At 71.4% G+C, this 57,061-nt stretch carries 50 protein-coding genes and 1 tRNA gene (1 of these 51 running past the window's edge); 34 read left to right on the top strand and 17 right to left on the bottom strand.

Annotated features, from left to right (window positions below; genetic code table 11):
- Positions 1-3: 3 nt before the first annotated feature.
- From KY5_RS17080 to KY5_RS17065, 4 genes are all read left to right on the top strand, one after another.
- Positions 4-606 (top strand): GNAT family N-acetyltransferase, encoded by a 603-nt coding sequence (locus KY5_RS17080; RefSeq protein ID WP_418952788.1) that lies wholly within the window; start codon positions 4-6, stop codon positions 604-606.
- A gap of 218 nt (positions 607-824) precedes the next feature.
- Positions 825-2,165 carry a gephyrin-like molybdotransferase receptor GlpR gene (glpR, locus tag KY5_RS17075; RefSeq protein WP_098247306.1) on the top strand — a complete coding sequence of 447 codons (1,341 nt, stop codon included), beginning with the start codon at positions 825-827 and terminating at the stop codon, positions 2,163-2,165.
- 85 nt (positions 2,166-2,250) lie between these two features.
- Positions 2,251-2,324 (top strand) — tRNA-Ala (locus KY5_RS17070).
- A 247-nt stretch (positions 2,325-2,571) separates the two neighbouring features.
- Positions 2,572-3,141: a TetR/AcrR family transcriptional regulator gene (locus tag KY5_RS17065; RefSeq protein ID WP_098243061.1), complete on the top strand. Its 570-nt coding sequence runs from the start codon at positions 2,572-2,574 to the stop codon at positions 3,139-3,141.
- Positions 3,142-3,312: 171 nt separating this feature from the next.
- Here KY5_RS17065 and KY5_RS17060 read toward each other — a convergent pair whose 3' ends face one another.
- The gene (locus KY5_RS17060; RefSeq protein ID WP_098243060.1) at positions 3,313-3,828 is read right to left on the bottom strand and encodes a GNAT family N-acetyltransferase; all 516 of its coding nucleotides are present in this window, start codon (positions 3,826-3,828) and stop codon (positions 3,313-3,315) included.
- A gap of 68 nt (positions 3,829-3,896) precedes the next feature.
- Between KY5_RS17060 and KY5_RS17055 the strand changes: the two genes are divergently transcribed.
- Both KY5_RS17055 and KY5_RS17050 read left to right on the top strand, forming a co-directional pair.
- On the top strand, positions 3,897-4,688 hold the full coding sequence (locus KY5_RS17055) for an exodeoxyribonuclease III (protein WP_199843112.1): 792 nt from the start codon (positions 3,897-3,899) through the stop codon (positions 4,686-4,688).
- A gap of 117 nt (positions 4,689-4,805) precedes the next feature.
- Positions 4,806-5,855: a DUF6528 family protein gene (locus KY5_RS17050; protein WP_098243058.1), complete on the top strand. Its 1,050-nt coding sequence runs from the start codon at positions 4,806-4,808 to the stop codon at positions 5,853-5,855.
- Positions 5,856-5,877: 22 nt separating this feature from the next.
- Here the strand turns inward: KY5_RS17050 and KY5_RS17045 are convergent, their stop codons facing one another.
- Entirely contained in the window at positions 5,878-6,504 is a 627-nt protein-coding gene (locus KY5_RS17045; protein ID WP_098247305.1) for a MerR family transcriptional regulator, read from the bottom strand.
- A 218-nt stretch (positions 6,505-6,722) separates the two neighbouring features.
- Here KY5_RS17045 and KY5_RS17040 point away from each other — a divergent pair, with 218 nt between their 5' ends.
- Genes KY5_RS17040 through KY5_RS17030 form a run of 3 tightly spaced genes read left to right on the top strand, consistent with a single transcriptional unit; the run spans position 6,723 to position 10,083 of the window.
- Positions 6,723-8,267: a flavin-containing monooxygenase gene (locus tag KY5_RS17040; protein WP_098243057.1), complete on the top strand. Its 1,545-nt coding sequence runs from the start codon at positions 6,723-6,725 to the stop codon at positions 8,265-8,267.
- Entirely contained in the window at positions 8,264-9,202 is a 939-nt protein-coding gene (locus KY5_RS17035) for an alpha/beta fold hydrolase (RefSeq protein WP_098243056.1), read from the top strand. Before KY5_RS17040 ends, KY5_RS17035 begins: the two co-directional genes overlap by 4 nt.
- Positions 9,199-10,083 (top strand): SDR family oxidoreductase, encoded by an 885-nt coding sequence (locus tag KY5_RS17030; protein ID WP_098243055.1) that lies wholly within the window; start codon positions 9,199-9,201, stop codon positions 10,081-10,083. Before KY5_RS17035 ends, KY5_RS17030 begins: the two co-directional genes overlap by 4 nt.
- A 244-nt stretch (positions 10,084-10,327) precedes the next feature.
- Here the strand turns inward: KY5_RS17030 and KY5_RS17025 are convergent, their stop codons facing one another.
- Complete coding sequence (locus KY5_RS17025; RefSeq protein WP_098243054.1) at positions 10,328-10,534, bottom strand: hypothetical protein; 207 nt, start codon at positions 10,532-10,534, stop codon at positions 10,328-10,330.
- A gap of 103 nt (positions 10,535-10,637) precedes the next feature.
- Positions 10,638-13,970 carry a S41 family peptidase gene (locus KY5_RS17020; protein WP_098243053.1) on the bottom strand — a complete coding sequence of 1,111 codons (3,333 nt, stop codon included), beginning with the start codon at positions 13,968-13,970 and terminating at the stop codon, positions 10,638-10,640.
- A gap of 137 nt (positions 13,971-14,107) precedes the next feature.
- Here KY5_RS17020 and KY5_RS17015 point away from each other — a divergent pair, with 137 nt between their 5' ends.
- Positions 14,108-14,698, top strand: a complete 591-nt coding sequence (locus tag KY5_RS17015; protein WP_098243052.1) for a TetR/AcrR family transcriptional regulator — start codon at positions 14,108-14,110, stop codon at positions 14,696-14,698.
- Between the two features lie 99 nt (positions 14,699-14,797).
- Positions 14,798-17,038 carry an MMPL family transporter gene (locus KY5_RS17010; RefSeq protein WP_098243051.1) on the top strand — a complete coding sequence of 747 codons (2,241 nt, stop codon included), beginning with the start codon at positions 14,798-14,800 and terminating at the stop codon, positions 17,036-17,038.
- Positions 17,039-17,642: 604 nt separating this feature from the next.
- Here the strand turns inward: KY5_RS17010 and KY5_RS17005 are convergent.
- Positions 17,643-17,987 (bottom strand): SsgA family sporulation/cell division regulator, encoded by a 345-nt coding sequence (locus KY5_RS17005; protein WP_098243050.1) that lies wholly within the window; start codon positions 17,985-17,987, stop codon positions 17,643-17,645.
- A 213-nt stretch (positions 17,988-18,200) separates the two neighbouring features.
- On the opposite strand from KY5_RS17005, the gene KY5_RS17000 reads away from it, so the two are divergent.
- From KY5_RS17000 to KY5_RS16985, 4 genes are read left to right on the top strand one after another with little or no spacing between them, the layout of a single operon-like run.
- Entirely contained in the window at positions 18,201-19,277 is a 1,077-nt protein-coding gene (locus tag KY5_RS17000) for an energy-coupling factor ABC transporter permease (RefSeq protein ID WP_098243049.1), read from the top strand.
- Position 19,278: 1 nt separating this feature from the next.
- A complete protein-coding gene (gene cbiQ / locus KY5_RS16995; protein ID WP_098243048.1) occupies positions 19,279-20,040 on the top strand; it encodes a cobalt ECF transporter T component CbiQ in 762 nt (253 codons plus the stop codon).
- The gene (locus KY5_RS16990) at positions 20,016-20,810 is read left to right on the top strand and encodes an ABC transporter ATP-binding protein (RefSeq protein WP_199843110.1); all 795 of its coding nucleotides are present in this window, start codon (positions 20,016-20,018) and stop codon (positions 20,808-20,810) included. Before cbiQ ends, KY5_RS16990 begins: the two co-directional genes overlap by 25 nt.
- A 35-nt stretch (positions 20,811-20,845) precedes the next feature.
- Positions 20,846-22,042 (top strand): serine hydrolase domain-containing protein, encoded by a 1,197-nt coding sequence (locus KY5_RS16985; RefSeq protein WP_098243046.1) that lies wholly within the window; start codon positions 20,846-20,848, stop codon positions 22,040-22,042.
- Here KY5_RS16985 and KY5_RS16980 read toward each other — a convergent pair.
- From KY5_RS16980 to KY5_RS16955, 6 genes are all read right to left on the bottom strand, one after another.
- Positions 21,987-23,303 (bottom strand): MFS transporter, encoded by a 1,317-nt coding sequence (locus KY5_RS16980; RefSeq protein WP_234362754.1) that lies wholly within the window; start codon positions 23,301-23,303, stop codon positions 21,987-21,989. The two genes, KY5_RS16985 and KY5_RS16980, sit on opposite strands and share 56 nt — an antisense overlap.
- Before the next feature lie 206 nt (positions 23,304-23,509).
- Positions 23,510-24,361 (bottom strand): DMT family transporter, encoded by an 852-nt coding sequence (locus KY5_RS16975; RefSeq protein WP_098243045.1) that lies wholly within the window; start codon positions 24,359-24,361, stop codon positions 23,510-23,512.
- Positions 24,358-24,855 carry a YbaK/EbsC family protein gene (locus KY5_RS16970; protein WP_098243044.1) on the bottom strand — a complete coding sequence of 166 codons (498 nt, stop codon included), beginning with the start codon at positions 24,853-24,855 and terminating at the stop codon, positions 24,358-24,360. Before KY5_RS16970 ends, KY5_RS16975 begins: the two co-directional genes overlap by 4 nt.
- A 150-nt stretch (positions 24,856-25,005) precedes the next feature.
- Entirely contained in the window at positions 25,006-26,730 is a 1,725-nt protein-coding gene (locus KY5_RS16965; RefSeq protein ID WP_418952787.1) for a penicillin-binding transpeptidase domain-containing protein, read from the bottom strand.
- Between the two features lie 116 nt (positions 26,731-26,846).
- Positions 26,847-28,478, bottom strand: a complete 1,632-nt coding sequence (locus KY5_RS16960; RefSeq protein ID WP_098243043.1) for a penicillin-binding transpeptidase domain-containing protein — start codon at positions 28,476-28,478, stop codon at positions 26,847-26,849.
- A gap of 112 nt (positions 28,479-28,590) precedes the next feature.
- Positions 28,591-30,327, bottom strand: a complete 1,737-nt coding sequence (locus tag KY5_RS16955; RefSeq protein WP_098243042.1) for a dolichyl-phosphate-mannose--protein mannosyltransferase — start codon at positions 30,325-30,327, stop codon at positions 28,591-28,593.
- Positions 30,328-30,389: 62 nt separating this feature from the next.
- Here KY5_RS16955 and rsmI point away from each other — a divergent pair, with 62 nt between their 5' ends.
- From rsmI to KY5_RS16900, 11 genes are all read left to right on the top strand, one after another.
- Positions 30,390-31,286 carry a 16S rRNA (cytidine(1402)-2'-O)-methyltransferase gene (rsmI, locus tag KY5_RS16950; RefSeq protein ID WP_098243041.1) on the top strand — a complete coding sequence of 299 codons (897 nt, stop codon included), beginning with the start codon at positions 30,390-30,392 and terminating at the stop codon, positions 31,284-31,286.
- A gap of 198 nt (positions 31,287-31,484) precedes the next feature.
- Positions 31,485-31,913, top strand: coding sequence for a hypothetical protein (locus tag KY5_RS16945; protein ID WP_098243040.1), 429 nt, complete (start codon positions 31,485-31,487; stop codon positions 31,911-31,913).
- A 66-nt stretch (positions 31,914-31,979) separates the two neighbouring features.
- Positions 31,980-32,861, top strand: a complete 882-nt coding sequence (locus KY5_RS16940; protein ID WP_098243039.1) for a TatD family hydrolase — start codon at positions 31,980-31,982, stop codon at positions 32,859-32,861.
- A gap of 135 nt (positions 32,862-32,996) precedes the next feature.
- Entirely contained in the window at positions 32,997-34,256 is a 1,260-nt protein-coding gene (locus tag KY5_RS16935) for a ubiquitin-like domain-containing protein (protein ID WP_418952786.1), read from the top strand.
- Between the two features lie 139 nt (positions 34,257-34,395).
- Positions 34,396-35,262, top strand: a complete 867-nt coding sequence (gene rsmA / locus KY5_RS16930) for a 16S rRNA (adenine(1518)-N(6)/adenine(1519)-N(6))-dimethyltransferase RsmA (RefSeq protein ID WP_098243038.1) — start codon at positions 34,396-34,398, stop codon at positions 35,260-35,262.
- Positions 35,259-36,146: a 4-(cytidine 5'-diphospho)-2-C-methyl-D-erythritol kinase gene (locus KY5_RS16925; protein WP_098243037.1), complete on the top strand. Its 888-nt coding sequence runs from the start codon at positions 35,259-35,261 to the stop codon at positions 36,144-36,146. The genes rsmA and KY5_RS16925 overlap by 4 nt, the downstream gene beginning before the upstream one ends.
- A 68-nt stretch (positions 36,147-36,214) precedes the next feature.
- Positions 36,215-37,591, top strand: coding sequence for an acyltransferase family protein (locus KY5_RS16920; RefSeq protein WP_098243036.1), 1,377 nt, complete (start codon positions 36,215-36,217; stop codon positions 37,589-37,591).
- A 31-nt stretch (positions 37,592-37,622) separates the two neighbouring features.
- Positions 37,623-39,431, top strand: a complete 1,809-nt coding sequence (locus KY5_RS16915) for an ABC-F family ATP-binding cassette domain-containing protein (RefSeq protein WP_098243035.1) — start codon at positions 37,623-37,625, stop codon at positions 39,429-39,431.
- A 158-nt stretch (positions 39,432-39,589) separates the two neighbouring features.
- Entirely contained in the window at positions 39,590-41,371 is a 1,782-nt protein-coding gene (locus KY5_RS16910; protein WP_098243034.1) for a PQQ-binding-like beta-propeller repeat protein, read from the top strand.
- Positions 41,372-41,423: 52 nt separating this feature from the next.
- A complete protein-coding gene (locus tag KY5_RS16905; protein WP_098243033.1) occupies positions 41,424-43,325 on the top strand; it encodes a PQQ-binding-like beta-propeller repeat protein in 1,902 nt (633 codons plus the stop codon).
- A gap of 291 nt (positions 43,326-43,616) precedes the next feature.
- On the top strand, positions 43,617-44,339 hold the full coding sequence (locus tag KY5_RS16900; RefSeq protein ID WP_234362753.1) for a helix-turn-helix transcriptional regulator: 723 nt from the start codon (positions 43,617-43,619) through the stop codon (positions 44,337-44,339).
- Between the two features lie 26 nt (positions 44,340-44,365).
- On the opposite strand, the gene KY5_RS16895 is transcribed toward KY5_RS16900, so the two are convergent.
- Both KY5_RS16895 and KY5_RS16890 read right to left on the bottom strand, forming a co-directional pair.
- Positions 44,366-44,647 (bottom strand): hypothetical protein, encoded by a 282-nt coding sequence (locus tag KY5_RS16895; RefSeq protein ID WP_098243032.1) that lies wholly within the window; start codon positions 44,645-44,647, stop codon positions 44,366-44,368.
- 33 nt (positions 44,648-44,680) lie between these two features.
- On the bottom strand, positions 44,681-46,354 hold the full coding sequence (locus KY5_RS16890) for a sodium:solute symporter family protein (protein WP_098243031.1): 1,674 nt from the start codon (positions 46,352-46,354) through the stop codon (positions 44,681-44,683).
- A gap of 214 nt (positions 46,355-46,568) precedes the next feature.
- On the opposite strand from KY5_RS16890, the gene galT reads away from it, so the two are divergent.
- The 3 genes from galT to galK are packed head-to-tail and all read left to right on the top strand — an operon-like array spanning position 46,569 to position 49,763.
- Complete coding sequence (galT, locus tag KY5_RS16885; protein WP_098243030.1) at positions 46,569-47,627, top strand: galactose-1-phosphate uridylyltransferase; 1,059 nt, start codon at positions 46,569-46,571, stop codon at positions 47,625-47,627.
- Positions 47,624-48,583: a UDP-glucose 4-epimerase GalE gene (gene galE / locus KY5_RS16880; protein WP_098243029.1), complete on the top strand. Its 960-nt coding sequence runs from the start codon at positions 47,624-47,626 to the stop codon at positions 48,581-48,583. Before galT ends, galE begins: the two co-directional genes overlap by 4 nt.
- A gap of 25 nt (positions 48,584-48,608) precedes the next feature.
- Positions 48,609-49,763: a galactokinase gene (galK, locus tag KY5_RS16875; RefSeq protein WP_098243028.1), complete on the top strand. Its 1,155-nt coding sequence runs from the start codon at positions 48,609-48,611 to the stop codon at positions 49,761-49,763.
- 28 nt (positions 49,764-49,791) lie between these two features.
- Here galK and KY5_RS16870 read toward each other — a convergent pair whose 3' ends face one another.
- The gene (locus tag KY5_RS16870) at positions 49,792-50,247 is read right to left on the bottom strand and encodes a GNAT family N-acetyltransferase (RefSeq protein ID WP_098243027.1); all 456 of its coding nucleotides are present in this window, start codon (positions 50,245-50,247) and stop codon (positions 49,792-49,794) included.
- 295 nt (positions 50,248-50,542) lie between these two features.
- Here KY5_RS16870 and KY5_RS16865 point away from each other — a divergent pair, with 295 nt between their 5' ends.
- On the top strand, positions 50,543-51,319 hold the full coding sequence (locus tag KY5_RS16865) for a LuxR C-terminal-related transcriptional regulator (RefSeq protein WP_055544049.1): 777 nt from the start codon (positions 50,543-50,545) through the stop codon (positions 51,317-51,319).
- On the opposite strand, the gene tamR is transcribed toward KY5_RS16865, so the two are convergent.
- Entirely contained in the window at positions 51,278-51,775 is a 498-nt protein-coding gene (gene tamR / locus KY5_RS16860) for a MarR family transcriptional regulator TamR (RefSeq protein WP_098243026.1), read from the bottom strand. The two genes, KY5_RS16865 and tamR, sit on opposite strands and share 42 nt — an antisense overlap.
- A gap of 65 nt (positions 51,776-51,840) precedes the next feature.
- Here tamR and KY5_RS16855 point away from each other — a divergent pair, with 65 nt between their 5' ends.
- From KY5_RS16855 to KY5_RS16845, 3 genes are all read left to right on the top strand, one after another.
- Complete coding sequence (locus KY5_RS16855; protein ID WP_098243025.1) at positions 51,841-52,695, top strand: trans-aconitate 2-methyltransferase; 855 nt, start codon at positions 51,841-51,843, stop codon at positions 52,693-52,695.
- Positions 52,695-53,063: a glyoxalase gene (locus KY5_RS16850; RefSeq protein ID WP_098243024.1), complete on the top strand. Its 369-nt coding sequence runs from the start codon at positions 52,695-52,697 to the stop codon at positions 53,061-53,063. Before KY5_RS16855 ends, KY5_RS16850 begins: the two co-directional genes overlap by 1 nt.
- 123 nt (positions 53,064-53,186) lie before the next feature.
- Positions 53,187-53,807: a Uma2 family endonuclease gene (locus KY5_RS16845; protein WP_098243023.1), complete on the top strand. Its 621-nt coding sequence runs from the start codon at positions 53,187-53,189 to the stop codon at positions 53,805-53,807.
- A gap of 28 nt (positions 53,808-53,835) precedes the next feature.
- Here the strand turns inward: KY5_RS16845 and KY5_RS16840 are convergent, their stop codons facing one another.
- Both KY5_RS16840 and KY5_RS16835 read right to left on the bottom strand, forming a co-directional pair.
- Positions 53,836-54,522: a TetR/AcrR family transcriptional regulator gene (locus KY5_RS16840; RefSeq protein ID WP_098243022.1), complete on the bottom strand. Its 687-nt coding sequence runs from the start codon at positions 54,520-54,522 to the stop codon at positions 53,836-53,838.
- The gene (locus tag KY5_RS16835; protein ID WP_098243021.1) at positions 54,519-55,544 is read right to left on the bottom strand and encodes an acyl-CoA desaturase; all 1,026 of its coding nucleotides are present in this window, start codon (positions 55,542-55,544) and stop codon (positions 54,519-54,521) included. Before KY5_RS16835 ends, KY5_RS16840 begins: the two co-directional genes overlap by 4 nt.
- 268 nt (positions 55,545-55,812) lie before the next feature.
- Here KY5_RS16835 and ppc point away from each other — a divergent pair, with 268 nt between their 5' ends.
- Positions 55,813-57,061: the beginning of a phosphoenolpyruvate carboxylase gene (gene ppc, locus KY5_RS16830; RefSeq protein ID WP_098243020.1), read on the top strand. It continues 1,505 nt past the right edge of the window; 1,249 of the gene's 2,754 nt are visible here — the first part of the coding sequence; it begins with the start codon at positions 55,813-55,815; the stop codon falls past the right edge of the window.

Below are 57,061 nucleotides of genomic sequence, written 5' to 3'. Positions count from 1 at the left end.
CCCGTGGAGCTGACGGACGGCGACATCGGCCTCCGTCCCATAAAGATGCGCGACCAGCGGCCCTGGCGCGAGGTCAACCGGCGCAACCGCGACTGGCTGCGCCCCTGGGAGGCGACGATCCCGCCGCCCACGCCGAGCGGCCCGATCGTGCACAGGCCCACCTACCGGCAGATGGTCAGGCACCTGCGCGCCGAGGCCAACGCGGGGCGGATGCTGCCCTTCGTCATCGAGTACCAGGGCCGCCTCGTCGGTCAATTGACGGTCGCGGGGATCACCTGGGGATCGATGTGCTCGGGGCACGTCGGCTACTGGGTCGACGAGTCCGTCGCGGGCCGCGGCGTGATGCCGACCGCCGTCGCGCTCGCCGTGGACCACTGCTTCCGCTCGGTCGGGCTGCACCGCATCGAGGTGTGTATTCGCCCGGAGAACACGCCCAGTCGCCGGGTCGTGGAGAAACTCGGATTCCGCGAGGAGGGTCTTCGCCCGCGGTATCTGCACATCGACGGAGCGTGGCGAGATCATCTCGTCTTCGCGCTGACGGCCGAAGAGGTACCGGAAGGGTTGTTGCGCCGCTGGCACCAGGCGCGACCTCGGAACACGGCCTAGTCCGGTTCCCGACCCACGGAAATGAAATAAGTGTTCGAAAAAGATCGGCGATCGACCGTCTGAGGCTCGTATGAGGCTTGTCTCAGGCATTAATTTCACGGTGACAGCAGCCTGTTGATCGCATCAGTCACAAAAAAAGTTCGAGATATCAGCCAGATCGTGCGACACACCGGCCGAATTGGCAGATGGCCTCACGGAAACCCCTCTACCGTGTGAGCGTGAGCAGCAGCGGCCTCATCTACGCAGTCATCGTCGGGGCCTGGGCCGCCTACTTGGTGCCGATGTGGCTCCGTAGGCAGGACGAGCTGAACGAAGCCCGTCCGACGGAACGCTTCAGCACCGCCATCCGGCTGCTGTCCGGACGGGCGGGCATGGAGCGCCGATACGCCAAGGACCTGCAAGCGCGCTCGCCCGAAGAGGGCGAGGAGCGCGGCGAACCGGACGACGTCACCGACTCGGTGGACGTCCGGGCCTTCGTCGCGCCTCCGGTCGGCCGGGCCGAACGGGAATCCAGAGCGGAGCGGGTCGAGCGTTCGGACCGGGCGGAGCACCCGGCCCGGCACGCGGAGCACCCGGTCCGTCAGCACGCGGAGCCGCACGCCCGTCAGGCGGAGCCTCCGGCCCGTCAGAAGGCGCGCCCCGCACCCGCGTCCGCACCCGCGTCCGCACCCGCGTCCGCACCCGACGCCGAGCACGAATCCGCACTCGCGTCCGAGTCCGAGCGGGAGTCCGCCCCGCGGCCCCACGCGTCGCGCGCGCAGCGTGCCGCGTCCGCGGAGGCGGCCGCGCGCGCCCGGCGCTCGAAGGTGCTCGCCCGACGGCGGCGCACCACCGTGCTGCTCTTCCTCGCCTTCACGGTCGGCGCGGTCGTCGCCGCGGTCGGCGGCCTCGCGTTCCTGTGGGCGCCCGCGGCGCCCGCGCTGCTGCTGAGCGCGTACATCGTCTATCTGCGCGGCCAGGAACGGCGGCGCTTCGTCTACACGATGGACCGGCGCAGGGCCGAGGTCGCGGCGCAGCGGCTGCGCGAACGCCAGCCGCGCCGCCGTCCCCAGGGCGCGGAGCAGACCGTGGACGAGGAGCCGGAGGGACCGGCGCAGGAGACCGGGACCGGGCTCTCCGCACTCGCCGCCGACCGCAGGGCCCTGGTGGAGCAGACCGACCACGCGGAGTGGGTCGACCAGCAGCGCGAGCGCCAGCGCGGTCCGGGCCGGGGCGACAGCTGGGACCCGGTGCCGGTGCCGCTGCCGACGTACGTGACCGCGCCGGTCGCCCCGCGCGCCACCGGCAGCGTCGACCTGGGCGCCCCCGACGCGTGGAGTTCGGCACGGTCGAGCACCGCGGAGCCGACGGCGGACGCCGGGGAGCCCTACGAAGACCAGCGGGACGGGAGCGCGGACGCCGACGGTGCCGACGACGTCGAAGGGCCCGAGGGTGCCGACGGCGGCGGACGCAGCGATGCCCGTCGTGCGGCGTCCGCGCGGCGGGCCCGCGAGCGGGGTCGTACGCCGCTCTTCGATCAGTACGAGGACGGCGAGCGGCCGCGCGCGGCGAACGAGTGAGTCGTCGTGAGATCCCCCTGGCTGACCAGCGAGGAGCGGATTTCCGAGCACCCCGATCGGGATGCTAGAGTTTCACTCGTTGCAAGGGCCTGTGGCGCAGTCTGGTAGCGCACCTCGTTCGCATCGAGGGGGTCTGGGGTTCAAATCCCCACAGGTCCACTGCACGTTGACGAAGGTCCCGTCCGATCGAAAGATCGGACGGGACCTTCGTCGTTTCCGAGTTGAAGCTCGGGACTCAGGGCACCTGATGACGATTTTGCCGCGGGCGCGGGCGAGTTGGGCGGTGAGGGTGTCGACGCCTCCCGCGGCGCCCTCGATCAGCAGCGTCATGCCGTGTCGCTGGCCGTAACACTAACGGTTTTGGTTTAGGGATCGTTACGCCTTCGGATTTGGTAGTGTCAGCGCCATGACCGTGCCGATGGGACGCCGCGAGCGCAAGAAGGCCGCCACCCGGCAGAAGATCGCCGACACCGCCATGCGGCTCTTCCTGGAGCGCGGTTACGACGAGGTGGGCATTCGCGACGTGGCCGCCGAGGCCGACGTGGCCGTGACCACACTCTTCTCCCACTTCGCCTCCAAGGAGGCGCTGGTGTTCGAGCAGGACGCCGACTTCGAGCAGCGCCTCACGCGGGCGGTCGTCGAGCGCGCGCCGGACGAACCGCTGATTCCCGTGCTGCGCCGCGAGATCCACGCCATGGTCCGGCACTGCACGGCGGACGGCGCCGCCCCGGTCTACCGCATGATCGACGAGTCGCGCGCCCTGCGGGAGTACGAGGAGTCGATGCGCCTGCGCCACGCGGAGTCGCTGGCGGCGGCCATCGTCGCCGATCCGGGCCAGACCCGGACCGGGACGGCCTGCCGGACGATCGCGAGGTTCGCGATCGACGCCTATGCGCTGGCCCGCGAGGCGGATGAGCCGGGGGCGGCCCTGGATGAGATCTTCCGGATGGTCGAGGCGGCGTGGGAGGTCGCCTGACCGTCCCGAAGCGTCCTTTGTATGGGCCTCGATCCGTTTGACCCATGTTTCGCCCCGGTTCGTTGAGCCTCGGCCCGGTTCGTCGTTGGCTGCGGGTGGCTCCTGGCTGGGCGCGCAGTTCCCCGCGCCCCTTACGGGGCTTGTGCGCCGTTCCCCGCGCCCCTTACGGGGCTACAGCGGCTTCACGTAGCAGAGGCTCAGGTCGTCGAAGCGGTAGTGGCCGAACTTTTCGGCGGCGGGGGTGTAGCCGCAGGAGAGGTAGAGCGCGACCGCCTCCGGCTGCTTCGTGCCGGTTTCCAGGACCATGCGGTGGCGGCCCGCCGCCTTCGCGTCCTCCTCCAGCGCGGCGAGTATGCGGCGGGCGAGGCCGAGGCCACGGGCCTCGGGGGTGACGTACATGCGCTTCAGTTCCGCGTCGCCGTCCGCGTAGCCCCACTCGTTCTCGTCCTGGGAGCGCCAGCCGCCGGTGGCCAGGGGAGTGCCGTGTTCGTCGTACGCGATGACGTAGAGGCCCCTGGGCGCCTCGAACATGGTCGCGTCGAGCGGTGTGATGTCGCCCTCGTCGCCGTACCGCTCCGCATATTCGAGCTGGACGCGATCGTTCAGGGCGAGGGCGTCCGGGTGCGCGAAGGTGACCGTGCGCAGGTGGACGGCTGGGGTGGCGTGCGCGGCGTTCTGGATAGACATGCGAGGCATCGTACTTCTATGCGGTGTCGGACGGGTTCCGTCGTCCAGTGTGCCGGTATCGTGCCGGGATGCTCACTGTGACTTCCGTGAATGTGAACGGGCTGCGCGCGGCCGCCAAGAAGGGCTTCGTGGAGTGGCTCGCCGAGACCTCGGCCGATGTCCTGTGCCTCCAGGAGGTGCGCGCCGAGGAGAAGCAGCTGCCGGACGAGGTGCGCGACCCCGAGGGCTGGCACGTCGTGCACGCGCCCGCCGCCGCGAAGGGCCGCGCGGGAGTCTCGCTCTACACGCGCCGTGAGCCGGACCGGGTGCGGGTCGGCTTCGGGTCGGAGGAGTTCGACGGCAGCGGGCGGTACGTGGAGGCGGATCTGCCGGGCGTCACCGTCGCCAGCCTGTACCTCCCCTCCGGCGAGGTCGGCACCGAGCGGCAGGACGAGAAGATCCGGTTCATGGGGGAGTTCCTCGTGTACCTGAAGGGGCTCAAGGAGCGGGCCGCCGCCGAGGGGCGCCACGTCGTCGTCTGCGGCGACTGGAACATCGCCCACCAGGAGGCCGACCTCAAGAACTGGAAGGGCAACAAGAAGAACTCCGGCTTCCTGCCCGAGGAGCGCGCCTGGCTCGACGAGGTCTTCGCGGAGTACGAGGACGTCGTGCGCGCGCAGCACCCCGACGTCGAGGGCCCCTACTCGTGGTGGTCCTACCGGGGGCGCGCCTTCGACAACGACACGGGCTGGCGCATCGACTACCACGTCGCGACGGCCGGGCTCGCCGAGCGCGCGGTGAAGGCGTACGTCGAGCGGGCCGCGACCCACGCCGAGCGGTGGAGCGACCACGCGCCGGTGACCGTGGTCTACGACCTGTAGGGGACGCCCGCCCGAGGGGGCGGTCACAAAGTCCGGCGGAGGGGTGTCCCCGGTCCGTACGGCGTGGCAGATTGCGGTCGCGTACATGACCAACTGCCGACCGTACGGGGGGACTTCATGAGCGTCATGCCGTCCAGGCGCGCCGTTCTGCTGGGAGCCGCGGGCGCCGGGGCCGCCGCGGCGCTGCCCGCCGCGTGGGCGTCCACCGCGTGGCCGTCCACCGCGTGGGCGTCCGCCGCCGACGGGATCCCCGCGGGCACGCCGCCCGTGCTGCTCACCGAGCAGGCCACCAGACGCGTCCTGGTGCTCGACCCGCGGCGGCGCACCTGGGACCCGGCCGTCGATCCGTCCGTCGTGAAGTGGCAGTTCTCGCCGCTCGGCGACCGGCGGTACGCGGATCTGTCGCCGGACGTGAGCTGGGTGTACCCGAGCGAGGCCAAGGTGCGCAGGCTCCGGGGGCGTACGTACGTCCTGACGACGGCGTCGTTCGGGTTCGTCGCGGTCGTCGAGCATCCGACCGGGCGGCGGTACTGGGGCACGGCGATCGGTCCCGGCGACGACCTCTTCAATCCGCACAGCGCCGAGCTCCTGCCCGACGGCAACGTGGCCGTCGCGTGCAGCACGGGCGCGCGGGTGCGGCTGTACGCGGCGTCGCGGGGGCCGCGTGCCACGCGGTACGCCGAGGCGGAGCTCAAGGGCGCGCACGGGCTGCACTGGGACGGTGCGCGCAAGGTGCTCTGGGCCCTCGGCGACGACGAGTTGGTGACCTACGCGGTGGGCGGCACGGCCGCGCGGCCCACGCTCGCTCGGCGCTCGGCGGTCGGTCTGCCGGTCGGCACGCCCGGTCGCACCCCCGGCGGGCACGACCTCTTCCCGGTCGCCGGGCGGCCGGGACGGCTCTGGGTGACGACCAACGCCGCCGTGTTCCAGTACGAGAAGCGGGGCGGGGCCTTCGTGCAGGACTTCGCGGGGCACGAGGTGATCTCGCGGAAGTCGGTGAAGGCCGTGGGGAACGATCCGCGCACCGGGCAGGTCCTCAGCACCGTGCCGGAGGGCGGACTCGGTGAGACGTGGTGGACGACGACGGTGAGCGTCCATCGGCCCGCCGGTGCCTACAAGCTGGTCAACGGCGGCATCTACAAGGCGCGTTGGTGGCTGCCCGCCTGAGACCGGGTCTGGCGTGGTCCGGTCAGGTCTGGTTGAGGCGGCGGTCGAGCGCCATCGAGAGCTCCGCCTCCACCACGCTCTTGGCGACCGGGCGCAGCTCCTCGATCTCCACCTCCGCGGTGTCCGGGGTGTGCGTGCGCATCACCGTGATGAACAACTCGGCCAGCGCGTCCGCGTGTTCGCGTACGCGCTCGCCCGCCTCCAGGACCGCGGCCAGCGGAACTCCCTTGCGTACGAGGGTGGATGACGCGTCGAGCAGTCGGCGACTGATGTGCACGATCTCGTCGCCGTCGGTGCCGAGGTAGCCGAGGTCCATGGCCGCCGCGAGGTTCTCCGGGGTGACCTCGCCCGCGAAGTGGTCGGCGAGCTCCTCGGGGGTGAGGCGGACCGGCTGCTCCTCGGTGGACTCGCCGAAGCCGAGGAGCTCGCCGACGTCGCGGCCCTTGTCGAAGGCGTCCGAGAGCTCGGCGATGCCGTTCAGGGTGTGGCCGCGCTCCAGGAGTGCGGCGATGGTGCGGAGTCTGGCCAGGTGGTGCGTGTCGTACCAGGCGATGCGGCCCTCGCGGCGGGGCGGTGGGATCAGCCCCCGCTCGCGGTAGAAGCGCACGGTGCGCACGGTGATGCCGGCCTCCCTGGCCAGCTCCTCCATGCGGTACTCGCGCACGTCACCGGCCGGTGTGCTCCCGCTTCCGCCCGTTCCGCCTTCTCGTTGGTCTGCCACGTGGGAAGCCTATCCGGGTGCCGGTCGGTGGTACCGCCGGTAACTTTCCTTCGCCCGACCCCTACCCATGAGTACGGTCCTGGCTTAGTCTCCCAATTGCGCCAGTGACTACTGGCAGGGTTCGGGCACTTCCGGGAGGCGGCGGAATGACAGAGCACGAGCACGTACGGGTGGCGGTGATCGGATCCGGCTTCGGTGGCCTCGGTGCCGCCGTGCGGCTGCGCCGCGAGGGCATCACCGACTTCGTCGTCCTGGAGCGGGCCGGTGCGGTGGGCGGCACCTGGCGCGACAACAGCTACCCCGGCTGCGCCTGCGACGTGCCCTCGCACCTGTACTCGTTCTCCTTCGCGCCCAACCCGGACTGGCCGCGCACCTTCTCCGGCCAGGAGCACATCCACGCCTATCTGGAACACGTCGCCGACACCTTCCGGCTGCGCCCGCACATCCGCCTCAATTCCGAGGTGAAGCTGATGCGTTGGGACGCGGGCGAGCTGCGCTGGGAGATCGAGACCAGCAACGGCACGCTCACCGCCGACGTCGTCGTCTCCGCCACCGGGCCGCTCTCCGACCCCAAGATCCCGGACATCCCCGGCATCGACACCTTCCCCGGCAAGGTCTTCCACTCGGCCCGCTGGGACCACGACTACGACCTGCGCGGCAAGCGCGTCGCGATGATCGGCACCGGGGCGTCGGCCATCCAGATCGTGCCCGCCATCCAGAAGCAGGTCGGGAAGCTGACCCTCTTCCAGCGCACGCCCCCGTGGGTCATGCCGCGCGCCGACCGCGCCATCAGCGGCGCCGAGCGCTGGCTGCACAAGCAGCTGCCGTTCACCACCCAGGCCCGGCGCGGAATCCTGTGGGGCATCAGGGAGTTGCAGGTCCAGGCGTTCACCAAGCGGCCCAACGAGCTCGGCATGGTGGAGCAGATCGCCAAGCGGAACATGTACCGGGCGATCAAGGACCCGGTCCTGCGGGACAAGCTGACGCCGACGTACCGCATCGGCTGCAAGCGCATCCTGCTGTCCAACACGTACTACCCGGCGCTCGCCGAGCCCAACGTGGACGTCGTCGCCAGCGGCCTCAGCGAGGTGCGCGGCACCACGCTCGTCGCCTCCGACGGCACCGAGACCGAGGTCGACGCGATCGTCTTCGGCACGGGATTCCACGTCACGGACATGCCGATCGCCGACCGGGTCGTCGGCGACGAGGGCCGCACCCTCATGGAGACGTGGAAGGACGGCATGAAGTCGCTGCGCGGCGCGACCGCGGCGGGCTTCCCCAACTGGATGACGATCATCGGCCCGAACACCGGGCTCGGGAACTCCTCCATGATCCTGATGATCGAGTCCCAGCTGAACTACATGGCCGACTACATACGGCAGTTGGACGTCCTGGGCGGCCGCGCCGCGCTCGCCGCCCGGCCCAGCGCCGTCGGCGCCTGGAACCGGCGCGTGCAGGAGCGGATGAAGCGCACCGTGTGGAACACCGGTGGCTGCAACAGCTGGTACCTCGACGAGAACGGCGTCAACACGACGGTCTGGCCCGGCACCACCACGGAGTTCAGGGCCGCCACGCGGCGGGTCGACCTCTCCGAGTACGAGGTGATCAGGGCGGCCGCGCCGGTAGCGGCGGCACCGGCCCCCGGCGCCGGGAAGAAGTCCGGGACCAAGAAGGTCGAGGCCGGGGCATGAGCCGCCTCACGCACGTGGTCGACGGGCCCTACGCGCCGCCCGCCGCCGCCCGCGAACTGACCGCCGTCTCCGCCGACGGCGCCCGCCTCCACGTCGAGGTGCACGGGCCCGACGACGCGCCCGCCGTGGTGCTCGCGCACGGCTGGACCTGCTCGACGGCCTTCTGGGCCGCGCAGATCCGGGCGCTCGGCGCCGACCACCGGGTCATCGCGTACGACCAGCGGGGGCACGGGCGCAGTGCCGCCCCCGTGGACCGTGACGGATACAGCACGCGGGCGCTCGCCGACGACCTCGAGGCGGTGCTCGCCGCGACGCTCGCGCCCGGTGAGAAGGCCGTGGTCGCGGGGCACTCCATGGGCGGTATGACGGTGATGGCCGCGGGTGGCCGGGCCGGGTTCCAGGAGCACGTCGCCGCCGTTCTGCTGTGCAGTACGGGGAGTTCGTCCCTGGTCGCCGAGTCGCTCGTGGTGCCGTTGCGGGCCGGTCGGCTGCGGACCCGGGTCACCCGGTCGGTCCTAGGGTCGCGGGCGCCGCTCGGGCCGGTCACGCCGGTGGCCAGGCGGATCCTCAAGTACGCCACGATGGGGCCCGGTGCGGCGCCGGACAAGGTCGAGGCGTGCGCGCGGATCGTGCACGCGTGCCCTCGGGGTGTCAGGTTCGGCTGGTCCCATGTGCTCGACGAGCTGCAACTGGACGTCGCAGTGGGCGAGTTGCGGGTCCCGACCGCCGTCGTCGCCGGAACCGCCGACCGGCTCACGCCCGTCCCGCACGCGCGGCGGATCGCGGCCGCGTTGCCCGAGTGCCTGGGGCTCACCGAGTTGGCCGGGGTGGGGCACATGACGCCCGTGGAGGCGCCCGAGGTCGTCACGGAGCGGATCAGGGGACTCGTCGGGACGTACGTACAGGTCAACTCACGGACGGTGGAGGGCGCATGAGCAGGGTCGGTCTGGAAGGGCAGGTCGCGGTCGTCACGGGTGCGGCGCGCGGAGTCGGGGAGCTGCTCGCGCGCAAGCTGTCGGCGCGTGGTGCCAAGGTCGCGCTCGTCGGTCTCGAACCGGACGCCCTCAAGCAGGTGTCGGAGCGGCTGCACAACGAGAGCGACCACTGGCACGCGGACGTCACCGACCACGTGGCGATGGCGCGGGTCGCCGAAGAGGTCAAGGAGCGGTTCGGGAAGGTCGACATCGTCGTCGCCAACGCGGGTGTCGCCAGCGGCGGGCCCTTCCTGGACTCGGACCCCGACGCGTGGCGCCGCGTCATAGAGGTCAACCTGATAGGCAGCGCGGTGACGGGGCGGGCGTTCCTGCCGGTCCTGATGGAGAGCCGCGGGTACCTGCTCCAGATCGCCTCGCTCGCGGCGATCACGCCCGCGCCGATGATGACGGCGTACTGCGCGTCCAAGTCGGGCGTCGAGGCGTTCGCGCACTCGTTGCGGGCCGAGGTCGGGTACAAGGGCGTGAAGGTCGGCGTCGGGTACCTGTCCTGGACGGACACGGACATGGTGCGGGGGGCCGATCAGGACGACGTGATGCGGGAGTTGAGGCAGCGGTTGCCGTGGCCCTCCAACAAGACGTATCCGCTGGGGCCCGCGGTGGACCGGATCGTGGCGGGGATCGAGCGGCGGTCCAGTCATGTGTACGCGCAGTGGTGGCTGCGGGGGATGCAGGGCATTCGCGGGTACCTGCCCTCGGTGATCGGCTCCGTGGGCCAGCGGGAGATGAGGCGCTTCGAGCCGCGGCTCGGTTCTGTGTCGACCGGGCTGGTCGGAGCGGGCGGCTCCGCGGATGAGGAGGCTCGGGCTGCCGGGGTGTCGTAGCGGTTCGTTGTGGCGGGGGTCTTGCGCCTTGGGTTCGGCTGTGGGGCGGGGCCGCGGGGGTGGCCCCTTCAGGGGCGCGGGGAACTGCGCGAACCCCCGTGTGCCGCCGCGCCGGACGTGGGGAAGATGCCGCCACCGCCCCCACCCACCCGGCAGGGACCCGCGCGAAACCCGCGTGCGTCGGACGCGGGGAGAGGCCCGCCCGGCGTCCCGGGGGGCCTCTCCGTCCAAGCACAGCGCAGCGTCAGGCGTCGTAGTCCTGGTTGAACTTGTCCTGCTGCTCCTGCGCCGCCTCGCGGGCCTGGTCCGGGGCCTGCGAGCTGCGCTCGCTCGCCTCGTCCTGGGCCTGCGAGGCGCGCTCGCTCGCCTCGTCCTTGGCGCCGCCCATGGCGCCCTTGGCCTTGTCGGCGAGGTCGTTGGCCTTGTCCTGGAACTGGTCCTTGATGCCCATGCGATTCACTCCCGGTGTTTGGGTGGGGGATTGGGCCTCGACCAGACTTACATGGTCGGACATATCTCGCATTTCGATCATGGGGAGGGGAGTTGCGCGCAGGTCAGGCGCGCGGAGGCAGCTTCGGGCGGCGCCTGTCCGGGACGTTCGCGTAGCCGGGCGGGGTCGCCGCCGGGTTCTCCGTGAGGAGGTCGAGCGCGACCCTCACCGCGTCGTCGAGCTGGGCGTGCCGGCCCTCCGCCCAGTCGAGCGGCGTGCGCAGCGCCTCGATGTCGGGGGTGACGCCGTGGTTCTCCACGGACCAGCCGTACGCGTCGAACCAACCCGCGTTCATCGGCACGGTGATGACCGTTCCGTCGCCGAGCGTGTGGCGGCCCGTCATGCCGACCACGCCGCCCCAGGTGCGCTGGCCGATCACGGGGCCGAGTCCGAGCAGTTTGAAGGCCGCCGTGATCATGTCGCCGTCGGAGGACGTCGCCTCGTCGGCCAGGGCCACCACGGGGCCGCGCGGCGCGTTCGTCGCGTATGAGACCGGCTGGGCGTTGCGCGTCAGGTCCCAGCCGAGGATCTTGCGCGTGAGCTTCTCCACGACCAGTTCGCTGATGTGGCCGCCCGCGTTGCCCCGTACGTCGACGATCAGGGCCGGGCGGGAGACTTCGAGGCGCAGGTCCCTGTTGAACTGTGCCCAGCCCGAGCCGCCCATGTCGGGGATGTGCAGATAGCCGCACTTGCCGCCGCTCAACTCCCGTACGACCTCGCGGCGTTTGGCCACCCAGTCCTGGTAGCGCAAGGGGCGTTCGTTGATGAGGGGGACGACGGCGACCCGGCGGGCCCTGCCCTCGCCCTCCGCGGGCTGGAAGGTGAGCTCGACCGTGGTGCCGCCCGCCGCCGAGAGGAGGGGGTAGGGGCCGGTCACCGGGTCGACCGCGCGGCCGTCGACGTGCGTGAGGGTCGCGCCCTCGCGGATGCCCGAACCGGCCAGCGGGGAGCGGGCCTTGGAGTCGGAGGAGTCGCCGGGCAGGATCCGTTTGACCATCCAGCCCTCGTCCCGGTGGACGAGGTTGGCGCCGAGCAGGCCCATCGCGCGCTGGTAGTGCGGCGGGCCCTCGTTGCGGCGGGCCGCGGAGACGTACGCGTGGGAGGTGCCGAGCTCGCCGAGGACCTCGCGCAGGAGGTCGGCGAACTCGTCGGGCGATGCGACGCGTTCGACCAGGGGGCGGTACTGCGCGAGCACCGCGTCCCAGTCGATGCCGCACATCCCCGGCTCCCAGAAGTAGGCGCGGATGATGCGGCCCGCCTCGTCGTACGCCTGGCGCCACTCGGCTGCCGGGTCGACCTCGTGCAGGATGCGGCGCAGGTCGATCCAGACGGTGGTGTCGCCGTCGCCCTGCTCGGTGGAGGGCACGGCGCTCAGGTCGCCCTCGTCCACGACCACGAGCCGCGAACCGTCGCCGCTGAGCGCGAACCAGTCCAGGTGGTCGACGAGTTGGGCCTTCTTGGCCTTGGTGATGTTGAAGTATTCGAGCGTGGGACGGCCCGAGGTGTCGGCCGGGTTGGCGAAGGTCTCGCCGAGCGCGCCGGAGATCGGCCAGCGCAGCCAGACCAGGCCGCCGCCGCTGACGGGGTGCAGCGCCGAGTACTTGGAGGCGGCGACCGGGAACGGCGTGACCCGTGCCTCCAGGCCCTCGACCTCCACCGTGGTGGTGCCGTCGCCCGAGCCGCCGTCGGCCGGGTCGAGGCCGCCCGCCGCGGGGCGTCCGTCGGGCAGCAGCGCGAAGGGGGAGGGCGTCGCGGAGGAGAGGGGTACGAGGTAGGGGCGGCAGCCCAGCGGGAAGGAGAGATCGCCGGTGTGCACGTCGTAGACGGGGTCGAAGCCGCGCCAGGAGAGGAAGGCGAGGTAGCGGCCGTCGCGGGTGAAGACCGGGTTCTCGTCCTCGAAGCGGCCGTTGGTGACGTCGACGACGGTGCGGGCCCCCGGCCCGTCGATGCGGGCCAGCTTGATCTGGCGCAGGGAGCGGCCGATGCCCGGGTGCGACCAGGTGAGCCAGTTGCCGTCGGGGGAGAAGGCGAGGTCGCGCACCGGCCCGTTGATGGACCGGATCAGCTCGGTGACCTCGCCGTCGGGGCCCTCGGTGTCCGTGGCGGCGGCCGCTTCGTCGGACACGGTGATGAGGAGGAGGCGGCCGTCGTTGGACGCGATGGCGAGACGTTCGCCGTTGGGGGACGCGACCAGTTCCTGGACGCGGCCGAGTGCGCCGCTCGCGAGTCTGCGCGGTGCGCGGTCGCCGCTGGCGCGCGGCAGGTAGGCGATCTCGACGGCGTCCTCGCCCTCGGCGTCGGTGACGTAGGCGACCTGGCCGCCGGTGCCGAGCATCTCGGGCAGGCGTACGCGTACGCCTGGGGTGTCGGAGATGGTGCGGGCCGGGCCGTCGCGGTGCGTCAGCCAGTAGAGGCTGCCGCGGACGACGACGGCGCTCGCGCGGCCCGTGGTGTCCACGGAGAGCGCGTCGACGTGCTGCGAGGCAGGGACCTGGTAGACGCGCCTGCCCGCCCTCGGCCCGCCGAGCCGCACGTCGAGGCGGCGCGGCACGGAGTCCGCGGCGAGGTCGTCGACCAGCCAGATCTCGCCCGCGCACTGGTAGACGACGCGGGTGCCGTCGCTGGCGGCGTGCCGGGCGTAGAAGGCGTCGTGGTCGGTGTGGCGCCGCAGGTCGGTGCCGTCGGGCAGGCAGGAGTAGAGGTTGCCGACGCCTTCGTGGTCGGAGAGGAAGGCGATGCGTCCTGACACGAACAGGGGGGAGTCCAGATGGCCGTCCAGGCCGTCGAGCAGTTGTTCGCCGTGCAGCCACAGACGGCCGGTGGCGCCGCCCCGGTAGCGCTTCCAGGCGGCGGGCTCGTGCGGCGGCTTGCCGGTCAGGAGCAGCGTCTTGCGCTCGCCCTCTCCGTAGGCGGGGGAGTCGGTGACCGCGATGTCGTAGACCGGGCCCCAGGGGAGCTTGCCGCCGGGGGAGCCGTCGGTGGGCACGCTGTAGGCCCAGCAGAAGTAGGAGAAGGGCTGGCCGTGCGAGGAGACGGCGAGGATGTCGCCGTCGGGCGACCAGCCGCAGACCCGGGTGTCGGTGCTGCCCCAGTAGGTCAGGCGCCGCGAGGGGCCGCCGGACACGGGGGCGAGGTGGATCTCCGGGTCGAGGCTGCGCCAGGTCGTGTACGCGATGTGGCGGCCGTCCGGCGAGAAGCGCGGGTGGCTCACCTTGGTGCGGTCGGCGGTGAGCCGCCAGGCCCGGTCGGCGGGGGCGCCCTGGGGGGTGAGGGGGGCCACCCAGAGGTCGTCCTCGGCGGCGAAGCAGAGGCGGTCGCCGCTGAGGTGTGGAAACCGCAGGTAGGCGTGGTCGTCCGGGGTGCTGGCGTCCTGGGCGTCATCGCGTGCGTCGGTCACCTCCCCATGCTTTTCCGCCCGGCGGGCCCCGGCAACTTGTGGCGCAGCACACGTACGAAACGGTTTCGTTTCGCTAAGGGGGAGGAGTACAGTCGACGCGTACGAAACCGTTTCGTTCAGGAGTAGGAGGTGGGTCCATGACTGAGGTGGCAACGACGCGGCGCAGCAGGATCACGCCCGAGCGCGAGGCCGAGCTGTACGAGGCCGTGCTCGACCTGCTCCGCGAGGTCGGGTACGAGGCGCTCACCATGGACGCCGTCGCCGCCCGCACCCGGTCCAGCAAGGCCACCCTCTACCGCCAGTGGGGGAGCAAGCCGGAGCTGATCGCCAGGGCGCTGCGGCACAACAAGCCGACGTCGCTCGACGAGATCGACACGGGTTCGCTGCGCGGCGACATCCACGCGATGATGGCGCGCTCGGACGACTGCCAGATGGACAGGGACGCCGCGTTGATGCGGGGTCTCTTCCACGCCATCCACGGGAACGCCGAACTGCACCAGGCGTTGCGGCAGTTGCTCATCGAGCCCGAGCTCGACCATCTGAACACGCTGCTGCGCAGGGCCGTGGACCGCGGTGAAGTGGCCGCGGACAACCCGGCGCTCGACTTCGTCATCCACATGCTGGTCGGTGGCTTCGTCGCCCGTGACCTCATCGAGGACCGCACGGTCGACCGTGAGTTCCTCACCGCCTACATCGATGCCGTGATCCTCCCCGCTCTCGGCATCTGACCCCACTCCCTCCCCTTTACCTGACGCGACCGCTCACGTCGTCGGGCTGATCCCCCCTGCCCAATCCGGACACCACGACCTGACCGGGAGTACGCCCCCGTGGCCACATTTCTCTACAAACTCGGCAAACTCGCCTTCCGGCGACGCCATTTCGTCGCCCTGATATGGGTGGCGCTCCTGACGCTCGCCGGGGTCGGCGCCGCGTCCGCGCCCACCGCCGCGTCCAGTTCGTTCTCGATCCCGGGCACCGAGGCGCAGAAGGCCTTCGACCTGCTGGAGAAGCGGGCGCCCGAGGCCAGTGCCGACGGGGCGAGCGCCCGGGTCGTCTTCAAGGCGCCGGACGGCGAGAAGGTCACCGACAAGGCCAACAAGGCCGAGATCGTCAAGACCGTCGGCGCCCTCAAGTCCGGCTCGGACCAAGTGGCCCGCGCGGACGACCCGTTCAAGGCCAAGACGGTCAGCAAGGACGGTTCCACGGCGTACGCGTCGGTCTCGTACAAGGTCACCTCGATGGAGCTGACCGACGACGACCGCGACGCCCTGGAGAAGACCACCGACAAGGCGCGCGACTCGGGGCTCACGGTCGAGGTCGGCGGTGACGCTCTCCAGGCCATGCCCGAGACCGGGTCCACCGAGATCATCGGCATCGCGGTCGCGGCGGTCGTCCTCGTCATCACCTTCGGCTCGCTGATCGCGGCCGGGCTTCCGCTGCTCACCGCGCTGATCGGCGTGGGCATCGGCGTCTCGTCCATCACGGCGCTCGCCGACGCGCTCGACCTCGGCACCACCACCTCGACGCTCGCGATGATGATCGGCCTCGCGGTCGGCATCGACTACGCGCTCTTCATCGTCTCGCGCTACCGGGGTGAACTCGCCGACGGGCGCGACCGCGAGGAGGCGGCGGGCCGGGCCGTGGGCACCGCGGGTTCCGCGGTCGTCTTCGCCGGACTCACCGTGGTCATCGCCCTGGTCGGCCTGGCCGTGGTCAACATCCCGATGCTGACGAAGATGGGCTTCGCGGCGGCCGGCACGGTCGTCATCGCCGTCCTCATCGCGCTCACGCTCATTCCGGCGCTGCTCGGTTACGCGGGCAAGCGGGTCATGCCGACGGGTGAGAAGAGCAGGCTGTTCGGCGGCGGCAGGAAGAAGGCCGCCGGTGCCGACGGCGCGGCCAAGCCCAACATGGGCACGCGCTGGGCCCGCTTCGTGGTCCGCCGCCCGATAGCCGTCCTGCTCGTCGGCATCGTGGGCCTCGGCGCCGCGGCGATCCCGGTCTCGCAGCTGGAGCTCGGCCTGCCCGACGACGGCGCGCAGCCGACGTCGACGACGCAGCGCAAGGCGTACGACCTGGTCTCCGAGGGCTTCGGGCCCGGCTTCAACGGTCCGCTGATGGTCGTCGGCGACCTCAAGGGCGCGGACGACCCGAAGGCCGCGGCCCAGCAGATCCAGAAGAAGATCTCCGGCCTCGACGACGTCCTGACGGTCGCCCCGCCGATGCTGACCAAGGCGGGCGACACCGCGATCATCAGCGTCGTGCCGTCCTCCAAGCCCAGCGGCATCGAGACCGAGGACCTGGTCCACTCGATCCGTGACACCGGCGCGCAGCTCAAGTCCGACACCGGCGCCGACATCATGGTCACCGGCACCACGGCCATGAACATCGACGTCTCGCAGAAGCTGAACGACGCGCTGCTGCCCTACCTGGCACTCGTCGTCGGCCTCGCCTTCCTGCTTCTGATCGTCGTCTTCCGCTCCATCCTGGTCCCGCTCAAGGCGGCGCTCGGCTTCCTGCTCTCGGTCCTGGCGGCCCTCGGCGCGGTCGTCGCGGTCTTCCAGTGGGGCTGGCTCGGCTCGCTCTTCGGCGTGGAGCAGACGGGTCCGATCATGTCGATGATGCCGATCTTCATGGTGGGCGTCGTCTTCGGCCTGGCGATGGACTACGAGGTCTTCCTCGTGACGCGCATGCGTGAGGCGTACGTCCACGGCGAGCGCCCCGGCGAGGCGGTCATCACCGGCTTCCGGCACGGCGCCCGGGTGGTCTCGGCGGCGGCGGTCATCATGATCGCGGTCTTCGCGGGCTTCATCGGCTCGTCCGAGCAGATGGTCAAGATGATCGGCTTCGGCCTGGCGATCGCGGTCTTCTTCGACGCGTTCGTGGTCCGCATGGCCCTGGTCCCCGCGGTGCTCGCGCTCCTGGGCAAGAGGGCCTGGTGGCTCCCGAAGTGGCTGGACCGCGCCCTGCCGAACGTGGACGTCGAGGGCGAGGGCCTGCGCACGGAGGAGGAGAAGGCAACCTCGACAGGGGGTCCGGACGCGGACCGAGAACTGACACGGGTCTGACCGCGGGTCCCGTTGGCGGGGCGGTGGCAGGCGCGCAGAGACAGCGCGCCCGCCACCGCCCCGCCTTTTTCGTTGAGCGGGGGCGCCCCGCCAGGGTGCGGAGGGGGTGCCCCGTAGGGGGGGCGCGGGGCGGCCCGCGCGCGAAGTGCGAGGTGGGGGCCCCGTTAGGGGCGCGGGGAACTGCGCGCTCAGCGCAGGGCGGCGTGCGGACGAAGGGCGGCGGGTGTGTTCGCGTCGGGGTGGGGTGGTCGCGCGTTCGTTGGGGGGGGTGCTCTGTTAGGGGCGCGGGGAACTGCGCGCTCAGTGTGGGGCGGCGTGCGGACGAAGGGCGGCGGGTGTGTTCGCGTCGGGGTGGGGTGGTCGCGCGTTCGTTGGGGTGGGGGGTGTGCTCTGTTAGGGGCGCGGGGAACTGCGCGCTCAGCGCAGGGCGGCGTGCGGACGAAGGGCGACGGGTGCGTTCTCGTCGGGGTGGGGTGGTCGCGCGTCCGTTGGAGTGGGGGGGGCGTGCTCCGTTAGGGGCGCGGGGAACTGCGCAAGGTGGCGTACGCACGAAGAGCCGCGCGCCCCCGCAAGGCGCGGGCGCACCCCCGGGCCGGGCCCGGACTCAGCGCGCAACCGCCCCGGCGGTCGCGTACGTACGGCGCAAGAAGCGAATCAGCGCCGACGCGTCGAACTGGACCACCGTCACCCCGTCCCGCTCGTGGAACTCCACGATCGTCTGGACCCGCCCGCACGGCCACACGTGGACGCCGTCCACCGAGATCGGCACCCGAAGCCCCTGTTCGAGGAGTCGACGGGCGAACACCCGGTCGTGTGAACCGGGGAGAGCGATCCGCACCGCCTGCGGGTCCGCCTCCGGGTCGTAGCGCAGGACGACGGGCACGGCGCGGTGGCCCTCGGAGGAGTCCGTGACGAGATGGGCGCGGGCGTACTGCTCGACTGCGGACATCGCGGAGCTCCTCATCCGTGCGGGCACTTCACTCACCAATGTCCCATATGTACGGGAATTCGCTGAGGCCGGGCTTTGCCTTATCGGAACCGACGCGCTCTTGCAAGCCATTTGCAACAAGCCACATCATGGGACGGTCCCCACCACGCGACCCGCACCGGACGGTTCGCGCGAGATCAGCCCTGCCCAGGGCGCCTGCCCAGGAGCGCACGCATGCATGTCCCCGACGGATTCATCAATGCCCCCGTCTCGGCGGTCGCCGGGGCCGTGGCCGCCGGAGCCGTCGCCGTCAGCCTCAAGGGCGCCCGCCGCGAACTGGACGAGAAGACCGCGCCGCTCGCCGGTCTCGTCGCCGCCTTCATCTTCGCCGTGCAGATGCTCAACTTCCCCGTCGCGGCCGGGACCAGCGGACACCTCCTCGGCGGCGCGCTCGCCGCGATCCTCGTCGGCCCCTACACCGGCGTCCTCTGCGTCTCCGTCGTCCTGCTCATGCAGGGCGTGCTCTTCGCGGACGGCGGCCTGACCGCGCTCGGCGTGAACATCTCCGACATGGCGATCGTCACGACCGTCGTCGCCTACCTCGTCTTCCGCGGCCTGGTGAAGGTGCTCCCCAGGAAGCGCCGCTCGATCACCGTCGCCTCCTTCACCGCCGCGCTGCTCTCCGTACCCGCCGCCGCGGTCGCCTTCACCCTCATCTACGCCGTCGGCGGCACCACCGACGTCTCCATCGGCAAGGTCGCCACCGCGATGGTCGGCGTCCACGTCCTCATCGGCATCGGCGAGGCCGCGATCACCGCGCTGACCGTCGGCGCCGTCGTCGCCGTACGCCCCGACCTCGTGTACGGGGCCCGCGGCCTGACCCGGCCGCTGAAGCTGCGCGTCGGCGGCGAGCTGGTGGACGCCCCCGCCACTGAACCCGCCGCAGGAGCCGCCGGGCCCGCCCCCGTCGCCGCCCGCTCCACCCGCAAGGTGTGGATCGCGGGCATCGTCACCTCCCTCGTCCTCGCGGGCTTCGTCAGCTTCTACGCCTCCGCGAACCCCGACGGCCTGGAGAAGGTCGCCCACGACAAGGGCATCGACAAGGAGGCCGAGGAGCACGCCTCCGCCGACTCCCCGCTCGCCGACTACGGCGTCAAGGACATCGCCGACGCCCGCCTCTCCGGCGGCCTCGCGGGCGTCATCGGCGTGGGTGTCACGGTCGTCGCGGGCAGCGCCGTCTTCTGGGCGCTGCGCCGCCGCCGTACGGACGACGCGTCCCCCGCCGCCGTACCCGAGTCCGAGCAGGTCTGACGTGGGCGCTGGACACGCCCACCGGCTCTACCGGCACGGGCACTCCCCGGTGCACGCGCTGCCTCCGCACACCAAGCTCGCCGCGGTCCTCTGCTTCGTCGTCGTCGTGGTCTCCACGCCGCGCGAGGCGATGTGGGCCTTCGCGCTCTACGCCGTGCTCCTCGGCGTGGTCGCGGCCGTCGCCCGCGTCCCGGCCGGGTTCCTCCTCAAGCGGCTGCTCATCGAGATCCCGTTCGTGGCGTTCGCGGTGCTCATGCCGTTCGTCGCGCAGGGCGAACGCGTCGACGTGCTCGGCCTCTCCCTGAGCGTCAACGGCCTCTGGGGCGCCTGGAACGTCCTGGCCAAGGGGACGCTCGGCGTCGCCGCTTCCGTGCTGCTCGCCTCCACCACGGAGCTGCGCGAACTCCTGCTCGGGCTCCAGCGCCTCAAGCTGCCGCCGCTGCTCGTCCAGATCGCCTCGTTCATGATCCGGTACGGCGACGTGATCACCGACGAGATGCGCCGCATGAAGATCGCCAGGGAGTCGCGCGGCTTCGAGGCCCGGGGCGTGCGCCAGTGGGGCGTGCTCGCCAAGTCCGCCGGGGCGCTCTTCATCCGCTCGTACGAGAGGGGGGAGCGGGTGCACCTGGCCATGGTCAGCCGGGGGTACGCCGGGTCGATGCCGGTCATCGACGACATCAGCGCCTCCCGCGCCCAGTGGACCTGCGCGCTGGCCCTGCCCCTGACCGCCCTCGTCGTATGTCTGCTGGGATGGACCCTGTGACCGCCACCACCGCCACGCCCGCCACCGCGACCCTCGACGTCTCGGGCCTCGCCTTCGCCTACCCCGACGGGCACCAGGCCCTCTTCGGCGTCGACTTCACCGTCGGCCGGGGCGAGCGCGTCGCCCTGCTCGGTCCGAACGGCGCGGGCAAGACGACGCTCGTCCTGCACCTCAACGGCATCCTGAGCGGCGGCGCGGGCACGGTCACCGTCGCGGGGCTGCCCGTCGGCAAGAAGCACATGGCCGAGATCAGGCGCAGGGTCGGCATCGTCTTCCAGGACCCGGACGACCAGCTGTTCATGCCGACGGTGCGCGAGGACGTCGCCTTCGGTCCCGCCGCGGCGGGCATGCGCGGGCCCGAGCTGGAGGCGCGCGTCATGAAGGCGCTCGGCCAGGTCGGCATGGCGGAGTTCGCCGACCGGCCGCCGCACCACCTGTCGTTCGGGCAGCGGCGCAGGGTCGCGGTCGCGACCGTGCTCGCCATGGAGCCCGAGATCCTCGTCCTGGACGAGCCGTCGTCCAACCTCGACCCGGCGTCCCGCCGCGAACTCGCCGACATCCTGCGGTCGTTGGACGTCACCGTCCTGATGGTCACGCACGACCTGCCGTACGCGCTCGAACTCTGCCCCCGCGCCCTGATCCTCAGCGAGGGCGTGATCGCGGCCGACGGCGCGACGGGCGAGCTGCTCGCCGACGAGGCCCTGATGGGCGAGCACCGGCTCGAACTGCCCTTCGGCTTCGATCCGAAGTCGGTGAAGGCGGGGAGCTAGGGAATCGTCGGTCGGGTGTGGCTGTTGGCCTGTTCATGGACGACGTCATAGGTGGAGTGCACGGCACGGCGGCCGCCGGGTTCGAGGCGGTCAGGGACGCCTTCGTACGCAACTTCGGTGAGCGCGGGGAGCGCGGCGCCGCCGTCACGGTGTACCGGGACGGGCGCAAGGTCGTGGACCTGTGGGGCGGCACGAAGGACGTCGACGGGGTCGCCGACGGGCCCGGGTCCGGGACCGAGCCGTGGGAGCACGGCACCGCCCAGATCGTCCGCTCGGCGACCAAGGGCGTGGCGGCCGCCGCGCTGCTCCTGCTGCACCAGCGCGGGGATCTTGACCTGGACGCCCCCGTCGGCGCGTACTGGCCGGAGTTCAAGGCGCGCGGCAAGGAACACGTCCTGGTCAGGCACGTGCTCGCGCACCGCGCGGGCGTGCCCGCGCTCGACCGTCCGCTGACCCCCACCGAGGCGCTCGACCCGGACCTCGCCGCCGCCGCGGTCGCCGCGCAGGCCCCGTTCTGGGAGCCGGGCACCGGCCACGGCTACCATGCGCACACGTACGGCTGGCTCACCGGCGAGCTGGTGCGGCGCGTGACGGGCAGGCCCGTCGGGGAGTGGATCGCCGCCGAGATCGCGCGGCCGCTCGGGCTCGACCTCTGGGTCGGGCTTCCCGACGCGGAGGCGGCACGGGCGGGCCGGGTGGGCCGGATCGAGCCGCCCGAGGCGGCGGGCGGCCTGCGCGTGCGGCCCAAGCGGAACGTGGCGGACGCGTACGCCGACCCGGCGTCGCTGACCCGCCGTGCCTTCGGGACGATCGACCCCACCCCCGACGAGAACGACCCGGCGTACCGAGCCGCCGCCCTGCCCGCGTCCAACGGCATCGCCACGGCGGACGCCCTGGCCCGCTTCTACGCCGCGCTGATCGGCGAAGTGGACGGCGGCACACGGCTGTTCACGCCGGAGACGGTCGAGGCGGCGAGGGCCGAGGCGTCCGCCGGCCCCGACCGCGTCCTGGTCGTGAACACCCGCTTCGGCCTCGGCTACATGCTGCACGGCGGCGCGTCCCCGCTGCTCGGCCCCGGCTCCTTCGGTCACCCGGGACGCGGTGGTGCGCTCGGCTTCGCCGATCCGGAGTCGGGGGTGGCCTTCGGGTACGTGACCAACGGGCTCGCGAAGGGCGTCACCGCGGATCCCCGGGCCCAGGCGCTGGTGCGGGCGGTCCGCTCGGCCCTCTAGAAGGCGTCGGCAGCGTCCTGCCCAGGCGGGCCAGCGGCGACAGAGCCATCACGACAGGCGAGAGCAGCATCCCCGACGCCGCCACCAGGAGCCCGACGCGGAGGCCGCACTCCTGCGCGAGGAACCCGCCGAGCAGCGAGCCGAGCGGGGCGAGGCCGAGCCCCGCGAACGTGATCGTCGCGGCCGCCCTGCCCTGTAGCCCGTCCGGCGTGACGGCCTGCCGGACGGCCATGACCGTGACGTTCACCAGCTGACCGAACGTACCGAAGACGACGTTGACCGCCAGGAGGGCGGGGAGGGTCACCCCGGCGGGACCGTGCAGCGCGGGCACGCACAGCAGCGCGCCGTCGCCGATCGCCGCCGACGCCACGAGCACCGGGCCGTGTCCGAACCGCCGCGGGAGGCGGGCGGCGAGCAGCGAGCCGATCAGCGCGCCGGGGCCCGTCGCCGCGAGCGCGAGGCCGACGGCGGCGCCCGACAGGTGCAGTTCGCGGGGCAGGAACAGCAGGTAGCAGGTCATCGTGGCGGCCAGGAAGAACTGGAACGCGGCCGACGCGAGACCCACGGCGCGCAGCGACGCGTCACCCGCGACGAAGCGCACACCCTCGTGGATCCGCCGCCGGACGCCGCCCTCGCGCGGCGCGTGCCCGGGGACCGGCTCGCCGCGCCGCATCCGCCGGATCGACAGGAAGGACAGGACGAAGAAGGCCGCACCCGAGGCGGCGCCGACCGCCGCGGAGAGCGACACGAGGACCCCGCCGAGCGCCGGGCCGCCGATCTGCGCGGCCGACCTGCTGCCTTCGAGCGCGCTGTTGCCCGGTACGAGCAGGTCGCGGTCCACGAGCCGGACGAGGGACGCCTGGTAGGCCACGTCGAAGAAGACCGAGAGGGCCCCGACCGCGAAGGCGATCGCGCACAGGACCGGCAGCCCGGGGCCGCCGAGCAGACAGGCCGCGGCGGCACCGCAGAGCGCGAGCGCCCGGCCCGCGTCGGCGAGGACCATGACGGTACGGGTGCGCCGGCGGTCCACCCACGCGCCGACGAGGAGCGAGAGCAGCAGGACCGGCGCCTGGCCCACGGCACGCAGGGCGCCGAGCTGCCCCGCGTCGGCGCCGAGGGTCAGCACGGCGATCAGCGGAAGCACCATCAGGGCGGTGTGCTCGCCGAGTTGGGAGGCGGTCTGCCCGGCCCAGAGCGCGCGGAAGCCGCGGTCACGCCACAGCGAGGGGGCGGGGTACGGGGAGGGGGAGGGGGTCGGCACGGTGCGGTGATCCCTTGGAGGTCGGCCGAGTGCGAGGCCCGCCCGGCCCCGACGCGCCACGGGCGCAAGGGATTTCGGGCAGGGGAGGGCTCGCTGTGCCGCGTCTCAAGGGCGGCACGCGATGACGGGCCGATGACGGCCTACGACGTCAGCGCGTGCTCGGACGACCGGGCATGCCCCTCAACTCCTCGTGGATCACGTGCGGTTCACCCAGCGTGCAGCATCAGCCCGATCCCCGCCACCATCAGGCCCGCGGCGAGCAGTCGCGGCGCCCCGAACCGTTCCTTGAAGAAGACTGCCCCGATCGCGGCACCGACGATGATCGAGGACTCCCGCAGCGCGGAGATCGGCGCGAGGTCCGCCTTCGTCTGGGCCCACAGGACCAGGCCGTACGCGGCGACGGAGAGCGCCGCGCCGAGCAGGCCCACGGCCGCGAACGGTCGGAGCTTCGGGACCAGTTCGGAGCGCCAGCGGTAGGCGGCGTACACGGGGACGGCGATGCCCTCCAGGATCATCAGCCACGCGATGTACCCCATCGAGGACCCCGAGGCGCGGACGCCGAGGCCGTCGACGACCGTGTACGCGGCGATGGAGACGCCCGTGGCGAGCGCGGCGCCGATCGCGGCCCAGTCGGGGCGGCGCCCCGTGCCCCGTATGCCCCACAGGGCGAGCCCGGTCAGGCCCGCGCAGGAGACGGCGACGCCCGCCGCCTGCCAGCCGTCGGGGATCTCGCCCGCGAACACGGCGGCCAGGACGGTGACCACCAGCGGCGCCGTGCCGCGCGCGATCGGGTACGCCTGGCCGAAGTCGCCGAGCTTGAACGACGTCATGAGCAGGGCGTAGTAGCCGACGTGGAGGGCGGCGGAGAGGACCAGGTAGGGCCAGGCCGCCGCGTCGGGCATCGGCACGAAGGGGGCGAGCAGCAGGCCGATCAGGGTGCCGCCGCCGGATATGAGGGTGAAGCCGACGAGTTTGTCGGTGATGTGGTGGGCGATCGCGTTCCAGCACGCGTGGGTGACGGCGGCGAGCAGGACGGCCGCCGCGACCAGCGGGGTCACTTGGCGATCTCGCGCACGTCCACCAGGGCCCCGCCCGCGTGGGCGACCAGCGTCTTGGGCGCCATCGGGAAGACCGCGTAGGGCGTGCCCGCGGCCGCCCACACCACGTCGTGGCCGAGCAGGGAGCGGTCGGCGAGGACGCGGGTCCTGGTGGCGTGGCCAAAGGGCGGTACGCCGCCGATCGCGTATCCGGTGGTCGCGCGGACGACGTCCGCCTTGGCCCGGGTGACCTTCTCGGCCCCGAGCTCCCGCCGCACGAGTTCCAGGTCGACGCGCGAGGCGCCGTCCATCAGGACCAGGACGGGCACGCCGTCCGCCGCGAAGATCAGCGACTTGCAGATCTGACTGAGCTCACAGCCGATGGCCGCCGCGGCCTCCTGCGCGGTGCGGGTCTGCTCCGGGAACCGGCGGACCTCGGAAACGAGCTCGCCGAGCCCCAGCTCCCGCAGGGCCTCGGCGAAACGGGGGTGGACGGAGGTTTCAGTAGCGCTCATGCCCGGCACGCTAGCGGTCGGTGTACGGGGCACGCGACCGGTTAGCGCCCCGAAGGGGCGCGGGGAACCGCGCGACCGGCCACGACCCACCCGCGGACAGCACGCCCAGCCGTCGAACCGCCCAGCCGCCCAGCCGCCCGCAGGGCTCCGTCAGCCCCCGGCCAGCAACATCGCCCGCACCACGGGCCCCGCCGAGTCGCCGCCGTGGCCGCCCTCCTGGACCACCGCGGCCGCCGCCAGGTCGCCCCGGTAGGCGGTGAACCAGCCGTTGGGCTTCTTCTGGCCGTCGACCTCTGCGGAGCCGGTCTTCGCGCCCATGTCGGAGCCGAGGCCGGACATCGGCTTCACGGCCGTGCCCGAGGTCGCGGTGTAGTGCATCAGGTCGCGCACCGCCGAGGCCGTCGAGCCGGACATCTTGCGGGAGGCGGTCGCCAGCGTGCGGTCGTCGAGGTCGGGCGAGACCAGGTAGGGCTGCTTGAACGTGCCCGACTTCACCGTCGCCGAGACCGACGCCATGTTCAACGGGTTCATCCGCACGCCGCCCTGCCCGATGAGCGACGCGGCCATCTGCGCGTCGCTCTGCACCGGCACCGCGCCGTCGAAGGTCGGGACGCCGATCGACCAGTTGTCGCGGCCGAGTCCGAAGACCTCCTGGGCCTGCTTGGTCAGGGAGTCGTCCTGCAGCTTCTTGGCCTGGCTGATGAAGGCCGTGTTGCACGAGCGCGCGAAGCTCGCACGGAACGTGCCGCCCTTGATCTCGAACTTGTCGTCGTTCTGGAACTTCCAGCCGCCGTACGTCTCGTACTTGGGGCACGGGTGCTTCTTGTCGACCCCGGCCAGCTTCTTCTCCAGGAGCATCGACGCGCTGATGACCTTCATCGTGGAGCCGGGCGCGATCGACCCCTGGAAGGCCGTGTTGAAGCCGGTGGGGGTGGAGTTGGCGGCGGCCAGGATCTCGCCCGTGCTCGGCTTGACGACGGCGACGGAGGCGCGCTGCCGCTTGGCCGTCTCGCGCTCGGCGGCGGCCTGGAGGGAGCCGCTGAACGTGGTCTTCAGGGTGCCGGGAGTGCCGGGGGCGAGCGTCAGGAGCGTCTTGTCGGGCGTGGACTTCGCGTCGTCCTTCTTGGCGGTCGCGCCGGTCGCGCCCTTCTTCTTTGCGCTGTCCGCCCGCACCACGCGCAGCTCGATCCCCGCCTTGCCGCCCGCCTTCTTGCCGTACTTCTCGCGCAGACCGTCCAGGACCGTCCCGAGCGAGGGGTACTTGGCCGCCGTCAGCTCGGCCCCGTCGCGGTCCACGGCCTTGATCGGAGGGTCGCCCGCCTCACCGGTGACCAGGCGGTCGCCGTCCTTCAGCTCCGGGTGCAGCACGGCGGGGCGCCAGTCGACCAGCGTCTTGCCGTCGCTCTTCCGGCGCACGACGCCGAGCTCGGACTCGTAGGCGAGGGGCTTCTTCTTTCCCTCGTACGAGACCGTGGCCGCCGCCTTGAACGGCACGTCGGCGCCCGACCGCCTGCCCGGGGTCAGCTTCACCTCGGAGAGACGGCCCTCCTTGGCGTACGAGGTCAGGGCCTTCTCCGCGGCGGCGCGGTCGTCGGTGAGCGCGGCAGCTCCCGCCGCGTCGCCCTTGGCCCAGGCGGCGAGGAACGCCTTCGCGGTGCCGTGCACCTCGGCAGCGGTGGGCGGCCCGGAGGCCACCGGCTTGTCGTCGACGCTGGATCCGCCGGAGCCGGACTCCGAGCCGCCGGACAGCGCGAACGCGGTGGCCCCCACGGCGCACACGACGACGGCCGCGGCCCCGCCGAGCACACCGGGGTGCACCTTGCCGTTCTTGATGCCGACGCTTCTGCGCTCGACGGCGCGCCTTCGCTTGCCCACAAACCCTCCGCAGTTCCCCAGAACCCCCGGCTCCTCACCGGAAGGCCACCTTAGAGGCGCTCGGAGAAGCCCTTGACCACTTCTTCACCTGGCCGGGCGAGGGCCCGACCGACCTATTACCCTGCGCGCAGCACCGCCGCCACGATCGGCCCCGCCGCGTCGCCGCCGTGCCCGCCCTCCTGGGTCATCGCGGCCGCCGCGACGTCACCGCGGTAGCCGGTGAACCAGCTGTCGGACTTCTCCCTGCCGTCGACCTCGGCGGAGCCCGTCTTCGCGCCGATGTCACCGGGGAGCCCCGCCATGGCGCGCGCCCCGGTCCCGCTGACCGCCGTGCGGCGCATCATGGCGCGCAGCTGCTGCACGGTGGAGGGGGACAGGCCGCGGGCCGTGGCGAGGTCGCGGTCGTCCAGGGACTTGGGGACGATCACCGGCTGGTGGAAGGCGCCCGTGATCGCGGTGGCCGTGACCGACGCCATGTTCAGCGGGCTCATCTGGACCTGTCCCTGGCCGATGGCGTTCGCCGCGCGGTCGGGGCCGCCGGACGCGGGCACCGAGCCGTCGAACGAGGGGATGCCGACCTTCCAGTTGTCCTGGCCCAGGCCGAAGTTGTTCTGCGCCTCGTCGGTCAGCGAGGAGTCGGTGAGGCCCTCCTCGTCGATCAGCTTCACGAAGGCCGTGTTGCAGGAGCGCGCGAAGCTCTCGGAGAACGTCGCCTTCTCGTTCGCCGTCATGCCCTTGAGGTTGTGGAACGTCTGGCTCTGCCAGGTCGCCGTGTCGGGGCAGGGCGCCGCGCCACCGGCCTTGGTGACGCCCTTGTCGATGAGCATCGCCGCCGAGAGGATCTTCATGGTCGAGCCGGGGGCCACCTTGCCCTGGAACGCGGCGTTGAACGCGTCCTCGCGGTTGTTGGCGACCCCGAGGATCTCGCCGGTGCTCGGCTTCACCGCCACCACGGACGACTCCCCGTAGCGAAGGACCGCGCGCTCCGCCGCCTTCTGCACGCCCGCGCTGAGCGTGGTGGGCAGCTTGCCGGGCCTGCCCTTGGAGAGGCTGAGCAGCGTGCGGGTCCCCGCGTCCTCGTTCTCGTGCTGGACGTACAGCTCGACGCCCGGCTTGCCGCCCGCCTGATCGCCGTACTTCGCCCGCAGCTGGTCCAGGATCGGGCCGAGCGAGGGGTACTCCTTCTTGGTCAGGACGACGCCCGCGCGGTCCACCGCCTCGATGGGCGGCGTCGCCGCCTCGCCGGTCACGAGGGTGTCGCCCCGCTCCAGGGAGGGGTGCACGACGGCGGCCGACCAGTCGACGAGCGCCCGCCCGGTGGTCTTGCCGCGCACGACGGTGAGCTGCGAGTCGTAGGCGAGGGGCTTGTTCTTCCCCTTGTACGACACCGTGGCCGACACGGAGAACGGCACGCGCGCGCCGCTCGCCTCCTTCGGCGTGAGCTTCACCTTCGTCAGGTGCGCGTCCTCGCGGTAGCCGGTCAGGAGCTTCCTGGCGTCGGCGGAGTTGTTCGTGTACCCCGAGGCCCCGTCCGCGTCCCCCTTGGCCCAGGCCGCGAGGAACTTCTGCGACACCTCGCGGATCTCGTCGTCCGACGGCGGTCCCTTCCGTACGGCGGCGGGTCCCGCGCCCGACGAACCGCCGCCTCCGCTGAGTCCGTTCACCAGGTTGTACGCGCCGTAGCCCGCACCCCCCACCATGACGGTGAAGACCCCGCCGACCAGAGCGGCCTTTACTCCTTTGCGCACGATGCGCTCCCCTCCCCAGGAGCCTTCCCGAACGTATTCGGGAAGGGTGTTCGCCCTGAACCCTAAGGGGGCGGAGGTGGGGAGAGTGGCTGCCGTTATCCGAAGGTGTCCATTACACCCACGTATCGAGCCACATTCGGGACCGCCAGGAATCGATGGGGATGGCGGTGCCGGTGTGGATCGGCCAGAAATAGATGAAATTCCAGAAGACGAGCAGCACCAGGACGCCGGAGCTCGCGGCGCCCACGATCCGGCGGCGCTCGCTCGATCCCGGCGGTCCGAGAATCGCGCCGATCATCATGGCGAGGGCGAGGCACAGGAACGGCACGAAGACGACCGCGTAGAAGTAGAAGATCGTCCGCTCCTGGTAGAAGAACCAGGGCAGATATCCGGCCGCGACCCCGCACAGGATCGCCCCGGCCCGCCAGTCGCGGCGGAACACCCACCGCCACAGGACGTAGAGCAGCGCGAACGCGGCCGCCCACCACAGCAGCGGGGTGCCGAGCGCGAGGACCTCGCGGGCGCACTTCTCGGTGGTGCCGACGGGGCAGCCGTCCTTGCCGGGCAGCGGCGACTCGTAGAAGTACGAGACGGGGCGGCCGTCGACGATCCAGCTCCACGGGTTGGACTGGTAGGTGTGCGGCGAGGACAGGCCCACGTGGAACTCGTAGACCGCGTGCTCGTAGTGCCACAGGCTGCGCACCCAGTCGGGCAGCCAGGTCCAGCGGCCGCCCTGCCCGTCGGTCGCCGCCCAGTCGCGGTAGTAGCCGCCGGTGCCGTCGGTCGGCGAGAGGATCCAGCCGAGCCAGGAGACCACGTAGACGGCGATCGCCACCGGCACCGTGGAGACGAACGCGGGGAGCACGTCCCGCTTCAGGACCGCGCGGTAGGGCCGCGACGCCCCGGCGACCCGGCGCGCGCCGACGTCCCAGAACACGGTCATCAGGCAGAGCAGGACCAGCACGTACAGGCCGTTCCACTTGGTCCCGAACGCGAGCCCGAGACAGAGCCCGGCCGCCCACCGCCAGGGCCGCCAGCCAAGGCGCACCGTCTCGGCGACGTACGCGTCGGGGCGTACGCGCCCGTCCTCGTCGGTCGGCAGCGCGGCCGCCAGTCGCGCGCGCGCCTTGTCCCTGTCGATCAGGAAGCAGCCGAAGGCGGCGAGCACGAAGAACATCAGGACCTGGTCGAGCAGCGCGGTGCGGCTCATCACGAAGTGCAGGCCGTCCACGGCGAGCAGCGCGCCCGCCAGGCACCCGAGGAACGTCGAGCGGAACAGGCGACGGCCGATCCGGCACAGCATCAGGATCGACAGGGTGCCGAGCACCGCCGTCATGAAGCGCCAGCCGAACGGGTCGAAGCCGAACATCCATTCGCCGATGCCGATCACGTACTTGCCGACCGGCGGATGCACCACGTAGGCCGCGTCGTGCGGGATCGCGATGTCGCTGCCCTGCCGCAGCACATCGTCGTTGATCTTGTCGGGCCAGCTGGTCTCGAAGCCGCGGTGGATGAGCGACCAGGCGTCCTTCGCGTAGTACGTCTCGTCGAATATCACGGCCTTCGGATTGCCGAGGTTCCAGAACCGCAGCACGCCCGCGACCAGCGTGATCAGCAGCGGCCCCACCCAGCCCGACCAGCGCACCACCTGCTCCGCGGCCGTCCTCGGCACGCCGAGCATCAGCCACAGACGGGGGCTCGGCTCGGTGTACGGGGGCACGAGGCGTGCCGTGACGTCCTCTCTGGGCCGCGCCACATGGCCGAATCGGCGCAGCCGCCGCTGCCAGGAAGGCTGCTCCTCGGCTGCCTGGCCCTCGCGGGTGTCCGGGGAAGACGCGGTACTGGTCACCGCGCCATCGTAGGGAACCAGACTGTGCGAGTCCCGTCCCTGGTCCCTGCGAGGATGGAACAGTGACAGGAAGCGCTGATTCCCCCGGAACCCTCGTACTGGCAGGCACGCCGATCGGTGATGTCGCCGACGCGCCGCCCCGGCTCGCCACCGAGCTGGCCTCTGCCGATGTCGTCGCCGCGGAGGACACCCGCAGGCTGCGCCGCCTCACCCAGGCACTCGGGGTGCAGGTCGGAGGCCGTGTCGTCTCCTACTTCGAGGGCAACGAGTCGGCGCGTACGCCCGAGCTGGTCGAGGCCCTGGTGGGCGGCGCGCGCGTGCTGCTCGTGACGGACGCGGGGATGCCGTCGGTGTCCGACCCCGGGTACCGCCTCGTCGCGGCCGCCGTGGAGCGGGACGTGCGCGTGACCGCGGTGCCGGGCCCCTCCGCGGTGCTCACCGCGCTCGCCCTCTCCGGCCTGCCCGTGGACCGCTTCTGCTTCGAGGGCTTCCTGCCGCGCAAGGCGGGCGAGCGGCTCTCCCGCCTGAAGGACGTCGCCGATGACCGCAGGACCCTCGTCTACTTCGAGGCCCCGCACCGCATCGACGACACCCTCGCCGCGATGGCCGAGGCGTTCGGCGAGGAGCGCAGGGCCGCGGTCTGCCGCGAGCTGACCAAGACGTACGAGGAGGTCAAGCGCGGTTCCCTCAAGGAACTGGCCCAGTGGGCCGCCGACGGCGTGCGCGGCGAGATCACCGTCGTCGTCGAGGGCGCCCCGGAGAAGAGCGCGGGCGAGACCGGGCCCGACGAGCTGGTGCGCCGGGTGCGGGTGCGCGAGGAGGCGGGCGAGCGGCGGAAGGAAGCGATCGCCGCCGTCGCCGCGGAAGCGGGCCTTCCCAAGCGGGCGGTCTTCGATGCCGTCGTAGCGGCAAAGAATGCGGATCGCGCAGCCCCATCGGAGAGCAAAGGACTATCGTAAAAGGCAAAGTGCGGGCCGCGCACCAGGGCTCTTTCCTAAGGAAAGGCCAAAACGGCTCCAATGCTCGACAGGTCTGATGCGTCGGCTCCGGGAAAGGCGTCCACTGGTTGAAGGGACGCACCCGTCCCCACGCTGCCGGTTCCGGGTCCTGCCCGGACCTCGGTAGCGCTTGTCCCTCGGACAAGAGGAGCAGCTGGCATGAGTGAGATCGCAGACACCGGCCACCACACCACGGCGATCAATGTCGTTCACGAGTCGTACGCCTTCGCCTGTATGCGATGCGGACACGGCTGGGAGCAGTCGTACGAAATCGAGCACCACATCGACGCCAAGGGTCAGGAATTCGTGACGTACCTGGCGGACGGCCAGCGCGTGCCGTCGCCGCTGACCCGGCCCACCTGTCTGAACTGTGGCGGCCACGTCGTGCGGATCATGCGGGCGGGGCAGGTCTCGTCGGTACTGAGCCTGATGCACCGTCATCACAAGCCCGGCGACCCCGGCGCGGAGGGGGCCGAGGAGTGCGAGGCGAAGGCGCGCGCCAGCATGGAGCGGGAGCGGGCGCGCAAGGAGCACCACTGGCACCTGTCGGACCTGTTGCATCCGTTCCAGCACCGCAAGGGGGCGTGAACCGGGACCGGGGGGCTCCCGAAGGGGCGTGAGCCCGGGCGGGCGCGGGTTCGTAGGATCGGGGGCATGCCTTCGAACGACGCCGACAAGAACACCGCGCCGCCCCCGCCCGAACCGCTGCGGGTGGCGGTCGCCGATTCCCACACCCACCTCGATATGCAGTCGGGGACGGTGTCCGAGGCACTCGCCAAGGCCGCCGCGGTGGGCGTCACCACGGTCGTGCAGGTGGGCTGTGACGTCCGCGGCTCCCAGTGGGCCGCGGACACGGCGGCGGAGCACGAGGCGGTGCACGCCGCCGTCGCCCTGCACCCGAACGAGGCCCCCCGCATCGTCCACGGGGACCCCGACGGATGGTCCCGGCAGGGGGCCCGCGCCGGGGGCGGCGACTCCGCGCTCGACGAGGCGCTCGCCGAGATCGACCGGCTCGCCGCCCTGCCGCACGTCCTCGGCGTCGGCGAGAGTGGCCTCGACCACTTCCGCACGGGGCCCGAGGGCATGGCCGCCCAGGAACGGTCCTTCCGCGCCCACATCGAGATCGCCAAGCGGCACGGCAAGGCGCTCGTCATCCACGATCGCGAGGCGCACGAGGACGTGCTACGGGTCCTGAAGGAGGAGGGCGCCCCGGAGCGCACCGTCTTCCACTGCTACTCGGGCGACGCCGACATGGCCCGGATCTGCGCCGAGCACGGCTACTTCATGTCCTTCGCGGGCAACGTCACCTTCAAGAACGCGCAGCCCCTGCGGGACGCCCTGGCCGTCGCGCCCCTCGAACTCGTGCTCGTGGAGACCGACGCGCCCTTCCTCACGCCGGTCCCGTACCGCGGACGGCCCAACGCGCCGTATCTCATTCCGGTCACGCTGCGCGCCATGGCCGCGGTCCGCGGCATCGACGAGGACGCCATGGCCACCGCCGTCTCGGCGAACACGGCACGCGCTTTTGATTACTGACCGATAACGGCACGAGCCCCCAGGTGGGGGACACCCCAGGGCAACACCGCGACACAGCGTAGCGGCCCCGCTTTGGAGAGTGACGAGAGCTCCGCTAGGTTCTGTCCGCCCGGTCCGGACCCCTGGAGCGTCATCGTGAGCAGTCCGCAGTACGAGACGTATGAGCCGTACGACGTGGCCGCCGTGCCCTTTGACGGGGCGGGCGGTGCGGGCGAGGCCCGGTTGCCCCGGCAGGCCGGTGGCGGGCAGGCCGGTGGCGGGCGCGCCGAGGCCCGGCGGGCCGCGCGCCGCAAGAAGACCTCGGACCGGCCCGATTCCCTGCGGCGGCTGGTGCCGCAGGCCCTCGTCGTCGCCTTCCTCGCCGGTGGCACCTCCGCCTTCGTCGCCAACGACAAGGCCATCCAGCTCAGCGTCGACGGCAAGCCCCGCACCCTGCACACCTTCGCGGACGACGTCGGTGAGCTCCTCGCCGACGAGGGCGTGGACGTCGGCGCCCACGACATCGTGGCGCCCGCCGCCGATGCCGCGCTCGCCAGCGGGGACGAGATCGCCGTCCGGTACGGCAGGCCCGTCCACCTCACCCTCGACGGGGAGCGGCGCCAGGTGTGGACCACCGCGCACACGGTGGACGGGGCGCTGCGGCAGCTCGGGGTCCGCGCGGAGGGCGCGCACCTGTCGGCCTCGCGCAGTCGGCGCATCGACCGGGACGGGCTCGACCTCGACGTCCGCACGGAACGGACCGTCACGATCATGGCGGACGGGCGGGAGCGGACCATCCGTACGAACGCGGCGACCGTGTGGGAGGCCGTCGAGGAGTCCGGGGTGACGCTGCACGGGCAGGACTCGACGTCGGTGCCGCCGACGAGTTTTCCGCGCGACGGGCAGACGGTGACCGTCATGCGGATCTCCGGCAAGAAGGAGGTCCGCGAGGAGCCGATCCCCTTCGACGTCGAGAAGACCGAGGACGCGTCGCTCTTCCGGGGGACGGAGGTCGTGGCGCAGGCGGGGCGGCAGGGGGCGCGACGGGTCACGTACGCGCTGCGGACGGTCAACGGCGTCAAGCAGAAGCCTCGGCGGATCGCGTCGGAGGTGGTGCGTGAGCCCCGGAAGCAGATCGTGAAGGTCGGCACGAAGCAGATGCCGACGGCGGTGGCCGGGGCGGACGACCTGAACTGGTCGTCGCTCGCGCACTGCGAGTCGGGCGGACGGCCTTCGGCGGTGGACGGCTCGGGCACGTACGGCGGCCTCTACCAGTTCGACGCGCGGACGTGGCAGGGGCTGGGCGGGACGGGGCTGCCGCAGGACGCCCCTGCGGAGGAACAGACGTTCCGCGCGAAGAAGCTGTACGTGCAGCGGGGGGCGAGTCCTTGGCCGCACTGTGGACGGCGGTTGTAGTTGGCGCCGACCGTCGCTGCTACCGCTGTGGGCAATCGGCACAGCCCCCGTCGCCGAGGGGCGGAAACGAGGGCATGGGTCACGGTGCGGGTGGAAGGGACGGTGCGGGCCAGCCGGTCGGGACGCTTAACCTGGACCCGTGAGCACTGAGCACGGCGCCCTCCTCGGCCCCGCCGACATCCGCGAACTGGCCGCTGCCCTCGGCGTACGCCCGACCAAGCAGCGCGGCCAGAACTTCGTCATCGACGCCAACACCGTCCGCCGCATCGTCCGCACCGCGGAGGTCCGCCCGGACGACGTCGTCGTCGAGGTCGGCCCCGGGCTCGGATCGCTGACGCTGGCCCTCCTGGAGACCGCAGAGCGCCTCGTCGCGGTCGAGATCGACGACGTGCTCGCGGGGGCCCTGCCCGCGACCATCCAGGCCCGGCTGCCGCAGAAGGCCGACTCCTTCGCGCTCGTGCACAGCGACGCCATGCTGGTGAAGGAACTCCCGGGCGCCGCGCCCACCGCGCTGGTCGCCAACCTGCCGTACAACGTCGCCGTGCCCGTGCTCCTGCACATGCTCGACACCTTCCCGACCATCGAGCGCACGCTCGTGATGGTGCAGGCCGAGGTCGCCGACCGGCTCGCCGCCGGGCCGGGATCGCGGGTCTACGGCGTGCCGTCGGTGAAGGCCGCCTGGTACGCGGAGGTCAAGCGCGCGGGCTCCATCGGCAGGAACGTGTTCTGGCCCGCCCCCAACGTCGACTCGGGCCTCGTGTCGCTGGTGCGGCGTGCCGAGCCGGTGAAGACCACCGCGACGAAGAAGGAAGTGTTCGCCGTCGTCGACGCCGCCTTCGCGCAGCGCAGGAAGACCCTGCGGGCCGCCCTGTCCGGGTGGGCCGGGTCCGCCGCCGCCGCGGAGGCCGCCCTCGTCGCCGCGGGCGTCTCGCCGCAGGCGCGCGGTGAGGCGCTGACCGTGGAGGAGTTCGCGCGCGTCGCCGAGCACAAGGAGGCCGGCGCGTGAGCGTGGCCGTGCGGGTTCCCGCGAAGGTCAACGTGCAGCTCGCGGTGGGCGCCGCGCGTGCCGACGGGTTCCACGACCTGGCCAACGTCTTCCTCGCGGTCGGGCTCTACGACGAGGTGACGGTCGCCCCCGCCGACGAGCTCCGGGTGACGTGCGACGGACCCGGCGCCGACCAGGTCCCCCTCGACCGTACGAACCTGGCCGCGCGCGCCGTCGAGCTCCTCGGCGCGCGGTACGGGATCGCGCCCGACGTGCACATCCACATCGCCAAGGACATTCCCGTCGCGGGCGGCATGGCCGGGGGCAGCGCGGACGGCGCGGGGGCGCTCGTGGCGTGTGACGCGCTGTGGGGGACCGGGGCGTCCCGCGAGGAACTCCTCGACATCTGCGCCGAGTTGGGCAGCGACGTGCCGTTCAGCCTGGTGGGTGGCGCCGCGCTCGGGACCGGGCGCGGCGAGAAGCTGGAGCCGTTGGAGGTCGGGGGCGCTTTTCACTGGGTGTTCGCGGTCGCCGACGGAGGGCTCTCCACGCCCGCCGTCTACCGCGAGTTCGACCGGCTCACGCCCGTCGCGCCCGTGCCCGAAGCCTCGCCCGCGCTGCTCGACGCGCTGCGCGAGGGAGACGTCGAGGCTCTCGCGGGCGCGGTCTCCAACGACCTGCAACCTGCGGCTCTCTCGCTCTTCCCGCCGCTCGCGCGGACGCTCGCGGTGGGGACGTCCGCCGGTGCCCTCGCCGCGCTCGTCTCGGGGTCGGGGCCGACCACCGCGTTCCTGGTGAAGGACGCCGGGGCCGCGGAGGGCGTGGCCGAGGCACTGCTCGCCTCGGGCACCTGTCGTGCCGCCCGCGTCGCCGCATCGCCCGCTCCGGGCGCCGTGGTGCGTTGAGTACTCATCCGCGGATCTGAGTACGGGCGCCCTGATGCCGGAGGCCGGCCGCGCGCGACCGTACGTACATGGGATCAAGTGTTCGCGAACTGGCCGAGAAGACGCCCGCCGGGCGTGACCGGTACATCGACCTGCTGCGGGTCGCCTCGCTCGGCACCGTGGTGATCGGGCACTGGCTGATGGCCGCCGTGACCGTCGGCGACGAGGGCCGTGCCGAGGTCGGCAACCTCCTCGCCGTCGTGCCGGAGCTGCAACTCCTCACCTGGGCGCTGCAGATCATGCCCGTCTTCTTCTTCGTCGGCGGGTTCTCGCACGCCCTCTCGTACCGCTCGCTGAGCCGGGGGGCCGGGGGGAGGTCCGTCTACTCGGCCTTCCTGCGGGCACGGCTCCAGCGGCTGCTCCGGCCCACCATGGTCTTCATCGGGGTCTGGGGCGCTGCGGCGCTCGTGCTCCAACTCGGCGGGCAGGGCGGCGGGCTGCTCGACATCGCGCTGCGGCTCGTCGCCCAGCCGCTCTGGTTCATCGGCATCTACCTGGCCATGGTCGCCTGCACGCCGCCGCTCCTCCGGCTGCACGAGCGGTGGGGCTGGGGCGCGTTCGCCGCCCTGGTGGGCGCGGCGGGCGCGGTGGACCTGGCGCGCTTCGCGTTCGACGTGCCGTACGTCGAGTTCCTGAACTTCGCCTTCGTCTGGCTCGCGGTGCACCAGCTCGGATTCCTGCGCGCGGACGGGCGGCTGAGCCTTAGGCTGCCGTACGTCCTGGCGGGCGCGGGCCTCGCGGGCGCCTCGCTGCTCGTCGCGCTCGGCCCCTATCCCCTCTCCATGGTCGGCATGCCGGGCGAGCGCGTCTCGAACATGGCGCCGCCCACCTTCGCGCTGCTCTGCCACGGCCTGTGGCTGGTCGGCGCGGTCGAGCTGCTGCGCGCCCCGGCGACCAGGTGGCTCGCCAGGCCCCAGGTGTGGCGTGGCGTGGTGGCCGCCAACGGCGTCTCGATGACGGCGTTCCTGTGGCACCTCACGGCGATGCTCGGGGTATACGGGACGCTGCTCGCCCTCGACGTCCCGCTGCCGGAACCGGCGTCGGCGGCGTGGTGGGCGCAGGTCCCGGTGCGGATGGCGGCCGCCGCGGTCCTGACCGCGCTGCTGGTCGCGGCCTTCCGGCGCTTCGAGCGGCCGGGCGCCCTGGGTGACCGGGCGGCCGCGCCCTCCGGCCTCGCGGGCCCCGCCGCCGCCGTGGGCGTCACGCTCTGCCTCTTCGGCGTGCTCGGCCTCTCCATGGTCGGCTTCGGCGGCCTCCTCGAAGGGCGTACGGCGATGCTGGTCGCCGTCCACGTGACGGCGCCTGCCGCGGTGGGCATGGCGCTCGCGGGGTGGCTGCTCGTGGAGCGCGCGGGCCGCGGGCGCACCCACCGCAGCGGAGAGGTCCGCGCGGGCGACTACGCTTGAGGATCGATCCATCCCCCCTGTCAGGAGAGAAATGGCCGTCAATCTGGTCAATGTCGAGGCAGTCAGCAAGGTGTACGGCACCCGTGCCCTGCTCGACGGCGTCTCACTCGGCGTGTCCGAAGGGGACAGGATCGGTGTCGTCGGGCGCAACGGCGACGGCAAGACCACCCTGATCCGGATGCTCGCCAAGCTGGAGGAGGCCGACACCGGTCGGGTCACGCACAGCGGCGGGCTGCGGCTCGGCGTGCTCACCCAGCACGATTCGCTCGACCCCGAGGCCACCGTCAGGCACGAGGTCATCGGGGACCTCGCCGACCACGAGTGGGCGGGCAGCGCCAAGATCAGGGACGTCCTCACCGGTCTGTTCGGCGGGCTCGACATGCCGGGCTTCCCGCAGGGGCTCGACACCGTCATCGGGCCGCTGTCCGGCGGCGAGCGCCGCCGCATCGCGCTGGCCAAGCTGCTCATCGCCGAGCCGGACCTGATCGTGCTCGACGAGCCGACCAACCACCTCGACGTCGAGGGCATCGCGTGGCTGGCCGGGCACCTGCGGGCGCGGCGCTCGGCGCTCGTCTGCGTCACGCACGACCGCTGGTTCCTGGACCAGGTCTGCACGCGCATGTGGGACGTACAGCGCGGTTCGGTCTTCGAGTACGAGGGCGGGTACTCCGACTACGTCTTCGCGCGCGCGGAGCGTGAGCGCATCGCCGCCACCGAGGAGACCAAGCGGCAGAACCTGATGCGCAAGGAGCTCGCCTGGCTGCGCAGGGGCGCCCCGGCGCGCACCAGCAAGCCGAAGTTCCGCATCGAGGCCGCCAACGAACTGATCGCGGACGTGCCGCCGCCGCGCGACACCAGCGAGCTGATGAAGTTCGCGACGACGCGGCTGGGCAAGACCGTCTTCGACCTGGAGGACGTGTCCGTCCAGGCCGGGCCCAAGCTCCTGCTCAAGCATCTGACCTGGCACCTCGGCCCCGGCGACCGCATCGGCCTGGTCGGGGTGAACGGCGCGGGCAAGACCTCGCTCCTGCGCGCCATGGCGGAGGCGGCGCGCAGCGAGGGCGAGGTGCAGCCCGCGGCGGGCAAGGTCGTCGTCGGCAAGACCGTGAAGCTCGCCTACCTCTCCCAGGAGGTCGCCGAGCTGAAGCCGACGCTGCGGGTCCTCGAAGCCGTGCAGCAGGTGCGCGAGCGCGTCGACCTCGGCAAGGGCCGGGAGATGACCGCCGGGCAGCTCTGCGAGACCTTCGGGTTCAACAAGGAGAAGCAGTGGACGCCGGTCGGCGACCTCTCCGGCGGCGAGCGGCGCAGGCTGCAACTGCTGCGGCTGCTCATGGACGAGCCCAACGTCCTCTTCCTCGACGAGCCGACCAACGACCTCGACATCGAGACGCTGACGCAGCTGGAGGACGTCCTCGACGGCTGGCCGGGGTCCATGGTCGTGATCTCCCACGACCGGTTCTTCGTCGAGCGGACGACGGACAAGGTGTTCGCGCTGCTCGGTGACGCCACGATGCGGATGCTGCCGCGCGGCATCGACGAGTACCTGGAGCGCAGGCAGCGGATGGCCGAGTCGGCCGTCGCCGCCGCCCCCGTGCGCAGCGCCCCCGCCGCGACGAAGACCGTCTCCTCGGCGGACGCCCGCGCCGCCAAGAAGGAACTGCAGAAGATCGAGCGGCAGCTGGAGAAGGTCAACACGAAGGAGACCAAGCTCCACGCCCAAATCGCCGACAATGCCACGGACTTCGAAAAGGTGGCCAAACTGGACGCCGAGCTCCGCGAACTGATCGGCGAGCGCGACGAGTTGGAAATGCGCTGGCTGGAGCTGGCGGAGGACGCGTAGAGCTCCCGTGGAGCTCGCGTAACGGACGCATCACGGGCCGGTCCTCCCTTGGGAACAGGGGGAGGACCGGCCCCGTGTGGTACGGGGTCAGGGTGATAGAAATGCTGACCTGAGAGCACCATTTGGCGTGCCGAAAATCAGTGAAGGGGGAAGCGCTGATGACTCAGCCGCCCAACCAGCCGCCGCACGGCGGCTTCGGAGCTCCGCAGGATCCACCACCCGGCGGGGCGCCACAGCCACCCGCGGGCCCGCCGCCGCAGGGGCCGCCTCCCGGCCAGCCCCAGCCGGGCTACGGCTACCCGCAGGCCCCGGGTCCCTACACCCCGCAGCAGCCCGGCCCGTACGGCCAGCCGCAGCAGGCCGGTCCCTACAACCCGCCGCAGCAGCCGGGTCCGTACAACCCGCCGCAGCAGCCCGGCCCCTACGCGACCCAGCCGCAGTACGGCTACGCGCAGGCCCCGACGCAGCCGCAGTTCGGCGGCCCCGGAACGCCGCCCGCCCCGGCCGGCTCCGGCGGCGGCCCCGGCAAGCGCAAGCTGATCGTGATCGTCGCGGCCGCGGTCGCCGCGCTGCTCGTCGCGGGCGGTGTCACCTGGGCCGTCGTCGGCGGTGACGACGGGGACGAGAAGAAGTCCGTGGCGAAGGAGAAGGACCCGAAGCCCACCGAGTCCGCCCCGGTCAATCCGGGCGACGGCAGCGGTGACGGCAAGGAGGGCAAGGAGGACCTCAACGAGGGCCGCAAGCCCGGCGAGGCCAAGGTGCTCTGGTACAAGGAGGCGCCCAAGGTCCCCGGTTCCGGCGGTGACGCCCCCGGCATGTGGGTCGAAGGCGATGTCGCGGTGAAGGCCGCGTACAAGGAGCTCTCGGCGTACGACGTCAAGACCGGCAAGGTCGCGTGGCCCACGATCACCTTCCCGCAGAAGATCTGCGCCGCGACCCAGCAGGCCAGCGACAAGGGCAAGATCGTCATCGCGTTCAAGGACGGGGTGAAGAGCGACGCCAAGTGCAACCAGCTCCAGGTCATCGACCTGAAGACGGGTGCCAAGGGCTGGGGCAAGCCGGTCAAGGAGGAAGGTCTCTTCGACTTCTCCATGCAGAGCAGCCTGGCCTTCGTCGGCGACACGCTCATGGTCGGCCGCGACCAGTCGGGCACGGCGCTGCGCATGAGCGACGGCAAGCAGCTCTTCCTCGCGGAGAAGAAGGACGAGGGCGCCTGCTTCCCCAGTGGCTTCGCCGGGGGCAAGAAGCTGCTCATGGCGCTCTCCTGCGGGGCGAGCACGCCCACCGAGCACGACGAGCTGCAGCAGCTCGACCCGAAGACCGGCAAGGCCCTGTGGACCAAGAAGTTCCCCAAGGGCTGGAAGGTCAACAAGGTCTACTCGGTCAGTCCCACGGTCGTGTACCTCACCAATGGGGACAAGAAGAAGTGGAACATCTCCGTCCTCAAGGAGGGCAGTGACGCGACGCGCTCCGAGGTCATCAGCAAGGACGAGTTCATGCCCGAGTGCGGCTCCTCGATCCTCGACCGGGGGCTCGACGGCTGCCTGGGCGTGACGGCCGACGACTCCTACCTGTACCTGCCGACCAACGGGAAGTCCGGTGGCAACGAGATCGTCGCGTTCAGCCTGGCCACCGGCAAGGAAGCCTGGCGGACCAAGTCCCCGGTGGACGAGAGCATGCTCCCGCTGAAGGTCGAGAACGGCTCTCTCGTCGCGTACGTCACTCCGTCCTACACCTCCCCGGGGCGGGTCGTCTCCATCGCGGCCTCGGGCTCGCACACGCCCAAGACCCTTCTGCAGAACCCGAGCGGCACCTCCAAGATCGAGAGCGGCTTCTACTCGAAGGACGTCGACTACGTGGACGGGCGCTTCTACATCTCGACCACCAGCATCACGGGATCCACGGGCCAGCAGAAGCTCATGCTCGCCTACGGCAAGTGACCCGCTCCGCCGCTCAGCAACCCCTCTTCGTCCCCAAGGAATAGACGACGTTATGACCCAGCCGCCACCGCCCCAGCAGCCACCGAACGAGCCTCCGAAGGGTTTCGGCGCGCCCCAGGAGCCCCCGGCGGGTGGCTTCGGCGCGCCCCAGGAGCCCCCGGCCGGTGGCTTCGGCGCCCCGCAGACGCCGCCGCCCGCCCAGCCTCCGGCGCCGCAGGGCCAGCCCCCGCAGGCTCCGCAGGCCCCGGCCACCCCGCCGCCCGCGGCACCGCCCGCCGCCCCCGCGGGGCAGCCCACCTACGGCTACCCGCAGGCACCGCAGGCCCCCGGTTACGGCTACCCGGGCCAGCCCACGCAGCAGGGCGCGCAGCCGACGTACGGCTACCCGGGTCAGCAGCAGTACCAGCAGCCGCAGTACCAGCAGCAGTACCAGCCGCAGCCGCCCACCATGCCGATGCAGCCGGGGCCCGCCGGCGACGGTTCCGGCGGGGGCAAGAAGTTCAGCAAGCAGATGATGATCGTCACCGCGGCGGTCGCCGCGATCGCGCTGATCGTCGGCGGTGGCTTCTGGTACTCCTCGTCCAAGAAGGACGACACCGAGGCCAGCTCGCAGGGCTCGTCCGGCGGCAAGGACGGCAAGGGCGGCAAGGGCGGCGAGAAGACCGGTGAGGACGGCCAGGCGCTGCCCGAGCAGGGTCCGGCCAAGGAGAAGGCGCCCGCCGACCCCGCGGCCAAGATCGTCACGCAGCTTCCCCAGCCGGAGATCCCCAAGGACCAGATCTGGAACGCCACGGGCTCGGTCCTCACCGACGACGTCTACGGCAAGTCGGGCATCAACGAGTTCAACGGCTACGACCCGGACACCGGGAAGAAGAAGTGGTCGATCCCGCTCTCCGGCATGACCTGCGCGATCTCGCGGGAGGTGACCAAGGACGGCATCGTCGCCGTGGTCACCGAGGAGGCCAAGCGGAACAAGAAGGGCGACTACCAGCAGTGCACCAACGTCTCCGCGCTTGACCTGAAGTCCGGCAAGAAGCTCTGGACCGAGAGCGTCGAGAGCAGCGGCATGAAGGCGACGTTCAAGGAAGTCACCATCTCCGGCACGACGATCGCGGCCGGTGCGGGCACCAGCAACGGCGGCGCGGCCTGGGACGTCACCGGCAAGTCGCTGTGGAAGCCCAAGGTCGGGCAGTGCAAGGACGTGGGCTACGCGGGCGGCGACCAGCTCGTCGCGGTCCGCAAGTGCGGTACGTACGGCGACGAGAAGCTGAAGATCCAGCTCCTCGACCCGAAGACCGGCGACGACAAGTGGACCTACCCGATCGCGCCCGGCGTCGACAACGCCAAGATCATCTCCACCAACCCGGTCGTCTTCGGCCAGGACACCACGGAGATCACCGCGACCGGCGTGACGGACGTCTTCTCCCTCGGCAACAACGGCAAGCTGCGCGCCAAGATCTCGCTGGAGGAGAAGAAGTACGACCACAACTGCGAGGTCAACAAGGTCAACGACTGCAGCTCGATCGCGGTCGGCAACGACCGGCTCTACGTGCCGACCCGTCCGCACGACGCGGGCGGCGACAGCTACGGCCAGACCAACGAGATCGTCTCCTTCTCGCTGGCCACCGGCAAGCCCACCAGTGACCGCGCCGACGCGGGCGAGAGCGAGATCTTCCCGATCCGCATGGACGGCCCCAACGTCCTCGCCTACAAGTCGCACGGCTACAAGCGGGGCGCGCAGGTCGTCTCGCTCGACGGCAAGACGATGAAGGAGACCAAGCTCCTTCAGACCCCCGGGTCGGAGGCGGTCACCAGCGCGATCAGCGGCATGGTCCCGCAGTCCAACGAACTCCTCTACGGAAACGGCCACTTGTTCCTGGGCAAGAAGCTCCTGAGCAAGCCCTTCTCCAAGGACGAGAAGGAGTACATGGCGATCGGGTTCCTCGCGCAGTGATCCCGGCGGGCTCCCGATAGCCCCTCAGTACGGCCCGGCCGCGCCCTCGCACCAGGAGGGCGCGGCCGCTGTCGTACCCGGCGCACTTCCCGCCGCGCAGTACCCCCAATAGCCCCCGAATGGCAGGGATTTCGGCATTCCGGGCCGCTTCTGGCCGGTAGGGGGCGCGCAACGTCGAACAAGCGTGTAGCTTCCGGGGGATGGAGGGCCGGGGGGCCCGCGATCCACGGGAAGCGGGAGATCGAGGCGGCCGGTGGATCAGGGGATCAGTGGGGGAACTGGGGGGTTGCTATGGGTGTGCGGCTCATGGTGGTCGACGATCACCGACTGCTCGCCGAGGCACTCGCCTCGGCGCTGAAACTGCGCGGGCACCGGGTGCTCGCCGCGGCCGCGCCCGCCGCGGGAGCGGCGGAGCTGGTGATCAGCAGGGCCCCGGAGGTCTGTCTCCTGGGCACGGCGACGCCCGCGGAACCGGGCATGTTCGACCCGGTGGTGAAGATCAAGCGGGAGCGTCCGCAGGTGGCGGTCGTGGTCCTCGGCCCGGTGCCCAACCCCCGGGGGATCGCGGCGGCCTTCGCCTCGGGCGCCTCCGGATACGTACGCCACGACGAGCGCATCGAAGGGGTCGAGCGCGCCATCATGAAGGCGCGGGCGGGCGAGGCGGCCGTCGCGCCCCAACTGCTGCAAGGCGCCTTCAGCGAGCTGCTCAATCCGGCCGCGCAGCCCGACGACGAGGGGCAGCGCCTGTTGCAGATGCTGACGCCGCGCGAGGTCGAGGTCCTGGTGCGGGTCGCGGACGGCGAGGACACCCGCCTTATCGCCGCGGGGATGGGGATCGCGCCGAGCACGGCGCGCACGCACGTGCAGCGGGTCCTGATGAAGCTGGGCGTCGGCTCGCGCCTCGAGGCCGCCGCGCTCGCCGCCCGCACGGGGCTCCTGGACCGCGCGGAGCGCCCCGCCGCGACGTACGCGAACGACGTGGAAAGGCCGACGGGGCCCGAGCCCACGCAGTGAACCCGAGCCCCGTGCAGGGGAAGTGACTACTCGTCGGCCGGTTCCTCGGTGGGCACCACCGTGGGGCGCAGCCACAGCCAGCCGAGGAAGAAGAGCCCGAGGGCGAGCATGCCGAGGCCCGTCCACAGGTTGATGTTGATGTCCTCGGCCTTCTTCAGGTCGGCGTCGGACGCGGTGATTCCCGCGATCGTCACGATGATCCCGTACACCACGAACAGGCCGCCGATGATCCGCCGGATGTCGAAGAGACGGGCGGCCGTCGCGGACTTGCGCTCCAGCTCGGAGACTTCGTTCTGCAGTTCGGACATGGTTCTTCGGTCCTCCGATCAGGACGAGAGGGGCTAGAGCGAGTACGGCAGGTAGCAGAGCGCAGCGAGCACGACCGCGCCCCAGCCGAGCAGCGCGGGCTTGCGGTACCAGGCGTCGTCGCCCGCCTCCGCCCCCTCGTCCTCCAGGCCCGGTGAGGCCGTTCCGTAGACCAGACCGGCCAGTTCGGCCTCGGGCTTGGGCGCGGTGAAGAGCGTGACGACGACCATGACCACGGCACCGGCGACGAAGCCGACGATCGCGGAGACGAAGTTGGCGCCCTGGTCGGTGGGGATGTCGATGACGCCCTGCTTGTAGATCCAGAAGTAGTTGACCATCGCGGCGCTGGTGCCCGCGAGCAGGCCCCACACGCCGGACTTCATCGAGGCGCGCTTCCAGAACATGCCGATGATGAAGACCACGAACATCGGGACGTTGAAGAAGGAGAACAGGGTCTGGAGGTACCCCATGATGTTCGAGAACGACGAGGCGATGAAGGCGGTGCCGATGGAGGCGAGCACGCCGATCGCGGTGATGAGCCGCCCGAACTTCAGGTAGTAGCCGTCCTCGCGGTCCTTGACCACGTACTTCGCCCAGATGTCGTACGTGAACACGGTGTTGAAGGACGAGACGTTCGCCGCCATGCCCGCCATGAACGCGGCGAGCAGCCCGGTGACCGCGATGCCGAGCACGCCGTTGGGCAGCAGCTCCTGCATCAGGTAGGGGATCGCGTCGTTGTACGTCAGGTCCGAACCGGCCGTGCCGATCTTCGGGACGAGGACGGCGGCGACCAGGCCGGGGATCATCACCAGGAAGACGATGAAGATCTTCGGGAAGGCGGCGATCAGCGGGGTGCGCTGGGCGGCGGAGAGGTTCTTCGCGGACAGCGCGCGCTGGACCTCGGCGAAGTTGGTCGTCCAGTAGCCGAAGGAGAGCACGAAGCCGAGGCCGAGGATGATCGTCAGCCAGTTGGCGCCGAGCGGGTTGGCGTCACCGATGCCGGTGCCGCCCCAGGCGGTCATGAAGTTCTCGCCGTGCTGCTTCTCGATCGAGCCGGTCAGACCGTCCCAGCCGCCGACCTTCTTCAGGCCGATGACGCAGATCGGGATGAGCGCGGCGAGGATCACGAAGAACTGGAGCACTTCGTTGTAGATCGCCGAGGAGAGGCCGCCGATGGTGATGTACGCGAGCACGAACGCGCCCGCGACGACGATGGCCACCCACTGCGGCCAGCCGAGCAGCGCCTCGACGACGATCGAGAGGGCGTAGAGGTTCACGCCCGCGATGAGTATCGCCGCGAACGCGAAGAGCGCCGAGCTGAGCAGGTGCGCCGACTTGTCGAAGCGCTGGAGCAGGAACTCGGGGACCGAGCGGACCTTGCTGCGGTAGTAGAACGGCATCATCACGAGGCCGAGGAAGACCATCGCGGGGATGGCCCCGATCCAGTACCAGTGCACGACCGCGACGCCGTACTGCGCGCCGGTGGCGGCCATGCCGAGGATCTCCGTCGCGCCCAGGTTCGCGGCGACGAAGGCGAGACCGGTGACCCAGGCCGGCAGTGAGCGGCCCGAGAGGAAGAAGTCGAGGCTGGTCTTCACCGAGCGCCGGGCGGCGAAGCCGATGCCGAGGACGACCACGAAGTAGATCGCCAGGATCGTGTAGTCGAGCCCGTTGGTGGGGAGCCGAAGCCCTTCGGCCAGGGTTTGCATGGGGAACTCGCTTCGTTGCGCGAACTGATCAGACCGGAACCTACGCCCCCTTCTTCAATAACTGAACAGTTCTGTTGGTGTTCTTTGTTTGATTGTGATCGAGCCCTCCTGGGGAACCCCAGGGATCCCGGGCCCGACCCGGGCATTGACGGGGCTGTTGGCTTGTGATTTGTTATGTTCGGTTCTGTTGGGTGGGTGATGAGGAGCCCCGGACGTGAAGAAGACCTCGACCCGTCTCGCCGACGGTCGTGAGCTCATCTACTACGACATGCGCGACGACGCGGTGCGCGACGCCGTGGACCGGCGGCCGCTCGGCCCCGTCTCCACCACGTCCGAGATCCGCAGGGACGCGCTCCTCGGCGACAGCGTGGCCATCGCCTCGCACCGCCAGGGCCGCACCTACCACCCGCCCGCCGACGAGTGCCCGCTCTGCCCCTCCGCCGAAGGGCGCTCCAGCGAGATCCCGGACTCCGCGTACGACGTCGCGGTCTTCGAGAACCGCTTCCCCTCGCTCGCGGGCGACGCGGGCCGCTGCGAGGTCGTCTGCTTCACCTCCGACCACGACGCGTCCTTCGCCGACCTCACCGAGGAGCAGGCCGGGCTCGTCCTCGACGCCTGGACCGACCGCACCGCCGAGCTGTCCCACCTGCCCTCCGTGGCGCAGGTGTTCTGCTTCGAGAACCGGGGCGCCGAGATCGGCGTGACCCTCGGGCATCCGCACGGGCAGATCTACGCCTACCCCTTCGTCACCCCCCGCACCGACCTGATGCTCCGCTCGCTCGCCGCGCACAAGGAGACGACACAGGGCCGCAACCTCTTCGACGACGTCCTGGCCGAGGAACGCGCCGGGGAGCGGGTCGTCCTGGAGGGTGAACACTGGGTGGCCTTCGTGCCGTACGCCGCGCACTGGCCCTACGAGGTGCACCTCTACCCCAAGCGCCGGGTGCCCGACCTGCTCGCGCTCGACGAGGCCGCGCGCACCGAGTTCCCCCAGGTCTACCTGGAACTGTTGAAGCGCTTCGACCGGATCTTCGGGGAGCCCGCGCCGACGCCGTACATCGCGGCCTGGCACCAGGCGCCCTTCGGCCCCCTCGAGGGACATGACGGGGTCAACCGGGACGACTTCGCCCTGCACCTCGAACTTTTCACGATCCGCCGCACTTCGGGCAAGCTGAAGTTCCTCGCGGGTTCCGAATCCGGCATGAGCGTGTTCATCAACGACGTGCCGCCGGAAACCGCGGCCCAGCGACTGCGAGAGGTAGCGAGTTCATGAGCGGTAAGTACCTGGTCACCGGTGGCGCGGGCTATGTCGGAAGCGTGGTCGCGCAGCACCTGATCGAGGCCGGGCACGAGGTGACCGTCCTCGACAACCTCTCCACCGGCTTCCGCGCGGGCGTCCCCGGCGGCGCCACGTTCGTCGAGGGCGACATCCGCGATGCCGCCAAGTGGCTGGACTCCTCGTACGACGCCGTGTTGCACTTCGCCGCCTTCTCGCAGGTCGGCGAGTCCGTCGCCAAGCCCGAGAAGTACTGGGACAACAACGTCGGCGGCACCATGGCGCTGCTCGCCGCGATGCGCGACGCGGGCGTGCGCAAGCTCGTCTTCTCCTCCACCGCCGCGACCTACGGCGAGCCCGTGAGCACCCCCATCACGGAGACCGACCCGACCGCCCCCACCTCGCCGTACGGCGCCTCCAAGCTCGCCGTCGACCACATGATCACCGGCGAGGCCGCCGCCCACGGCCTGGCCGCGGTCTCGCTGCGCTACTTCAACGTGGCGGGCGCCTACGGCGAGTTCGGCGAGCGCCACGACCCCGAGTCGCACCTCATCCCGCTCGTCCTCCAGGTCGCGCAGGGCAGGCGCGAGGCGATCAGCGTCTTCGGCGACGACTACCCGACGCCCGACGGCACCTGCGTGCGCGACTACATCCACGTCGCCGACCTCGCCGACGCGCACCTCCTCGCGGTCGAGGCGGCGGCCCCGGGCGAACATCTCATCTGCAACCTGGGCAACGGCAACGGCTTCTCCGTGCGCGAGGTCATCGAGACCGTCCGCAAGGTCACCGGGCACCCGATCCCCGAGGTCCTCGCGGAGCGCCGCGGCGGCGACCCCGCCGTCCTCGTCGCGTCCGCCGCCACCGCGCACGACAAGCTCGGCTGGCAGCCGTCCCGCGCGGATCTCGCGGGCATCGTCGCCGACGCCTGGGCGTTCGCCCGGCGCACGGCATAACTCATTCACGGAGGGCAGGGGGCTCATGGCGCCGGTCAGCGAAGTAGCCGAGCAGTTCACGGAGTTGTACGGTCACGCGCCGGACGGCGTCTGGTCGGCGCCCGGGCGGGTCAACCTCATCGGCGAGTACACGGACGTCAACGAGGGCTTCGTGATGCCCCTCGCCCTGCCGCACACGGTCGTCGCCGCGGTCTCCCGGCGCACCGACGGCGTCCTGCGGCTGCACTCCGCGGACATCGACGCCCCCGTCGTCGAGCTGCGCATCGACGAGCTGACGCCGCTGTCCGACGGCGGCTGGGCGGCCTACCCGGCCGGTGTCGTCTGGGCGCTGCGGGCGGCCGGGCACCCGGTAGGCGGCGCGGACCTGCACCTCGCCTCGACGGTGCCGACGGGGGCGGGCCTCTCCTCGTCGGCCGCCCTGGAGGTCGTCACCGCGCTCGCCCTCAACGACCTGTTCGAACTCGGGCTCTCCCGGCCGGAGTTGGCGGTCCTCTCGCAGCGTGCGGAGAACGCCTTCGTCGGCGTGCCGTGCGGCGTCATGGACCAGATGGCGTCGGCCTGCTGCACCGAGGGCCACGCCCTGCACCTGGACTGCCGGGACCTGTCCATACGCCAGGTCCCCTTCGACCTCGCGGCACACGGCCTGCGGTTGTTGGTCGTGGACACCCGCGTGAAGCACGAGCTCGGCGACGGCGCGTACGCGGAGCGGCGCGCGGGCTGCGAGGAGGGCGCGCGGGCCCTCGGCGTCTCCCATCTGCGGGACGTTCCGTACGCCGAACTGGGCGACGCCCTGGCCCGGTTGACGGACGAGAAGGTCCGTCGCTACGTACGCCACATCGTCACGGACGACGAGCGCGTGGAGCGGATCATCGGGCTGCTCGACGCGGGCGACGTGCGCGGCATCGGCCCCGCCCTGACCGAGGGGCACGCCTCGCTGCGCGACGACTTCCGCATCTCCTGCCCGGAACTCGACCTCGCGGTGGAGACCGCGAACACGGCCGGTGCGTACGGTGCCCGGATGACCGGCGGCGGTTTCGGCGGCTCGGCGCTCCTGCTCGTGGAGGCGGCCGAGGCGGAGACGGTGACGAAGTCGGTCGAGGCGGCGTTCGCGGCGGCCGGGTACACGGCGCCGCGGGTGTTCCCCGCGGTGGCGTCGCCGGGCGCGCGCCGCGAGGTCTGAGGCGCGGTCGGGAGCCCTGGGCCGAGGCTCAGGCCAGCTTCTTGGTGAGCGTGAACTCCTTGACGCCTTCGGGGTAGTCGGGGATCACGCAGACCAGTTCGTAGCCGTGGCTCCGGTAGAAGCCGGGGGCCTGGAAGTCCCAGGTCTCGACGCGGGAGCTGACGCAGCCCCGGTCCTGGCGGGCGACGCGCTCCGCCTCGTCGAGCAGGCGCGAGCCGAGGCCGGTGCCGCGGTGCGGGGCGGCCACCCAGAGGTGGTTGACGTGCAGCCAGCGGCCCCAGGTGTGCGCGGCGAGCCCCGCCGCGACGCCGCCCGCCTCGTCCAACGCCCAGACCGCCAGCGGTAGTTCCTGGTCGTCGGGGGTGCCGCGCAGGGCGCGGAGCACGGGCGACGCCGCGTCATTGGTCTCCCTGAGCCGCGAACGAAGCAGACCAAGCCGCTCTTTGTCGACTCCTGTCTCAATACGAAACATACGGCTCACCATAAACGCGCTGGCCAATCAGTTCTGCAAATCAGCTTCCGCTCCGGGCGTCCGGCTCTACTCTGAAGAACAGTGCCGGTGGGGGCCGGCGCTGATCAGGGGGCGAGACAGTCGGGTACGACGCCCGGTAGCACGTTGTGGGGGCCAGTGGTCAGGGCGCGGCGGCGGCCGTGCGACCGCGTCGACCCCGCTCCGGGCGCCGTGCCCGCGCCGATCGCTCCCCGACGGTCTTCGGGCCCGACGGTCTTCGGACGGGGTATCCCCGGCTCCTTGCAGGAGCGTGGGGAAGGGGGTTTCTGTGGTTCGCATTCGAGTCCTGGTCGTCGACGACCACCGCATCTTCGCCGAGTCGCTGGCCGCCGCGCTGGCGGCCGAGCCCGACGTGGACGTATCCGCCGCGGGCAGTGGTCCCGCCGCGCTGCGCTGTCTGGAGCGGGCGATCACCGAAGGGCGCAGATTCGACGTCCTGCTCGTCGACGCCGACCTCGGCAGCACCGCGAGCGCGCTGCAGGGCGCCCGCCCCGCCGTCCCGGTCCAGGAGGGGAACGCCGACGGGCTCGTCGACGGCATCTCCCTGGTCGCGGGCGTGCGTTCGGGCCAGCCCGCCGTGCGCACCGTGGTGCTCGCCGAGAAGGACGACCCGCGCCGCGCGGCCCTCGCGCTCCAGGCGGGCGCATCGGGATGGGTCGCCAAGGACTGCTCCCTGTCCCGGCTCCTGACGGTGATACGCGGCGTCCTGCGGGACGAGACCCACCTGCCGCCCGCGCTGCTCACCGGCGTGCTGCGCGAGCTGACGGCCGCCCGCAAGCACCGCACCGAGTCCGAGCGCCTGGTGGAGTCGCTGACCCCGCGCGAGCGCGAGGTGCTCCGCTGCATGGTGGCGGGCCTGGGCAGGAAGGCGGTCGCGGAGCGCCTCTTCCTCTCCCCGCACACGGTGCGCACCCACATGCAGAACGTGCTCGGCAAGCTGGGCGTCCACTCCACCCTCGCCGCCGTCGCGCTCGCGCGCCGCGCCGGGGTCGGCCCGGTCGACCTAGCCGGGGATGTTGTCGAACGGGGCGGTCAACTGGCGTAGCAGCGCCGCCAGTTCGCCTCGCTGGGCGCGGGAGAGCTCCGCGAGGATCGCCCGCTCCTGTTCGAGCAGTCCGGCGAGGGCCTGGTCCGCGCGGTCCTGCCCCTCGCCGGTCAGGCGCACGAGGACGCCGCGCCGGTCGCTGGGGTCGGGCAGGCGCTCGACGAGGCCCTTCTTCGCCAGGCGGTCGATGCGGTTCGTCATCGTGCCCGAGGTCACCAGGGTCTGGGTGAGCAGCTGGCCGGGGGAGAGCTGGTAGGGCGCGCCCGCGCGCCGCAGCGACGTCAGGACGTCGAACTCCCAGGGCTCCAGGCTGTGCTCGGAGAAGGCGAGTCTGCGGGCGCGGTCCAGGTGCCGCGCGAGCCTGCTCACGCGGCTGAGCACCTCGAGTGGTTCCACGTCGAGGTCAGGGCGCTCCCGGCGCCACGCTGCGACCAGCCGATCGACCTCGTCCTCCATGGCGATCAGTGTAGGGGGTCCCTCGACATGAAGTCTCTTGACGTCAAGATATCTCGGGGGCGAGGATGGGACGGCGCCCACATGTCCACGAGGAGGCCACCGTGTCCGCTGCCGTCTGGGATCCCCGTCAGTACCTGCGCCACGAGGGCCATCGCGCCCGGCCCTTCGTGGACCTGCTCGCCCGCGTCCCCGAACCGCCGGACACCGGACGGGCGCCGCGCGTCGCCGACCTCGGCTGCGGCCCCGGCAACGTCACCCGGCTCCTCGCCGAGCGGTGGCCCGCCGCGCACATCACCGGGTTCGACAACTCCCCGCAGATGCTGGAGCGGGCGGCCGGGCTCGCGGGCCCCACGGAGGGCGGGGGCCGCCTCGACTTCGCACCTGCCGACGCCACGGACTGGGCGCCCGCCCCCGGGACGTACGACCTGATCCTCTCCAACGCGACGCTCCAGTGGGTCCCGGGTCACCCGGACTCCTTCCCCGCCTGGGTCCGCGCGCTGGTGCCCGGCGGCACGCTCGCCTTCCAGGTGCCCGGCAACTTCGACGCGCCCAGCCACGTCCTGATGCGGGAGCTCAGCGAGTCCGAGCGGTGGCGGGGGCGGCTCGCCGGACTGCTGCGGCACGCGGACGCGGTGCTGTCGCCGGGGGCGTACCTGGAGCGGCTCGCGGGCCTCGGCTGCGAGGTCGACGCCTGGGAGACGACGTACCAGCACCTCCTGACCGGCGAGGACCCCGTCCTCGACTGGGTCAAGGGCACGGGCCTGCGCCCGGTCCTGACCGCGCTCGCGGACGACGCGGCGGCGACGGAGGAGTTCCTCGCCGACTACCGCGAGCTGCTGCGCAAGGCGTACCCGGCGACGGCCCACGGCACGGTCTTCCCGTTCCGGCGGGTGTTCGCCGTGGCGCGCAAGGGGGCCTGATGCTGCACGCCGTCGACCACGTCCAGCTCGCGGCGCCGCCCGGCAGCGAGACGCAGCTGCGGTCCTACTACGTCGGTGTCCTCGGCATGACGGAGACGCCCAAGCCGCCCGTGCTCGCGGCGCGCGGCGGCTGCTGGTTCGAGGCGGGGGCCGGGGCCGTGCGGCTGCACCTGGGCATCGAGGCGGACTTCAGGCCCGCGACGAAGGCGCATCCGGGGCTGCTCGTGCGGGACATCGACGCGTACGCGGACCGCCTCGTCGCGCACGACGCCGAGGTCGCCTGGGACGAGGACCTGCCGGGGCACCGCCGCTTCTACTCGTGGGATCCGGTGGGGAACCGTCTTGAGTTCCTCGAAGCGTTGGCCTGACCTCGCACTTTTGAGTGATCGCAGGGGATTTCGGGCCGTGGGGACAGGGTGGGCCATAGCGTGCCCGTGTCGCTTGTGCCGCAGTGGCGCCCGCGCCCACACTGATGGAGGAGGTGCTGCACGATGACCGCTCTCGCACATGAGGTGACCCCCGTGGTGAACAACCCGGTACCTGACTTGGACGAGGTCCTGTGGCAGGCGTGGAAGGCCATGGATCTCCCCGAGGGCTACCGGGCCGAGATCATCGAGGGAGCCATCGAGGTGTCGCCTACCGGTCGCCGTCGTCATACGGTGCTCATCAACCGTCTCCGTAGGGCTCTTGACGCCCACCTGAAGGGCAGTGACTACGCGGCCTATCAGGATGGCAACGTCATTTACCGTCGCAAGGCATGGATCCCCGACCTCTTCATCGCCCCCGAAGACCTCGACGGGATCCCCGACGAGGAAGACCTCGGCGTCGATGCTGCCGGAGTCGCGATGGTCGTCGAGGTCGTCTCACCGGGCCGTCGCAACATCGAGCGCGACCGCGTCCGCAAGCGCCGTGAGTACGCCCGCGCGGGCATCCCCGTCTACGTGATCATCGACGACTCCGACGAGGAGGGTGCCGTCCTCGTGCTGACCCTTCCGAACGACAAGAAGGCGACGTACGAGGAGGAGCACCGCGTCCCCTACGGCACCGAAGCCGTCGTCCCGAGCGGGCCCGCCAAGGGGTTCACCATCGGCGAGGAGATCACGCGGAGCTGAGGGAGCGGGCCCCGCTCGGCCCTTCGGGTCAGCTCTTCCTGTGCCCTATCAGCCGCGGCTTCGGCTCCAGGCCGTCCAGCCCGTGCCACGCCAGATTGACCAGGTGCGCCGCCACCTCCGCCTTCTTCGGCTTGCGGACGTCGAGCCACCACTGGCCCGTCAGCGCGACCATGCCGACGAGCGCCTGCGCGTACAGCGGGGCGAGCTTCTGGTCGAAGCCGCGGCCCTTGAACTCCTGGCCCAGGATGTCCTCGACCTGCGTCGCGATGTCCGAGATCAGGGACGCGAAGGTGCCGGTGGACTGCGCGACGGGGGAGTCGCGGACCAGGATGCGGAAGCCGTCCGTGTACGTCTCGATGTAGTCGAGCAGCGCGAAGGCCGCCTGTTCGAGGAGCTCACGGGGGTGCCCGGCCGTCAGCGCCCCCGTCACCATGTCGAGCAGCGCCCGCATCTCGCGGTCCACCACCACCGCGTACAGACCTTCCTTGCCGCCGAAGTGCTCGTAGACGACCGGCTTGGAGACCCCGGCCTTGGCCGCGATTTCCTCCACCGACGTGCCCTCGAAGCCCTTGGCGGCGAAGAGCGTGCGGCCGATGTCGAGGAGCTGCTCCCGGCGCTCGGCACCCGTCATCCGGGTGCGGCGCGTACGTCGGGGCTGCTTCTCTTTGCCGGAGGGGCTGGAGTTGCTGGAGTCGGTCGCCACGTCGTCAATCATGCCGGGTCGGAGGCGCGGGCAACGCGGCGGGACTCGATGCGTGACTTCGAGGGCCAGCGCACGTCGTACGCCCAGCCGAGGCGCTCGCACCAGCGGATGATCCGCGCCGAGGAGTCGACCTGGCCGCGCATCACGCCGTGCCGCGCCGACGTCGGGTCGGCGTGGTGGAGGTTGTGCCAGGACTCGCCGCAGGACAGGACGGCGAGCCACCAGACGTTGCCGGAGCGGTCGCGGGACTTGAAGGGGCGCTTGCCCACCGCGTGGCAGATGGAGTTGATCGACCAGGTCACGTGGTGCAGGAGCGCGACGCGGACCAGGGAGCCCCAGAAGAAGGCCGTGGCGGCCCCCCACCAGGACATCGTCACCAGGCCGCCGACCAGCGGCGGGATGCCGAGCGAGACGATCGTCCAGAGCAGGAACTGCCGGGAGACGCGGCGGATCGCCGGGTCCTTGACCAGGTCGGGGGCGTACTTCTCCTGCGAGGTCTGCTCCTCGTCGAACATCCAGCCGATGTGCGCCCACCACAGGCCCTTCATCAGGGCGGGGACCGTCTCGCCGAAGCGCCAGGGCGAGTGCGGGTCGCCCTCCGCGTCGGAGAACCTGTGGTGCTTGCGGTGGTCGGCCACCCAGCGGACCAGGGGCCCTTCCACGGCCATGGACCCGGCGACGGCGAGCGCGATGCGCAGCGGCCGCTTGGCCTTGAAGGAGCCGTGCGTGAAGTAGCGGTGGAAGCCGATCGTGATGCCGTGGCACCCCAGGTAGTACATGAAGACGAGCAGGCCGAGGTCCAGCCAGCTCACCCCCCAGCCCCAGACCAGCGGCACGGCGGCGAGCAGGGCGAGGAAGGGCACGGTGATGAACAGGAGCAGCGCGATCTGTTCGAGCGACCGTTTCTGCTCGCCGCCCAGCGTCGCGGACGCGTTCGCGGACGGGTCGGTGGCGGCGGCGTCGGCGGTCGCCGACGCCCGCGGAGCGTCTTCGATCACATCGGTGCTGGAGTACGCATCGGACGTTGTCGTCATGGGCACGTCCCCTGGGGGGTCGAGGAATGAGGGTTGTCTACGGGCACGCGGGAACGGACCGGTTCGTTTCCTACGGTTCCGTAACCTACGGCGACGTAAGTATGGCAGTGCGAAGCGCTGCGGCAAGAGGCCGCGAGCTCCGCGCTGCGAAGTGACACCTATCCTTGGACACGGTCGGACAGCGCGGTCCGCTCTGTTTCTCCCCCGGATCCCCACCGGGGACCCCTCCCAGTCTTGAAGCGCTTCAACACTGCAAGGAGCCGCACCTGTGAGCAGTGCCGACGACCAGGGCCAGCAGGCCACCAGCACCGCAAGCCCCGCCAGCACCGAGCTGCGCGCGGACATCCGCCGCCTCGGCGATCTGCTCGGCGAGACCCTCGTACGCCAGGAGGGCCCCGAGCTCCTCGAACTGGTCGAGAAGGTCCGCCGCCTGACGCGCGAGGACGGCGAGGCCGCCGCGAAGCTGCTCGGCGGTACGGAGCTGGAGACCGCCGCCAAGCTGGTCCGCGCCTTTTCCACGTACTTCCATCTGGCGAACGTCACCGAGCAGGTGCACCGCGGCCGCGAGCTGCGCGCCAAGCGGGCCGCCGAGGGCGGTCTCCTGACCCGCACCGCGGACCGGCTCAAGGACGCCGACCCCGAGCATCTGCGCCAGACGGTGCAGAACCTCAACGTGCGCCCCGTCTTCACCGCGCACCCCACGGAGGCCGCCCGCCGCTCCGTGCTCAACAAGCTCCGGCGTGTCGCCGAGCTGCTCGAAACCCCCGTCATCGAGTCCGACCGGCGCCGCCACGACATCCGTCTGGCCGAGAACATCGACCTGGTGTGGCAGACCGACGAGCTCCGCGTGGTGCGCCCCGAGCCCGCCGACGAGGCCCGCAACGCCATCTACTACCTCGACGAGCTGCACGCGGGCGCCGTCGGCGACGTCCTCGAGGATCTCACCGCCGAGCTGGAGCGCGTCGGCGTCGAGCTGCCCGAGGGCACGAGGCCGCTCAGCTTCGGCACCTGGATCGGCGGCGACCGCGACGGCAACCCGAACGTGACGCCCGCCGTCACCTGGGACGTCCTGATCCTCCAGCACGAGCACGGCATCAACGACGCGCTCGACATGATCGACGAGCTGCGCGGCTTCCTCTCCAACTCCATCCGCTACACCGGAGCCACCGAGGAGCTGAAGGCGTCCCTCCAGTGCGACCTGGAGCGCCTTCCCGAGATCAGCCCGCGCTACAAGCGGCTCAACTCCGAGGAGCCCTACCGCCTCAAGGCCACCTGCATCCGGCAGAAGCTGGAGAACACCAAGCAGCGCCTGGCCAAGGGCACCGCGCACGTGGAGGGCCGCGACTACCTCGGCACCGCCGAGCTCCTGCACGACCTCACGCTCATCCAGACCTCGCTGCGCGAGCACAAGGGCGCCCTGTTCGCGGACGGGCGGATGAACCGCACCATCCGTACGCTCGCGGCCTTCGGCCTCCAGCTGGCCACGATGGACGTGCGCGAGCACGCGGACGCCCACC

The sequence above is a fragment of the Streptomyces formicae genome (genome assembly GCF_002556545.1).
Classification (GTDB): domain Bacteria; phylum Actinomycetota; class Actinomycetes; order Streptomycetales; family Streptomycetaceae; genus Streptomyces; species Streptomyces formicae_A.
The sequence above is the reverse complement of the archived record's forward strand: the minus strand, read 5'-3'. Positions and strand labels throughout refer to the sequence as shown.

Coding starts and splice junctions, on each gene's coding strand:
- KY5_RS17065 (WP_098243061.1), top strand. CDS start 2,572: ATGACCGTGCCGATGGGACGCCGCGAGCGCAAGAAGGCCGCCACCCGG.
- KY5_RS17060 (WP_098243060.1), bottom strand. CDS start 3,828: ATGTCTATCCAGAACGCCGCGCACGCCACCCCAGCCGTCCACCTGCGC.
- KY5_RS17055 (WP_199843112.1), top strand. CDS start 3,897: ATGCTCACTGTGACTTCCGTGAATGTGAACGGGCTGCGCGCGGCCGCC.
- KY5_RS17050 (WP_098243058.1), top strand. CDS start 4,806: ATGAGCGTCATGCCGTCCAGGCGCGCCGTTCTGCTGGGAGCCGCGGGC.
- KY5_RS17045 (WP_098247305.1), bottom strand. CDS start 6,504: ATGGAGGAGCTGGCCAGGGAGGCCGGCATCACCGTGCGCACCGTGCGC.
- KY5_RS17040 (WP_098243057.1), top strand. CDS start 6,723: ATGACAGAGCACGAGCACGTACGGGTGGCGGTGATCGGATCCGGCTTC.
- KY5_RS17035 (WP_098243056.1), top strand. CDS start 8,264: ATGAGCCGCCTCACGCACGTGGTCGACGGGCCCTACGCGCCGCCCGCC.
- KY5_RS17030 (WP_098243055.1), top strand. CDS start 9,199: ATGAGCAGGGTCGGTCTGGAAGGGCAGGTCGCGGTCGTCACGGGTGCG.
- KY5_RS17025 (WP_098243054.1), bottom strand. CDS start 10,534: ATGGGCATCAAGGACCAGTTCCAGGACAAGGCCAACGACCTCGCCGAC.
- KY5_RS17015 (WP_098243052.1), top strand. CDS start 14,108: ATGACTGAGGTGGCAACGACGCGGCGCAGCAGGATCACGCCCGAGCGC.
- KY5_RS17005 (WP_098243050.1), bottom strand. CDS start 17,987: ATGTCCGCAGTCGAGCAGTACGCCCGCGCCCATCTCGTCACGGACTCC.
- KY5_RS17000 (WP_098243049.1), top strand. CDS start 18,201: ATGCATGTCCCCGACGGATTCATCAATGCCCCCGTCTCGGCGGTCGCC.
- KY5_RS16990 (WP_199843110.1), top strand. CDS start 20,016: ATGTCTGCTGGGATGGACCCTGTGACCGCCACCACCGCCACGCCCGCC.
- KY5_RS16985 (WP_098243046.1), top strand. CDS start 20,846: ATGGACGACGTCATAGGTGGAGTGCACGGCACGGCGGCCGCCGGGTTC.
- KY5_RS16970 (WP_098243044.1), bottom strand. CDS start 24,855: ATGAGCGCTACTGAAACCTCCGTCCACCCCCGTTTCGCCGAGGCCCTG.
- KY5_RS16945 (WP_098243040.1), top strand. CDS start 31,485: ATGAGTGAGATCGCAGACACCGGCCACCACACCACGGCGATCAATGTC.
- KY5_RS16940 (WP_098243039.1), top strand. CDS start 31,980: ATGCCTTCGAACGACGCCGACAAGAACACCGCGCCGCCCCCGCCCGAA.
- KY5_RS16920 (WP_098243036.1), top strand. CDS start 36,215: ATGGGATCAAGTGTTCGCGAACTGGCCGAGAAGACGCCCGCCGGGCGT.
- KY5_RS16915 (WP_098243035.1), top strand. CDS start 37,623: ATGGCCGTCAATCTGGTCAATGTCGAGGCAGTCAGCAAGGTGTACGGC.
- KY5_RS16910 (WP_098243034.1), top strand. CDS start 39,590: ATGACTCAGCCGCCCAACCAGCCGCCGCACGGCGGCTTCGGAGCTCCG.
- KY5_RS16905 (WP_098243033.1), top strand. CDS start 41,424: ATGACCCAGCCGCCACCGCCCCAGCAGCCACCGAACGAGCCTCCGAAG.
- KY5_RS16900 (WP_234362753.1), top strand. CDS start 43,617: ATGGGTGTGCGGCTCATGGTGGTCGACGATCACCGACTGCTCGCCGAG.
- KY5_RS16895 (WP_098243032.1), bottom strand. CDS start 44,647: ATGTCCGAACTGCAGAACGAAGTCTCCGAGCTGGAGCGCAAGTCCGCG.
- KY5_RS16890 (WP_098243031.1), bottom strand. CDS start 46,354: ATGCAAACCCTGGCCGAAGGGCTTCGGCTCCCCACCAACGGGCTCGAC.
- galE (WP_098243029.1), top strand. CDS start 47,624: ATGAGCGGTAAGTACCTGGTCACCGGTGGCGCGGGCTATGTCGGAAGC.
- galK (WP_098243028.1), top strand. CDS start 48,609: ATGGCGCCGGTCAGCGAAGTAGCCGAGCAGTTCACGGAGTTGTACGGT.
- KY5_RS16870 (WP_098243027.1), bottom strand. CDS start 50,247: ATGGTGAGCCGTATGTTTCGTATTGAGACAGGAGTCGACAAAGAGCGG.
- tamR (WP_098243026.1), bottom strand. CDS start 51,775: ATGGAGGACGAGGTCGATCGGCTGGTCGCAGCGTGGCGCCGGGAGCGC.
- KY5_RS16855 (WP_098243025.1), top strand. CDS start 51,841: ATGGGACGGCGCCCACATGTCCACGAGGAGGCCACCGTGTCCGCTGCC.
- KY5_RS16850 (WP_098243024.1), top strand. CDS start 52,695: ATGCTGCACGCCGTCGACCACGTCCAGCTCGCGGCGCCGCCCGGCAGC.
- KY5_RS16845 (WP_098243023.1), top strand. CDS start 53,187: ATGACCGCTCTCGCACATGAGGTGACCCCCGTGGTGAACAACCCGGTA.
- KY5_RS16840 (WP_098243022.1), bottom strand. CDS start 54,522: ATGATTGACGACGTGGCGACCGACTCCAGCAACTCCAGCCCCTCCGGC.
- KY5_RS16835 (WP_098243021.1), bottom strand. CDS start 55,544: ATGACGACAACGTCCGATGCGTACTCCAGCACCGATGTGATCGAAGAC.